The sequence below is a fragment of the Streptomyces sp. NPDC056479 genome, from assembly GCF_042795335.1.
Lineage (GTDB): Bacteria > Actinomycetota > Actinomycetes > Streptomycetales > Streptomycetaceae > Streptomyces.
The window spans coordinates 401609-456833 of the sequence record NZ_JBHTRZ010000005.1 but is presented as its reverse complement, the minus strand read 5'-3'; the positions used below and the strand labels follow the sequence as shown (position 1 = coordinate 456833).

The following is a 55225-nucleotide window of genomic DNA, read 5'->3' as shown; positions in this document are numbered from 1 at the left end:
GAGGTGTCGGTGAGGAAGTGCCAGATGCCGGCGGCCGTGAGGCCTCGCACGATCACCTCGTTGGAGACGAAGTTGTCGCCGGTTCCGGGCAGGTACTTCTCGGGCCAGTTGATCGCGTTCTGAGTACTCATGGCAGCGACGTTAGTTTTGGGCCGCATCGGAAAACCAATAGGAACACCGATTCCTCCTATCGGAACCCTGATGCCGTACGGGACTACGATGGGCGGTATGAAGCACCGGACGCCCGGCCCCTCCCCCGACACCGCACAGCTTCCGGCGCACGCCGACCTGAATCTGCTGCGCACCTTCCTGGCCGTCTACCGCGCCGGTGCCTTCACCGCCGCCGCGCCCGCGCTCGGGCTGTCCCAGCCGACGGTCACCGCCCAGATCCGCACCCTGGAGCAGCAGAGCGGGCGCGAGCTGTTCACCCGCCTGCCGCGCGGCGTGGAACCGACCCCGTACGCCCACGAGCTCGCCGCCCGGATCGCCGGCCCGCTCGACGCGCTGGCCACCCTGCACGACACGGATGCGGCGGCCGCGCCCGTGCACCTGGCCGGGCCCTCCGAGCTGCTGTGCGTCCGTGTCCTGCCCGCGCTGGTCCCCCTGGTCGCCGACGGCGTCCAGCTGCGCGTCGCCCAGGGGCTGCCCGAACCGCTGATGGAGGAGATGCGGGCGGGACGCCACGACCTGGTCATCACCACCCGTCGCCCCCGAGGCCGCGCCCTGGAGTCCGTGCCGCTCGCGGACGAGGACTACCTGCTCGTCGCCTCCCCCGCCTGGGCCCGGCGCATCGCCGCGCACCCCGGCGCCGACGGCGATCCGTGCGCCGCCCTGCGCGGGGTCCCCCTGGTCTCCTACGCCGAGGACCTGCCGATCGTGCGGCGCTACTGGCGGACCATCTTCGGCAAGCAGCTCACCGCCCGCCCCGCGGTCACCGTCCCCAACCTCTACGCGGTCCTGTCCGCGGTCAACGCCGGCGCCGGCTACAGCGTCCTGCCCCGCTCCCTGTGCCAGGAGTACCTCGACTCGGGCCGTCTCGTCCTGCTCCACGAGCCGCAGGAGCCGCCGCTGAACACCCTGTTCCTCGTCCAGCGTCCCGGCGTCGAGGCCAACCCCGCCGTGGTCCGCGTCCGCGACCGCCTCCAGGCCGCCGCCCGCGACTGGTAGGCGGGCCCCGACCACGATCGGCGTCAGGGCGCGAACCGGTACTTCAGATGGGTGGCGAGGGGCGTGTCGACGACCCGGACCGGCTCCAGTCGCCGCCGCTGCCCGGCTCCCGCCCCTTCGAAGAGCCGTAGCCCGTCGCCGAGGAGTGCGGGGACGACATGCAGCTGGAGCTCGTCGATGAGCCCCTCGCCGAGGTACTGCCGCACCGTGTGCGCGCCGCCCGCGATGTCGACGTTCCGGTCACCGGCGGCGGCCCCGGCCTGCCGCAGGGCGCTGTGGATGCCGTCGGTGACGAAGGTGAAGGTGGTGCCGCCCTCCTTGACCAGGGTGGGCCGAGGACGGTGGGTGAGGACGAAGACCGGCGCCCGGAACGGCGGGTTGTCGCCCCAGAACTCCTCACCCGTGTCGTACATCGTCCGGCCCATCACCACCGCACCGGTGGCGTCGAACCACTCGCGCATCAGCTCGGAGTCCCGGTTCTCCTCCCCGCCCGTCATGCCCTGGCGCTCCCGCCAGCTCGCCAGATTGTGGATCCACTCGAAGAGCGGCTCGGCGCCGTCCCCGCCCGGGTTGTCGAGGGTGACGCCGGTGCCGGCGATATAGCCGTCGAGGGAGATGGCCAGGTCCGCGGTTACCGTCACGACGGGTGCTCCTGTGTCAGGGGATGTGCTGCCTTCACTCCCACGTCGATCGGGGAAGCGCACATTCGACACTCCGCCCGTGTCAGTGGGCGGCCGTCGCGGGGCCGGTCTTCCTGCGGGCCCGGTACGCCGCCGCCTTGATCTTGTTGCCGCACGAATCCATCCCGCACCACTGCCGGCGCATCCCCCGCGAGCGGTCGATGTAGGTGCGGGTGCACTCCGGGTTGCCGCACTCCTTGAGCAGGGGCACGTCCGGACCGCTCAACAGCTCGACGGCGTGGCGCGCCACCATCGACAGCGCCTCCTGCGGCGTCGCCTGCGTCCAGCGTCCCGAGGGCGTGAGCTGCGGTACGGCGGGCGGCCTGCGGGCCGCGTTGTTCACCACGGTCAGCGCCGCCCCGTCGTACTCCTCCCCGAGCCGGCGGGCGGTGACCAGCCGGTAGACGGCCTCCCGTACGGTCGTCGCCTCCTCGACGTCGGCCTCCCGGCCGGGTGAGACCGCGTCGACGATGCCGGACTCCACGTACCATGCGTTCAGCCTGTCCGGCGTCACGAACATCTCGAAGCGCACCGTGCGCCGCGCTCGCAGCGTGGCGGCGAAGTCGAGTGCCGGGTTTCCGCAGACGAAGACATGGTCGAGATTCACATCACCATTCTGACCGGTGACGCCCGATCCGGGCAAGTCCCGCGGCTGCCGACGGCTCCCACAGTCCCCACGGCTCAGAGGCCCAGGTCGACGGCGAGACAGGAGAAGTAGCGCCACGACCCTTCGGGATCATGGGCGTACCGCGTCGGATCGGTCGGCGTGGCCTGCTTCTCCTCGACCAGCTCGTCGCGGCGGACACGCTCGGGCAGCTTGCCGAACCGTGCCCGGCGGGCCGCGGCGGCGCCGTCCACGATGCTCGTGTTCTCCATGGCCGAACTCCCTTTCATTCTCCGGTGATCACCTGTCAAGCAGGTGCGTCAGAAGTGATCCACGTCGATGACGGCCTGGGCGAAGGCGGCGGGCGCCTCCTGGGGCACGTTGTGGCCGATGCCGGTCAGGGTGCGGTGCTCGTACGCGCCAGTGAACCTGTCCCGGTACGAGGCGCCGCCGCCCGGCACGGTGAAGGGGTCCCGTTCGGCGTCGAGGGTGATGGCGGGCACCCCGATAACTGGCCGCGCGGCGAGCCGCCGTTCCAGTCCGTCGTAGCGGCGCTCCCCGTCGGCGAGGCCCAGCCGCCAGCGGTAGTTGTGGATGACGACGGCCGCGTAGTCGGGGTTGTCGAAGGCCGCGGCGGTGCGCTCGAACGTGGCGTCGTCGAAGTCCCACGTCGGGGAGGCGGTCTCCCAGACGAGCCTGGTCAGATCGCGGCGCAGGTCCTTGGTCTCCATGGCGATCCGGCCGCGCTCGGTGGCGAAGTAGTACTGGTACCACCAGGCGTGCTCGGCCGAGGCCGCCAGGGGCTTGAGATTGGCCTCGCGGTTGGTGACCAGATATCCGCTCACCGACACCAGCGCCTTGCAGCGTTCGGGCCGGAGTGCGGCGACGATGTCGGCGGTACGCGAGCCCCAGTCGAAGCCGGCCAGTACGGCCCGCTCGATCTTCAGGGCGTCCATCAGCGCGATGACGTCGAGGGCGATGGCCGACTGCTGGGCGTTGCGGAACGTCCGGTCGGACAGGAACCGCGTCGTGCCGTGCCCGCGCAGATACGGGACGATCACCCGATACCCCTCCTGCGCCAGCAGCGGAGCCACGTCGACATAGCTGTGGATGTCGTACGGCCAACCGTGCAGGCAGATCACGACGGGACCGTGCGCGGGGCCCGACTCGGCGTAACCGACGTCCAGCAGCCCGGCCCTGACCTGCTTCAGCCGCGGGAAGGCGGTGTGCACGCCGGGAGCGACGGCGGACGCGGCCCGCGCGCCCTGGATACCGGCGAGCGAGACGGCGACCGCACCCGTGCCAAGTCCCAGAGCCCTGCTGAAGCTTCGCCTGCTGATCATGCGGATTCCTCCGGGGGCGATCGATGGTGTGCGACGACCTTGTGCGTCGACTGACTGTCACACGCGCAAGCGTCACCGGTCAAGACGGTGACGCAAAATCGAAGCGAGAGCCTATGCACCTCAAGTAGCGCTCAAATAGAACCCGTTCATCACCACCTTGACGGGTGACGAACAAACTGCAAGCATCCAGTCACCGCCTGAACCGGTGACGCGAAGGCATGGAGACGCGTCCGCCGGCAGGTTCGACTCACGGATGGAGAACAGTCATGGCCGTCAGCTACACCGCAGTCGTCAACGTCGACGGAGAGGGCCGCAACGGTGGCCGCGTCCGGTCCGAGGACGGGCTTCTGCAGACGACTCTGGCGATTCCGAAGGAGCTGGGCGGGGCCGGCGACGCCACCAACCCCGAGCAGCTGTTCGCGGCGGGGTGGGCGGCCTGTTTCCTGGGGGCCGTGCGCCGCGCCGCCGCCGAGCGCAAGGTCAGGCCGGCCGGCACCGCCATCAGCGCGGAGATCACCCTCAACCACGGCGACGACGGCGAGTTCGGCCTGTCCGCCGTGCTCAACGTCGAACTCGGCGGCGTCGATCAGGAGACCGCCACGGAACTGGGCGCGGCCGCCCACCGGATCTGCCCCTACTCCAAGGCGACGCGCGGCAACATCCCCGTCGTCGTCAACGCGAAGGCCGTCTGACAAGGCCCGCACGCGCGGACTGCGAACGTGTCGCCGAAGAACCGGGCAGTTCCTGGACGAGATGGCCTCCCCGACAGGACGCGCCCACCTCCGCGACGCCCTGCTCGGCGGCCCTGCTCGGCGGCCCTGCTCGGCGGCCCTGCTCGGCGGCCCTGCCGGCGGCAACGCCGGCCGGTGCTCGGCCTACGCCGCCGAGCAGATCGGCGTCATCGTCGGCGGCGCGGGCGAGCGGGGGGAGGCGTTCCCGACGTCGAGACGGTCGTCGACCGGGTCGTCGCACCCCTGATGTACCGCATCCTCTTCCGCCCCGACGGACTCGACGCCGCCAACGCCGGTCCGGCTGCCAACGGGTGAATCCGGCCGCACGGCAGAGGGGTCCTGCCCGGCAGCGGGAAGGCCATGCCCGTACCGGACCGGCGATGGCCATTGATGCGCAGGGAGCGTCCCGATGCCGAAGTTCCTGATCCAGGCGACCTACACCCCCGAGGGCACCAAGGGGCTGCTCAGGGAGGGTGCGAGTGGCCGCCGGGCCGCCGTCGACCAGGTCGTCAGCGGCCTCGGCGGCAAGGTCGAGGCCATGTACTTCGCCTTCGGGCAGGACGACATCGTCCTCATCGTCGACTTCCCCGACCCGGTCTCCATGGCCGCGGTCAGCCTCACCGTCAAGGCCAGCGGCGCCCTCCACACCCGGGCCACCCCCCTGCTCACCCTGGAGGAGATCGACGAGGCGGCCCGCAGACAGGTCGCCTTCCGCGAGCCCGGGAAATAGACCGGGCCGGTGCACTCGGGGTGGAAACTCCAGGCCCGCGCGATCGGCGTCCGGCGTGGTGCGGCCCGCGGCGAGGGATCCCGGTCTCGGCAGGCGGCCGAGCGTACGTCCGGTGCCGGCCGCACTACGTCAGCACGCCCTGGAGTCACCCGCACGGGTCGGGACTTCGTCGATTCCCGAGGTGGTGGAACTCGCCGGGCGGGGCAGACGTTGGCTGGGTGACACGCGAAGCGCGCACGGACGACCGGAACGACACGGGCTGAAGCCGAGGTGGCACGGATGGCTATGTGGGATCGGATCAAGGACCAGGCCAAGGGTCTGCAGCAGCAGGCGCAGGGCGGCACGCGGGGGGCCGGTGGGCACGGGGCCGCCGGGCACGGGCGGCCGGGTTCCGGGTCCCGCGGAGGATCCAAAGCGCAGTTGGTCAGCACGCTGAAGTCCCAGCTCACCTCCCTGAAGACGGAGTTGAAGAGCGGCGCCTACCGGGACGCCAGCATGGCCATGTGCGCCCTGGTCGCCGCGGCCGACGGACACGTCGACCCCGCCGAGCGGCAGCACGTGGAGTCGCTGATCCTGAACAACGACGTCCTGCAGAACTTCCCGTCCGAGCAGCTGCGCACCCGCTTCAACAAGCATGTCGACCAGATGGGGTTCAACTTCCAGCAGGGCAAGGCCGAGGCCCTCCAGGAGATCGCCAAGGCGGCCAAGAAGCCGGCCGAGGCCAGGGCGGTCGTCCAGACCGGTTTCGTCGTGGCGGGTGCGGACGGATACATCGCGCCGGCCGAGGAACAGGTGCTGCGCGAGGCGTGCTCGGTCCTCGGCCTGCCCACCCAGGAGTTCGGCCTCTGACACCGCGGTGACCACGACGTCGGCGGGGCCGCCGTAGGCTGCCGGGCGAGGGAGCCGGTCCCGCCGTGTCGTCATGGGTGCTCGGCCCTCGGCCGGAGTGTGGCGCACATCACGGAAGTCGGCGTGGGGTGCCGGACAGCTCATTGAGGTGAGCACTCATATGCGAACCCGGGTACGGGCCGGGGAATCGAGCGCGTTCGCGGAGCTCTTCGACGCCTACGCACGCGCCGTCTACAACCATGCCTTCCGGCTCACCGCCGACTGGTCCGTGGCCGAGGACGTGATGGCCGCGACCTTCCTGGAGGCATGGCGGCTGCGCGACCGGGTGGACCCCGAAGGCGGCTCGCTGCGGCCCTGGCTGCTGGGCATCGCCACCAACACCGCCCGCAACCAGTACCGCAGCAACCGGCGTTACCGGGCCGCCGCGGGCGCCGCCGCGGCGGCCGAGCTGTCGGTGCCGGACCACGCGGACGAGGTGGCCGACCGGGTCGACGACCGGCGCCGCGTCTCCACCGCCCTCACCGCCCTCGCCAAGTTGCGCGGACCGGAACGTGAGGTCGTCACGCTCTGCCTGGTCGAGGGCCTGGACTACGAGGCCGCGGCGGTCGCGCTCGGGATCCCCGTCGGCACCGTGGCCTCCCGGCTGTCCCGGGCCCGCAAGAAGCTGCGCGCGCACGCCGAGGAGCGGCCGGTGCGGGCCGCGCCCAGGACGTCGTACGAGAAAGTTCGCGGAAATCGGGAAGGCGGCCGTCCCGCCCGACAGACAAGAGGTGATCACACCAGCGTGATCCGGCCCGCGCAGGAGGGAAACCGATGAACGCGAACACGTCCCGGCAGCACCCCGCCGACGGGGAGCAGAGCACGACGGAGCTGCTCTCCCGGACGGCGCGTGACCTGCCGGCGGGCCGCCACGAGTTCCACAAGGAGCGTCTGATGGCCCAGATCCACGACATGCAGCAGGACGAGCGCACCGCCACCCCGGCGCCCGCGAAGACCCGGCGGCTGCGCCTTCCGCGTCCGGCGATAGCGCTGCCCCTGACGGCGGTCGCCGTGGCGGCGGCGGTCGTCGCCGGAGTGTGGCAGAGCGGCGGTGGCGCCGGCGTCAGGGACGGCGGCGTCGCCACCGGACCGGCACTGACCACGCAGATCGGCGCCGCGAGCAGCAAGGACGTACCCCGGCTGCTCGGCGAGATCTCGCTGGCGGCGGCGGATGTGTCCCACCCGGACGTCAAGCCCGGCCAGTACGTCTACGTCGAGTCCAAGTCCGCCGACAGCTTCATCAGGACCGTCGGCGACAAGTCGAGCCTGGCCTCCCACGCGCTGCACACCCGCCAGGTGTGGGAGTCGCCGGACGGCACCAAGGGCTGGCTGATCGACCCGGCGGTCAACGACGGCCCCGAGGGCGAGACCCTGAGCCTCCCCGACGAGCAGGGCAACACCCCGGAGGCGACCCTGAACGGTCCCTCGTACGACTACCTGGCGAAGCTCACCACCGACCCCGACGCACTGCTCGCCAAGATCTACAAGGAGACGAAGGGGATGGGCAACTCGCCCGACCAGCAGGCCTTCACCACCATCGGCGACCTGCTCGGCGAGAGCTACCCCCCGGCGGAGCTCTACCCGGCACTGTTCAAGGCCGCCGCGAAGATCCCCGGCGTGGTCGTGGTCGACGACGCGGTGGACGCCGCGGGACGGCACGGGGTGGCGGTGGCCCGGCTCGACGAGACCAGCGGGCAGCGCGAGGAGTGGATCTTCGACCGGAAGACCCATGTCTTCCTCGGCGAGCGCACCGTCCAGGTCCGCAAGTCCACCGGCACGGACGCCCTGATCACGCCCGGCACCGTGCTCTACACCAGCGCCATCATGCAGCGGGCCATCGTCGACGAGATGAAGCAGACCCCGTCACAGGCGGGCTGACCCCACCCGGCCGCCCCGGCCGTCGGCACCCTCACCCGTGGTGCGGCGGCGGGGGCGGCATCGTCGTCAGGCCGGGGGCCGGTTCGGGCCAGACCAGCAGGAGCGGACAGGCGGCGTGGTCGACGACGAAGCGGCTGGCCGGGCCGAGGCTGGGCGGTCCGAGGCGGGTGCGGTCGCCGTCCCGGGCCAGGACGAGCAGTTCGGCGTCCTCCGTGGCGGCGACGACCTCACGTTCGACGCGACCGCTGCGCTCGACGCGCGTGCAGGGGCGGCCGAGCCGATCGGCGGCCGCCTGGAGCAGGCTCTCGGCGGAGGCGGCGGCGAGGTGTTCGACGCGGGTGCCCGGGTCGCGTTCCGGGTGCCCACGGCCGAGCAGCCCCGCGAACGCGCCGTGCGCGGCGTCCGCGACATCGTGCCCGGTGATGTGCAGCAGCACGATCTCGGCGTCCTGCGGCGCGTGCGCACGCGCGGCGTCCACACAGGCGGGCCAGGTGCCCTCGACGATCCAGACGACCACCGCCATGGGATCAGCCTCCTCCGATCACGGCCAGTGAGGCCCACAGTGCCAGCACGGCGGCGCACAGGCTCGCGGGTACGGCGTACAGGCCGAGCCGGGTGAACTCCCCCAACTCCACCTCCGCGTCGTGGGCGTGCACGATACGCCGCCACAGCAGCGTGGCCAGCGAACCGGCATAGGTGAGATTGGGGCCGATGTTCACCCCGAGCAGCACGGCGAGCACCGCACCCGGGCCGGAGTCGGCGGCCAGGGGCAGCAGCACCAGCACCGCCGGCAGATTGTTGATGACATTGGCCAGTACGGCGGCCAGCACGGCGAGCCCGAACAGCGCCGCGAGCCCGGTGCCGTCGGGGATCAGCCGGCCCAGAGCCGTGTCGAGCCCGTTGTCCACGACCGCACGCACCACGATCCCCAGCGCCAGGACGAAGGCCAGGAACGGCACCGAGGCGGACCGCAGCAGCGCCTTCGGTGTCGTACGGCGTCGCAGCAGGGCCCGCACGGCGAGGACCACGGCCCCGGCCAGCGCGGCCCAGGCCGGATCGATGCCGACGGCCGAGGTCAGCACGAACCCGGCGAGCGTGCCTGCCACGGTCAGCAGGGCGAACAGCGGCAGTTCGGGCTCGTCGCCACCGGGCTGCTCCTGCGCCCCGGCGTCCAGGTCGGTGGCGAAGAAGCGCCGGAAGACGACGTACTCGACGGCGATGGCGGCCAGCCACGGCAGCGCCATCAGCGCGGCGAACCGGGTGAAGCTCAGCCCGCTGGCCGCGAAGGCCAGCAGATTGGTGAGGTTGGACACCGGCAGCAGCAGGGAGGCCGTGTTCGACAGATGGGTGCAGGCGTAGACATGCGGCTTGGGGCGGGCGCCGAGCCGGGCCGCGGTGGCGAACACCACCGGCGTGAGCAGTACCACCGTGGCGTCCAGGCTCAGTACGGCCGTGATCGCCGAGGCGGCCAGGAACACCTGCGCCAGCAGCCGGCGCGGCCGGCCCTTCGCCGTGCGCGCCATCCAGGCCCCGCAGGCCTGGAACAGCCCTTCGTCGTCGCAGAGTTGGGCGAGGACCAGTACGGCGGCCAGGAAGCCGATCACCGGCCCGAGCCGTTCGGCCTCGTCCAGCGCGTGGGACGGCGAGATCGCCCCGGTGGCCACCACCAGCGCCGCGGCCGGCACGGCGACCACGGCCTCCGGCCAGTTGAAGGGACGGACGACGGCGCAGACCAGCACGAGCACGAGCATGGCCACGGACAGGGTCTCCGCGAGCGGGGTGTTCAGATTCGGGTCCTTCCGTGCGGCGGCGGGCGGCGCCGCTGTGCGTCTGGCCGCACGGTACCCCGTGGAAACATCCCTTTTCGGTCGCCTACCCCAGCGCCCTTACCCCGGCGAGGCCCTCGGCGAGGGCGCGGCGGCAGTACGCCAGGTGGTCGGTGCCGTAGCCGCGCGGGCCGCACTCGACGACCAGCACCAGGCCCAGGTAGAGCCGGTACAGGGCCAGGCGGTGCCGGAAGGCGGGCCCGGTGAAGTCGAGGGTGCCGCCCGCCTCGGTGTAACCGGCGACGAGATCGCTGTCCGGGCCGGTGTCACCGCCGAAGGCCAGGGAGACCAGTTCGGCGGCCGGGTCGCCCCAGAACGCCCGTTCGTGGTCGATGAGTCCGGTGATGCGGGGCCGGCCGTCTCCGTCGCCCCGGGATCGCCGGCCTCCCTTGCCGGGGACGTCGACGAAGACGTTGCCCGGCCACAGGTCGAAGTGGACCAGGCGGGGCTCGGTGACCTCGTCGAGCGCGGATCCGCCCTCGGCCACCAGTGTCCGGAACTCGGCGGGCGGCGCGTCCAGCGGGGACTGCCAGCGCGCGGCGTCGTCCAGCAGCGCGTCGACCATGGCGGCGAAGGCCGTCCGCCAGTCCGGGGCGGACAGCGCGGACTCGGTGGCCGGGTAGCCGAACCGTCCGTCCACGGGGGCCAGGGTGTGCAGTCGGGCGGTGACGGCGCCCAGTTCGCGGCGCAGCGCGCGCTCGGCGGCCGGGGGCAGGTCGTCGGAGGCCTTGTCCCACGGGGTGCCCGCGAGGACGGCGACCGCCAGGAACTCCTCGCCGGTGTGGAGCAGTTCGGGCGTCGGGACGGCGCCGACCGGCAGCTCCGCGATCCGCCGGTAGACCATGGCCTCCGTCGCGAGGATGCCGCGCTCGTAGCGCAGGACCGGGGCCTCGGGCGGCGGGGCGAGCTTCACGACGGCGGCGCGGCCGTCGTCGAGCAGGACGCGGTACGCCGTGTTGAACCAGCCGTCGGTCAGCTCGGCCTCCATCCGGCAGCCGGCGCCGACGGAGCGGCGGAGCAGGGCGTCGAGGTCTTCGGGAGACAGCCGGCGCTTGGTCTGACTCTGCATGAAGGCACACACGCTTTCCGACGGCGGGGGAGCGCTCCCACAGTGCCGACCGGCCGCCGCCGGGTCAAGGGCGGGGCCGGCCGCGAGCCTGACGGGTGTTCAGGACTCCCTGGCGTCGTCCGTCGCCGCGTTCTCGGGCCGGAAGGTGACCGAGCGGCCCGAGAAGTGGGCGTCCAGGCCGTCGGCCGTGGTGGTGACCGAGCGCAGGCGCAGGCCGTCGGGGATGTTCCGCAGCTGGATCGGCCGCTCGAAGACCTTGTCGAGGATCGCGCCCCCGGCGGCGGGCAGCGCACCGCCGTCGACCGTGAAGTCCCTGAAGGCGATGCGGTTTCCGGAGACGGCCGAGACGGTCGTCGTCACGCCGGCCTCCTCGCCGAAGGGCATCGGCACGGCCGCGCGCACCTGACCCGGGCGCCCGCCCTGGGCGATCTCCAGCCCGAGGGCGTTCGAGACGTCCTCGTACGACAGGAAGGCGGTCGCCTCCGCGCTGCGGGCCCGCGCCTCGCTGTCGTCGTCGGCCTTGGTCAAGCCGTCGAGCCGCAGGGAGAGTTCGGAGACCGGCAGCGGCCGGTCGGCGCCGCGGGCCGGTATGTCGTGGGCGGTGATGTCGACATGGCGCAGGGTGCCGGAGGCCGCCTGGGTCACCACGGGGAAGCCGCGCACCTGGACCTCGGGCGGCAGCGGCGTGTCCATGCCCTCCTGGAACGCCTTCGCCGTACGGGACTCGATGCGCGCGGCCACGGCGCGGTCGACGGCGACCGGGAGCAGGGCCAGGGCGACGAGGGCGGCGCCGACGAGGGCCGCGGGTCGCCGTCGGCCGCGGCGGGGCTCGTATCGCGGCTGGTCGTGGCGACCACGCTCGTCATCGTGTTCGTAACCGTGCTCGTGGTCGTGGTCGGCGTGTCCGGGCTGGAAGCGGCGCATGGGCGGGCCCTCCTCAAGGGGATCGGTGGGGTCGGTCGGGCGGATGGGTCGGCCGGGGCCGGTCGGCGTCGCGCAGTCGGCGGACCGTGGCGGCGGCGGTGCGGCCGTCGACCCCGGCAGCGATCAGCGCGGCCGTGGCGCCGCCCGTGCCGTCGTCCGCCCAGATCCCGGCGTTGACGGCGCCGAGCAGGGCGAGCAGATGGGCCTCGATGGCACCGCTGAGCGGGCCGGGCGGGACGACGGTGTGGAAGACGCCCTGACGCTGGCCCTCGGCGAGCAGGCCGGCGACCGTCTCACGGGCCGGGGCGAGGAGTTCGCTCACCAGGTCGTGCCCGAGGTCCTGGTGGGCCAGGCCGATCAGCGTGCGATAGGCGTCACCGACCGGCCAGAGGGTGAGAACGAAGCGGGCGAGGGCACTCGCCGGGTCGGATCCTGGGCCGGACCCGGGGCCGGGTGTGCTCGCGACCGTCACCGCGTGCCGTATCGCCGCCATCGCGTCCTCGGCGAGTCCCTTCACCAGCTCCGCGCGCCCCGCGAAGTGCGTGTACAGCGTGCGCCGGGCCACCCCGGCGGCCTCGGCGATGTCGCCGAGGCTGCTGTCGGGGTTGCGGCCCAGTTCCCGCAGGGCCGCGGCCAGGATGCGGGCGCGCGTGACCCGCGTCGTACGGCGGGTTCTGGCCCGTGGCGGGGGCGTCGTGCTGCTCACGTCGGCACCTCGGTGCGGAGGGGAGGGGGTCGGGAGACTGACCGCGATATTTGCACATCGACGAGCAAGAAACTAGTCTGCTCATCAATGTGCAAATAACTCGCGGCCCCCTGGGAGTCCCCGTGCCCTTCCTTGCCAACACACCCGTCGAGAAGATGACCGGGCCGTACTCACGGCGCTGGTGGGCACTGCTCGTGCTGTGCCTGAGCCTGCTGATCGTCGTGATGGCGAACACGTCGCTGATCGTGGCCGCGCCCGACATGACCCGGGATCTGAACCTGAGCAGCAGCGACCTTCAGTGGGTCATCGACGGCTACACCGTCCCCTACGCCGCGCTGATGCTCGTCCTGGGCGCGATCGGCGACAAGTACAGCCGCCGCGGCGCCCTGGTCACCGGCCTGCTGATCTTCGCCGGCGGTTCGGTGATGGGCAGCCTCGTCGACGAGACCGGGCTGGTCATCGCGGCCCGCGCGGTCATGGGCGTCGGCGCCGCCGTGGTCATGCCCGCCACCCTGTCCCTGCTGGTCGCGATCTTCCCCCGCGGTGAGCGGGCCAAGGCCATCACGGGCTGGACCGCCACCTCGGGCCTCGCCATCGCGGTCGGTCCGCTGGTCGCCGGCTGGCTGCTGGAGGACCACGCCTGGGGCTCGACCTTCCTGATCAACGTCCCCATCGCGGTCGTCGCCGTCTTCGGCGCGCTGGCGCTGGTCCCGCCGTCGAAGGCGCAGGGCATGGGCCGGATCGACTACGTCGGCGGCCTGCTGTCCATCGTCTCGGTCGGCTCGCTGGTCTACGCGGCCATCGAGGGCCCGCACTTCGGCTGGGGCGCCGGCCCGATCGCCGCGGCCGTGGTCGCCGGGGTCGGTCTGCTGGCCTTCGTCGTCTGGGAGCTGCGGCACCCGCACCCGATGCTGGATGTGCGCAAGTTCGCCCAGCGGCCGTTCAGCGGCTCGATGCTGGCGGTGCTGTTCTTCTTCTTCGGCACGTTCGGCGCCCTCTACTACGCCACCCAGTACCTGCAGTTCGTGCTCGGCCACGGCGCGCTGGAGACCGGCGTACGACTGCTGCCGCTGGCCGGTGCCGTGTTCGTCGGCGCCGCGGCGACCGGGCGGCTGACCCCGCAGCTCGGTGTGAAGGCCATGGTCGGCGCCGGCATGCTGATCGGCACCGTCGGCGTCTTCCTGCTCACCCGGATCGACGAGGGCTCGACGTACACCGACTTCCTGCCGACGCTGTTGATGCTGGGCTTCGCCATCGGCCTGAGCGTGTCCCCGGCCACCGACACCATCATGGGCTCCTTTCCCGAGTCCGAACTGGGCGTCGGCGGCGGCGCCAACGACACCTCGCTGGAGCTGGGCGGCGCGCTGGGCATCGCGATCCTCGGCTCGCTGCTGGGCACCGCGTACCGCGACAAGCTCACGGACCTGATCGGCGGCCAACTCCCGCACAGCGCGCTGGAGACGGCCAAGGACTCGGTGGGCGGCGGTCTCGCGGTGGCGCAGGAGGTGGCGAAGAACCCGGCCGGCGGCGCCCAGCAGGCCCAGGCCCTCGTCGACGCGGTGCACGAATCCTTCGCGCACGGCGTCGCCCAGACCAGCCTGGTCGGCGGGATCATCATGGCCGCCGGGACGATGATCGTCCTCGCGGTCCTGCCCGGCCGCCGCAAGGCGGGCAAGCACACCCAGCAGGACGTGCCCGAGCCGCAGGAGACGGCCGATCCCGAGAAGGCGCCCTCGGGCACCGCCTGAGCGAACACCACCCCGGAACGGGCCGTGCCTCGAGCGGGGCACGGCCCCGGACGGATTACACGCGACCGGCGATTACGGGGGGGGGAGTCGAACGACGGCTCAGGCGCCGGACGCGGGCTCCGGCACGGGCACCGTCGCCGCGACCTCCTCGACCACGACCCGTGCCCGCTCCTCCGGGACCCCGGCCGCGATGAGGGTCGTGATCGCGACCCGGTTGCCGTCGTCCTCCAGCACACCGGTGTTGACCGACTCCAGCAGGGCGACCGTCATCCCCTCCAGCCCGGCGCTCAGCGCCTCGGCCGGCAGATGGGTGTGGAAGACGCCGTCCCGCTGGCCGCGTTCCAGGATCGCCGTGGCCGTCGCGCGGGCCGGTGCCAGGACCTCGGCCACGCGCTCCGCGCCCAGGTCGCGCCTGGCCAGCGCGAGGAGCAGCCGGTAGCGGTCGCCGACGGGCCAGATCGAGAAGAAGAAGCCGACGAACGCCCGGTCCGCCGGTTCCGTCTCCATCAGCTTCGCGCCGTCCGCCAGCGCGCTGCGCAGCGACTCGGAGGCCTCCTCGGCGAGCGCCTCCAGCAGCGCCTCGCGCCCGGGGAAGTGGCCGAACAGGGTCCGCCGTACGACACCCGCGGCGCGCGCCAGCTCCTCCAGCGTGATGTCGGGGTTGCGCCCGAGCTCGCGCCGGGCCGTGGCCAGGATGCGCGCCCGGTTGGCCCGCGCATTGCGTCGCAGTGGCTCACGGACGACGGGCTTGGTCACGGGAACCTCGATGGATCGGTGCGCGAGAACGGCTGAGGGGGTGGCGGGCAGCTGCATTCTTGCACGGTGGACCGCGCCCACGGCAGGTCCGTCGACCCGGCCCGGGAGCGCCGATCACACGCCCGCGGCGGCGTCCTCCCCCGCACCGTACGGCTGCAGAGGCAGTGCCGTGGTGACCTCGAAGCCGCCCTCGGGGCGGGGCCCCGCGTGGAGTTCGCCGCCGACGGAGTGGGCGCGTTCGCGCATTCCCATGACGCCGAAGCCCCTGCGGTCCCCGGTCGGGCAGGCGGCACCGGGCGCGGCGGGGCCGTCGTTGGTGACGCTGATCAGCAGCCGGGAGCCGGAGTAGGTGAGCCGTACGAACGCGGCTTCCGCGGTGGCGTGCTTGGTGACGTTGGTGAGCGCCTCCTGCACGATGCGGAACGCGGTCAGATCCACGCCGGGGGACAGCGGCTGCGGCTCCCCGTCCGTGCTGACCGTGACGTCGACCCCCGCCGACGCGCACGCCGAGACCAGCTCGGGCAGCCGGGCGAGGCCCGGCGACGGTTCCAGCGGCGCGGAGTCCTGCTCGCCGTTCTGCCGCAGCAGCCCCAGCGTGGCCTTCAGCTCACGCAGCGCGGAGGAGGTGGTGCCGTTCAGGTCGGTCAGGATCTTCTGCGTCTGCCGCGGGTTGGTGAGCGCCAGGTGGGCGGCCGTGCCGGCCTGGGCGTTGGCCAGCGCCAGGTGGTGGGCGACGACGTCGTGCAGCTCACGGGCGATCCGCATCCGCTCCTCGGTGACCCGCAGCCGCGCCTCCTCCTCCCGGGTGCGCTCGGCGTGCTCGGCGCGGGCCTGCACGGCCGTGAGGTAGGCACGCCGCAGCCGGGTCATGTTGCCGGCGGCCAGCGGCAGCAGCAGCCAGAAGAACGGGCCGATCGTCCTGAGCAGCAGCGACAGATGGTCCATGGAGTCGGAGATCGCCGCCGCGACGATCACCGCCAGCATGGTGGTGAGGCCGTAGGCACGGGTGGTCGCGCGGTCGGTGTGGGTCGCCAGCCAGTAGAGCGCCGCCATGACGGGGGCCAGCAGCAGCGGCGTGAGCAGATAGCCCAGCGCGATCACGACCACGGTGCAGGCCGCGGTCACGACGAGGGCCACGCGCGGGTGACTGCGGTGCTTCAGCAGCGCGAGGCAGGCCACGCCCATGAGGACGGAGGCGGTCTTGTCCTGGTCCGGCGGGTCGGCGCCGGGCAGGGTGAGCATGCCTCCGAGGGTCGCGCAGCCCATCAGCGCCGCGGCCAGTACCAGGTCCACGGCGAAGGGACGGCGGTCCGAGAACTCCTCGAGGCGGTCCGCGTAGCGGCGCTCCTGGCTGGTGATCATCGGGCTCTCCGGTCGGTGTACTGAGGCCATGGTGGACGATTGCGGTCACGGACGGCCGACGGGGCCGCCCATGACCCCGTTCCGGGTCACGGGCGGCCCCTGGCGGGGGTGGCCGGTCGGTCAGGTGCGGGCCACTTCCAGATCGGTCGTCTCGGCCGGGCCCGGCTCCGCCTGCGGACGCCGGCTGAGCGCCTCGCCCTCCACATCGACCCGGGGCAGGATCCGGTCCAGCCACTTCGGCAGCCACCAGGCCTTGTCGCCGAGCAGCGCGAGCACCGCGGGCACGATGGCCATCCTTACGACGAAGGCGTCGAACAGGACGGCGGAGGCGAGCCCGAACCCGATCATCTTGATCATGGAGTCGCTCTCCCCGATGAACCCGGCGAACACCGCGATCATGATCAGCGCGGCGGCCACGACGACGCGGGCGCTGTGCCGGAACCCGGAGACAATCGCCTGCGCGGGCCGCTCGCCGTGGACGTACGCCTCCCGCATCCGCGAGACGAGGAAGACCTCGTAGTCCATCGCGAGCCCGAAGACGATGCCCACCAGGAAGATCGGCATCAGGCTCATGATCGGCCCGGTCTGCTCCACGCCCAGCAGTTCGGCGCCGTGCCCCTGCTGGAAGACCACGACGACCGTGCCGAGGGACGCCAGCACCGACAGCAGGAAGCCGAGGGCCGCCTTCAGCGGGACGAGCAGCGACCGGAAGACCACCAGCAGCAGGACGACCGCCAGCCCGACCACGACGATCAGATACGGGATCAGCGCGGCCTGCACCTTGTCGGCGATGTCGATGTTCATGGCCGTGGTCCCGGTGACCTCGAAGGTGGCCCCGGTCTCGGCCTCCACGCCCGGCCGCTCGTCCCGGATGACGGTCACCAGGTCCTTGGTCTTCTCGTCGGTCGGCGCGGTGGACGGCACGACCGAGAAGACGGCGGTGTCACCGGCCTCGTTGAAACGGGCCGGGGAGACGGACACGATGCCCTCGGTGCCGCCGATCTCCTTGGTGATCGTCGTGACGGCGCCCTTCGGATCCGTGTCGCCCTTGGCGTCCACGACGACGGTCAACGGCCCGTTGAAGCCCGGCCCGAAGCCCTCGGCGAGCGCGTCGTAGGCCCGGCGCTCGGTGGTGGACGTCGCCTTGGCCTCGTCGCCGGGCATGCCCAGTTGCAGGTCCATCGCCGGCACGGCGAGCGCACCGAGCCCGACGACACCGAGGAGCAGCACGGGCAGGGGCCGCCGCAGCACGAACCGCGCCCACCGTGTGCCGCCGTTGTCGGCCTTGGTCTCCTCGATACGGCCGCTCTTGCGGGCCCGCCTCGGCAGGACGGCATTGGGCCAGAAGCCGAGGAACGCCGGGACCAGCGTCAGCGCGATCAGTACGCCGACGACCACCGCACCCGCCGCGGCCAGGCCCATCTTGGTGAGCATCGGGATGCCGACGACCGACAGCCCGGCCAGTGCGATGACGACGGTGAGCCCGGCGAAGACGACCGCGGAACCGGCCGTACCGACGGCCATCCCGGTCGCCTCCTGCGGCGTACGGCCCTTCGCGCGCTCCTCGCGGTACCGCGAGACGACGAACAGGGCGTAGTCGATGCCGACGGCGAGGCCCAGCATCATCGCGAGGGTGCCGGTCGTGGTGGACAGGCCGAGGGCGTCGGACAGGGCGAGGATCGTGGCCATGCTGACACCGACACCCAGGACGGCGGTCAGCAGCGGAAGCCCGGCGGCGGCGAGCGAGCCGAAGGTGATGAGCAGCACGACGGCCGCTATCGAGATGCCGATGACCTCGGCCGTCCCGCCCGCGCCGCCCCCGTCGTCCATCGCGCTGCCGCCGGCCTCGACGGTCAGCCCGGAGTCGCGGGCCTGGTCGATCGCCCTTTCCAGATGGGTCTTGCTGGCGTCCGTGAGGTCGTTGGCCGTCACCTTGTAGGTGACGGTCGTGTAGGCCGTCCCGCCGTCCTTGCTGACCGCCTTCGCCTGGAACGGGTCGACGACGGACGCGACCTGCGAGCCGTCGCCCAGCTCGGCCACGGCCTCCTCGACGGCCTTCTTGTTCTCGGTGGCGGTGACCTTCTGCCCGCCCGGCGCGACGAAGACGACCCGTGCGGTCGCCCCGTCGGCCGTCGCCCCCGGGAAGCGCTCCTCCATCAGGTCGAACGCCTTCTGGGACTCGATGCCCGGCATGGAGAACTCCTCGTCGGAGGCTCCCGGGGCCTTCAGCGCCCCCAAACCGACGGCGGCCAGCACGGCCGCCCAGACCAGGGCGACGTACCAGCGCCGCCGGAAGGCCAGTCGGCCCACGCGATAAAGGAAAGTAGCCACGGCAGGGGGTCTCCACATCTGGGACTCGAACGTGTGCCCAGGTTGTCCGGGAGAGGGGTGCCGTGTCGTCGTGCGGCTGCCGACAATCGCCGGTACTCAGATTGCAGTACAGGGGTGGGGCCGGGTCAGCCGGGAGTACGACCGTGGGGGTGCCGTTGGTCGCATGCGCGTGGGGTGCCGGCGGTCACCTCCCCGCCGTACCCGCGCCGATCTCGACCACGCGCGCCCACGCCGGTGGTGTGTCCGGTACGTAGTCGGGATCGTCCTCGTTACCCGCGCGGGACCGCGCCCGCCGGGGAAAGCGGGGGAACAGCCCCACCACCGTCCGGCACGGCGGCCGGGTGCTCGGCCAGGGCGTCTGTCCGTCCGTCAGGGCGACGACGACATCGGGCCGGGGCCGGGTCCGCAACGCCTTGGCGAAGCCCTCGCGCAGATCCGTGCCGCCGCCCCCGACCAGCGCGATCCCCTCGGCCCTGCACAGCCGGTGCACACCACCGGCCGCCGCGTCGCACGACACCACGCTGACCAGGTCACGGCGTCCGCCCACGGCACGGGAGATCGCGGCGACCTCCAGCAGCGCGCTGCCCAGTTCGGCGTCGCTGACCGAGGCGGAGGTGTCGATGACGACACAGACATGGGGCGGCCTGCGCCGCAGGCTCGGCAGGACGGCGCCGGGCACCGAGGCCGAGCGGCGCGACAGGCGGCCGTAGGTGTAGTCCTCGCCCGCACCGGGGCCGGACGCGGCCGAGCGCACCGCCGCGCCCAGCAACGCCCGCCAGGGCTGCGGCGGATGGAAGACCTCCTCGGCCCACCGCCGCCAGCCGTCCGGCGCGCTCCCCGGCCGGCCGGTGATGCCCTGCGCCACCCGGAACCGGACGGCGTCCCGTTCCTGAGCGCTCAGCCCGTGCGCACCGTCCGGCCCGAGATCCCACTCCCGTTCGAGCCCGTCGGCCCCGCTGCCGCAGTCCAGCCAGGCCAGCTCCTGCATCCGCGGTCCCAGCCGGAACCGGCGCAGATAGTCCTCCATGAGCTCGCCGTCGTCGAGCAGCAGCGTCTCCGGCAGGACGGCACCCTCGGGCCGGGTCAGCCCGTCGCCGTAGACGTCGTCGTTGATCTCGCAGTCCGCGGCGATGTTCATCCGCAGCCGCTCCCCCGGCCCGGTCAGGCCACGCTCACGCGCCACGCGGTCGCTGCGCGCGTGATGGTCCCGCAGCAGATGCGACACCTCGTGCACCCACACCCCGGCCAGCTCCTCCACCGGCGTGCGCGCCACGAACGCCGGCGACACGTAACACCGCCAGTGCCGGTCGACGGCCATCGTCGGAACGCGACGCGACTCGACGACGTGCAGGGCGAAGAGTGCGGTGGCGAGGTAGGGGCGGACTCGGACGGCATGGAGGCGGGAGGAGAAGAGTTTGTCCCGGTCGAGGGGCAGGGGTTCGTCGCGGCCGCCGGCCGGCGCCACATCGTGGTTGGCGCTCATCGGCCGCCGCCCACCCTCGCCTTCGCGACGCCGCCCGGCGCCCGGTCCGCCCCCCGGTCCGCCGCCTGATCCGCCCGCCGGGACAGGGACACCACCCCGGCGAGCCTGTCGATCGCCGTCGGTACGTCCCAGTCCTCCTGCCGCAGCGAGGCGAGCGTGCTCGCGGGACGACGACCAGGTCCGGCGCTCCGGTCTCCAACGCCCGTACCAGCAGCGCCCAGGCCGCGTCCCAGCGTGCCTGGTCCGGACGTGCCCGGACCGCCTCCACGACACCGTCCAGCGCGGCCTGCCGCAGATCCCCCCGCTCGGGCAGCTCGGCCCCCTCCGGATCGGCGAGCAGCAGCTCGGGATCCGGCAGGTCCATCCGGTCCACGCAGGCCAGCAGCTCCAACCCCGGCCCGTCCCCGACCGTGCCCCTGACCAGCAGGGAGAGCACCTCCCGCGAGGACCCGGCCGCGGTGGCGAAGGCGACCAGGCACTGGGTCATCTCCCAGCTGCGGGGCGAGGGCCAGGGCCCACCCCGCCGCGCCTCCCCGCTGGGCAGCCTGTGGACCAGCCCCGGACGCCCGCCGAGCAGCCCGCACACCGCCCGCCGCGCGAAGTCCACGGCCTCCGGCAGCCTTTCCGGGTCGAGCCGTGGCAGGGTGGCCCGGGGCCAGGTCCCGCCGAGTCCGCGTAGAACGACCTCGTGGTCGTGGGTCCATTGCAGATGCACGAACCGGTTGGCGAGCGGAGCGCTCAGCTCCCAGCCGTCGGCCGCCGAGGACCTCGGGTTGGCGGCGGCCACGATCCGCACCCCTGGCGGCAGCCGCAGCGCCCCGATCCTGCGCTCCAGCACCACCCGCAGCAGCGCGGCCTGCACAGCGGGCGGCGCGGTCGACAACTCGTCCAGGAACAGCAGCCCCCGCCCGGCCTTGACCAGCCGTACGGCCCAGTCCGGCGGGGCCATCGGAACGCCCTGCTCGGCCGGGTCGTCCCCGACGACGGGCAGCCCCGAGAAGTCGGACGGTTCATGGACGCTGGCGATCACGGTCGTCAACGGCAGATCGAGCGCGGCGGCGAGCCGGCCGAGGGCGGCGGTCTTGCCGATCCCCGGTTCACCCCACAGCAGGACGGGCAGGTCGGCGGCCACGGCGAGGGTGAGGGCCTCGAGCTGGGTGTCGGGGCGGCGTTCGGTGGTGGTGTCGCGCAGGAGGGCCAACAGATCGGCGGCCACGTCGAGTTGAGAGGTGGGGTGGGTGCGTGTGGGCATGTGTGATCACCTGAGGTTGTGTGAGGGAGTGAGCCGGGAAGACGTACGAGAACAGGCGTGAGCCGCAGCGGATCAGCGAGCCGCTCGGCGTGGATCGGGAAAGGTCGCGTGCCGGGGGCGCGCGCGGTTGCCGGCGGAACGGCGGCTGCCACGACCGTCGTGGCGGACGCTCCCCGGCCCGGACCCTGGCGCCGACGCCGGCCCGACCAGTCCGGCCCTGAAGAGTCCGTACGTCACCCGCCGCCCGGCGGCCGCGTCCAACTCGTCCCGCAGGGCACCGTCACGCAGCACCGCGTCCGGCCCCAACAGCCCCTCGACCACGGCCAGGGCACCGGTGAAGTCGCCGTGCCAGAGCCGTTCCCGTACGTCGGGAAGGCATTCCGGATGGCGGTGCGCCTCGTCGATGGCCTGGAGGCAGGGGAGCGGAGTACCGGTCAGCGCGGCGAGGAGTTCCTCCCGCCGGATCTCCTCGGGTTCGTGGTCGAGCGGAGCCAGTACGCCGTCGACGAGCCCGATCCGATGCCGGGCACCCCGGCATTCGACGAGCCGGGTCGGCCCGCCCCGCCTCGCGGACAAGGCTGCCCCGGACACCGAGGCCTGCGGAGCCTCCGGTTCGAGCGCGGCGGCGACCAACGGGTGAAGCCGATCGGCCTCGATGGCACCGTCCCGGAGCAACTCCAGGTCGGGCAGCACCCAGGTGGCGGCGTCGGGCAGCACGGGCAGCGCGCGGGCGGGACGCCCGCCGTGGTCGACGACGCGCGGTCCACCCCCGCCGCCGACCTCCAGAACCAGCCGCCGCCGACCCCCCAATCGCACGACCACGGCACCTGTGGAACGCCCTTCGGCACGAAGCAGCAACAGGCCCTCGTCCGCCCACCGATCGACGGCGAACCGACGCCAGTCGTCCGGCAGGTCCCCGACGGGACCTGGGTTCACGCCGCCTCGGCCGTCGCCCGAAGGCCCCTGCCCGGCCCGGACCCGCAGCTCACCGGCCCGACGCACATCCCAGAGGTGGCGATGCAGATCAAGCCGGAACCGCCGGTGGGGCCGAGGATGCGGATGAGGAGCGGCAGGACGCCCACGAGCGGAGGCTCCGCCCCCGCCCCACACCGCCAGGCTGATCCGCTGACCGGCGTCGGCCCAGGCGGGCGGGGTCCGCACCACGAGATACAGCGGCCGTCCACGCCCCTGCCCCGCACCGCCGTACTGAGCGAGCGCGAGGGTCAGCCCCGGACGCAGCAGCCCGTCGGGGGCGATCCGAGGCATGTGCCAGCGCAGCAGATCGGGAGCGAGACACCGAAGATCGTCCCGGACCCGGCCGGCGAGTTCCCGCCCGTGATCACGCGCCAGGGAACGCAGATTGAGATCGACGTCGAACCCGGCGGCGGCACACGCCCCCGCCCAGTCCCCGGCGAGCCGACGCACGGTCGCGGTCTCGATCATGGAGGCCGGCACGGCGAACTCGCGCACGCGCGGCCAGAAGGAAAGCTCCGAAAGCCGGGAATCCCCGTTCGCGATCCGAGTGCCCATCAGCACTCACCTTGCGCGGACGGGTCCCCCAATCTGTCAACAGAGTGAGTCGTCATCGCCCCGAGCGTAGGGCGGGACCCTCTGCCACCGCGAGGGATTTTCCCCGCCACCGACAAGATGTCGATCCGCTGCGAGACCGGCCCATGCCCTGCAACTCAATGCCCGAACGCTGCTGCGGAGACCTCTCGTTCCAGCTCCGCCCGGTGGAACTCGTAGGTGCCGATGTCGGAGACCTTGATCAGTAGGCAGAAGCGCTCCAACGAGGACAGTTGCCCGGCCACGTGCGCATATTCGCGCCGCAGAAAGTGGATCGCGGCGAGGTTGGCCACCGACGTCTGCCCGGACACCAGGAACACCGGGCTGGTGGATTCCGTGGGCGTGAACTTCGCCACGAGGGCGTACTCCTGGTTGCCGCGATCGCACAGGTACTTGTGCTCGCCGACCTCTATGGCCATCGAGTCCGGACGGGTTCCGTCGTAGGGATGGATGGTGACCCCGGGCAGATGTGCGGCGAGATGGCCGCCGGTACGGATGTTGGCGCCCCCGGAGGGCCCGCCCACACAGAACTCGGTGCGATCTCCGTTTCCGCCGCGGTAGTCACCGGGCTCGACGACGACCTGGCAGCCCAGCTCTCCCGCCAGCAGGGACAGTTCGACCACCGCACGCACATCCCGGTAATGCGCGGTGCCTGGCGCGTTGTACTTGTTGCCCAGTACGACCAGGCAGGTCTGCCCCGGCCGGACGCCGAAGAACGCCGCCCGCCGGTTCACCTCACGTGTGCGCTTGGCCCGATCCCACAACCAGACGAAAACGCCGCCGAGCAGGCTGGTCACCAGCCCGATCCCTATGTTCGCGACCACGGAAAAAATCACGTCCCCCTCTCCCCACCCGGCATGGTGTCATGGCCCGATCTCCGTTCCTCATGCACCTTCCGGCCCCTCGGCCAACCGACGGCGCCACCAGCGGTCCTTGTGCCATGGCCGGGGAGCGGCGAGCGGATCCGGCAGGGTGCGTTTCAGGTAGCCGCGGTCCAAGGCGCGTACTCGGGCCGTGAGTTCGGCTCGTGGGCGGGGCGGCAACTGCCGCAGGACTTCCTCGAGCATGTCTCGGGCGTGCCGCACGTCGTCGAAGGAACAGCCGCGGCAGGAACAGCCCGCCTCCCGTGGGTAGCGGGGGCGTCGGCCCGGCGGGTGCAGGAAGGCTCGGTATCGGCGCAGGCCGTGGGCGGTGGCACCTGGGTAGAGGTGGTAGTCGTCCGAGAGTCTCTCAACCCGGTCTATCGCCACGCTGGTTCGGGCCGAGAGGCCGTGGATCCGGGGCGGGGGCGGGCTCCAGGGGAGACGGGAGGTCTGTTCGGCGCGCAGCGCGCCCGGATGCCTACGCGGCATCGGCCTTTCGGTATGCGGTCATGGGCGTCATCCTGCCACCGCGGCTACGGTCGCGGCGTGCCCGTCTCGGGTGCCGAGGCCTCCTGGGTCGGGACCGAGGACGGCTGCGCTTCATCCGACGTCCGTGGGGATGAGGGCGCGTCCGTCGGGATCGCCGTGGCGCTCGGGGTGCGGGATCCCGCGGGGCCGGGGTTTCTGGTGGTGGGTGTCGAGGTGGCCGTCTCGGGCGGGGTCGGGGTCGGGGACGTCGTTCGGGGTGGGGACTCCGAGGGGGCGGGGGACGGGGGCGGCGTCTGCTGGGTGGTGGTGGGCGGGGGTGCCAGCGGGGGCGCGGGCCGAGGTGGTGTGCTGGCAGGGCCCGCGCTGAATTGGAGCGCGGCCAGCACCGCCACCGCGCAGGTCACGGCCGCCCCCGTCGCCGTACGCACCAGGCGCCGGCGGGACGCCCTGCGGCGCAGGGAGTCGTAGTGACCGGGGGGTGCGGCGAGGTGGTCCGTGGGTGGGCGGAGGATGATCGCCAGGGGGTCGTCGGGGGCGAGTTCCGGTGCGTCCGGGTCCTCGTCGTCAAAGCGTGTGGTCAAGGCTTCTCCTCAGATGGACGCGGAGCAGTTCGCGGGCCGCGTGGAGGTCGGCCTTGACGGTTCCTTCCTTACGTCCGGTCAGCACGGACACCTCCCGGATCGGCATGTCAGCGTAGTAGTGGAGGAGGATCGGGGTCCGCAGGCGTTCGGGGAGGGACTGGACCAGGAGGCGGACCGACGGATCCGCCTGTTCCGTGTGCGCGTTGACCGCGGCCTCCGACTTCGCCCGGCGCATCGCCTTGCGCTCCCGCTCCAGCTTGCGCCAGTGGTCCCGGACCAGGTTCGCGGCGGTGACGTAGAGGAAGCCGCGCGGTTCCTCCACGCGGCTCCAGCGCGCCCACAGCCTGGTGAAGGCCTCGGAGGCGATCTCGTGGGCCGTCTCGTCGTCGTCGACGAGACGGCGGCACCAGCCGGCCAGGCGCGGGTACAGGGCGGCGAACAGCTCGGACGCTGCCTTGTCTCGGGACCGTTTCAACGCTCTCCATGGTCGGGACGACCGTTTTGGGACCGGTTCGGTTCTTGTCGGCTTCGTGGGGCTCGCGAGGACCTCGTCAGGTCCTCACACGGGAGGATGCCGGGCCGGCGGCTCGCGTTGCCCCGGCCGGCCCGGGATCCGTCCCGCTTCGATGCCTTCAAGATTTCGTCGCGCTCAGCCTCGCGAACACGATCACGTTGTCGCGGTACTCCTCACCCTCGCGCGGGCCCCCGCAGGTGATCAGCCGCAACTCCGGACGGTTCACGTTCCCGTAGACCTCCTCCGCCGGAAAGTCCGCCTTGGCCACCGTCCGCACGGAACTGACGGCGAACTCCGCCGACGTGCCGTCCTCCCGGCGCGCCACGATCCGGTCGCCCTTGCGCAGCTCCCCGAGACGGCGGAAGACACCGTCCCCGTAGGCGCCCACCGTGACATGACCGAGGATCACCGACGGGCCCACCTGACCCGGCGTCGGCGAGTGCCGGTACCAGCCCGCCCGGTCGTCGGCCGTGATCGGCGGCACTTCCACCGTGCCGTCCGTCGCCAGGCCGAGCCGCAGAAGGGGCGTGTCCACGTCGATCGCCGGGATCCGGAGCCGTACCGGGGACGAACGGCCGAGCGCGCGCGTCGAGTTCGGGGACGAGGACGGGGGCGTGTCCTTGGCGGTCCCCGTCCCCTCCGTGCCCCTCGTTCTCCGGGAGTGGGCGCTCGCGGCGGGGTCCGTTCCCTGGCCGCCGCACGCCACCAGCAGCGACGCCATCGCCGCCGTGGCGAACGCCCGCCTGGAGAGCGCCGTCACGCCCCGTTCGCCCGCCGACGCCGCACGACGAACGTCGTCGCGCCGCCGGCGAGAAGCAGCGCGGCCGCGCCCCCGCCGATCAGGCCGCCCTGGTCGGTCCCGGTGCTCGACGTCGGCGTCACGCCGGTGTCGGGCGCTCCGGAGGGACGGACGGAGACCTGGCCGCCGCCGGGCGCCCGGGTCGGCTCGGCCGGAGCCGGCGTGGCGGTGGAGGAGGGGGGCTCGGTCGGCGCGTCCGACGGGACCGGGGAGGCCGTGGCCGAGGGGACGGTGGTCTCGCTGGGGACCGGGGTCGGGGAGGCCGAGTCGGCGAGCGCGGGCGTGGCGCTCGCCAGGAGGGCGGTGCAGGTCAGGGCCAGGGCGCTGAGGGTCGTTCGGCGCATTGAGTCGCTCTCTTTCGTCTGTCCGCCGGAACTGCCGTACGCGGCGGACCTGGTGACGGGTCGAGCGGAGAGACGACGCGGGGGTCGGGCGGGTTGTAAAGAGTTGGCAAAGCCGTCGGGGCGGGAGTGGGCGATGGTGCGGGTGCGCCGCCAGTGCCCGGTTGAGTCGATCCGGCCGCCGATCCGTACGATGAGGGCGTGACAGCCCGTGCACAGCATCACCGTGCGCTGCGGCTCCCGACGACGGGGCCGTGGCGCGCGCTTCTGCTGCTCGGGCTGCTCGCCGGGCTGTTCGGGATGCACGCGCTCGGGCCCGGCAACGTGGTCACGGGCGCCTCCCACCACGCACACGCGCGCGCCGTGAACGCCGTCCATACGACGGCCATGCCCGACGAATCCATCTGCCACGGCGCCGGCACCGGCGGCGGGCACGCCCAGCACGCCGACCCGACCTGCGCCTCCGGTGCCGTCGGAGCCGGTCCCGCCCTCCCGGCCCTGACGCCCGACCCGGCCGGGACCGGCGCCACGGACGACCTCGCCCCGCGCTCCCCGGCCACCGCGCCGGAAGGCGGGCGCGCGCCTCCCTCGCTGGCCGAACTGCAGATCCTGCGGACCTAGGACAAGGCCGAGCCGTCCCCCCTCACCGCTGGGGCGTACGGCACTCAGCCATGCCCGTGCCACGCCCTCCCGAGGGCGCGGCAGTTCACGCACACCGCAGGAGTTCCTCGCATGAACAGTTCACGTACCCTCGCCCGCCGCGCCGCCCTGGCCGCGACGGCCGTCACCGCCGCCCTCGTCCTTGCCGCGTGCGGTGGCGACGACGGCAAGGACACCGCCGCCGACGCGCCCGCCCCGTCCTCCGCGAGCGACGCCGGCCCCCACAACGACCAGGACGTCTCCTTCGCGCAGGGCATGATCCCGCACCACCGGCAGGCGGTGCGGATGGCGGAGTTGGCCGCCGGCCGCGCCTCCGCCGCCGAGGTGAAGGACCTCGCCTCGCGCATCCGAAAGGCCCAGGACCCGGAGATCCGGACCATGTCGGGCTGGCTCGAGGCCTGGGGTGAGGACGTCCCGTCGGCCTCCCCCGGCATGGACCACTCCGGGGGTCACGCCGCCGGCTCCGGAATGGCCGGGATGATGGACGACAAGGACATGGACGAGCTGTCGAAGGCGTCCGGCAAGGCCTTCGACACCCTGTTCCTCACCCTGATGGTCGAACACCACGAGGGCGCCGTCGAGATGGCCGGCACCGAGAAGGCCGAGGGGCGGTACGGCCCGGCGACGAAGCTCGCCGACGCCGTCGTCACCGCCCAGACCGCCGAGATCGGGGAGATGAACAAGCTGCTCGGCAAGACCGGCGGCAAGACCGGCAGCTGACGCTCCGGCGGGATGGCGGCCCGCCCCAACGGGCCGCCATCCCGCTTCTCACCTCAGCCCCAGCCCCCGCCGGTACGACTCCCCCGGCCCCGCCCGATCCACGATCGCGGCGCACCCCGCGCGCGCCGCGCAGTCCGCCGCGGGGTCTGCCGCGGTGAGCAACGCGTTGCCCTTGAACTCCAGGTTCCTGGGGTCGCCGCAGTCCGGCGCGGGCGGCCAGCCTCCGGGGTGGTCGCGGCGCGGCAGCCAGTCGGGGACGGTGTCGTCCCAGAAGTTGCCGTGGAAGCGGACGTTCTTCACCGGCCGGTCGCCCCAGTCCTCGCTGCAGCCGCCGATGGAGGCGCGGTAACCGTGGACGGCGTTGTCGCGCACGGTGATCCAGTTGCTGCTGTCGTCGGTGTAGATGCCGACGTTCCAGTCGCCGTACGCGCTGTCGGTGACCGCGTTGCCGCTGACGAGCGCGCCGTCGGCGTGCGACGTGCCCTGTTCCCCGCGCAGATAGATGCCGCCGCCGTCGGCCAGGAGCCGGTTGGTGGTGAAGACCCGGTTGCCGATGATGCGGTTGCCGCTCATCAGGCCGCGCACGTCCTCGGCCGGCCCGGAGAGGATGCCGGTGTAGGGCATGTGGTCGACCTGGTTGTGCGCGATCGTCGTCTCCCGGCTGCCGCCGTCCCAGATGCCGGAGGAGGCGTGGTGGTCCGCGCCGGTGTGGTGGATCCAGTTGTTGGTGACTCGGTTGCCGCGGCTGGTGCCCTTGGTGTCGGGCGGCAGGACGCCCAGGGCGACGCCGCCGTCGGAGATGTAGGTGAAGACGTTGCCGTCGACCGTGTTGTGCGAGCTGTTCCCGGAGAACTCCAGTCCCTGGGCGCCGAGATGGACGAACCGGTTGCCCTGGAGGGTGATGCGTTCGGCGGTACGGAAGGCGATGTTCCCGGGCACGGTCAGCAGCTTCATGCCGCCCTCGCCCTTCCCCGGTCGCAGATACATGCTCCAGGCGGCCGCGAACCCGGCCGGCTCACTCGGCGCCAGCCACCCGGCGTACGCGAACGTCAGCCCCTTGAAGGCGATGTCGTGCACCGGCCGCCCCGCGCTGCCGGTCCCGCCGACCAGCGTCTGGAGCACGGGCACCGTCACCCGCCCACGCCGCATGTCCTCGCCCGCCTTCGGCCGGTACAGCAGCTCGTGGTGCCCGGGGCGGGACCGGTCCAGGTACCAACTCCCGCGCCGGTCGAGGAAATCCGGTGAGTTCTCGACGTCCGACGGGAGGGCGAGCAGCTCCGGACCGTACAGCTCGCGGGCCATCCGCCAGCAGGGCTGGTCCATGGTGATCGTCGATCCGTCACCCGGGCCGCGCGAGATGCCCGCGATGCCGCAGCGGCCCTCCAGGTAGTCGAACCTGTACCGCAGCTCCATGTCGCGCGGCGCACGCCAGCCGCGCGGGACGGCACTGGTGGTGGTGAGGCCCGTGTCCGTCACCTTGAGCCTGCCGGGGATGCCGTCGCCCAGGCCCGCCCGAGCGGCCCGCTCACCGTCGACGTACAGCTGCCGCGTGTCGAGCGCGCCGACGTCCGCCCGCCATACGCCCCGCCGCCGCGGGTCGGGCCGCCACCCCCCGATCTCCCGGCCGCCGCTGAGGGTCACCGGCTCCTGCCGGGCCGTACCGTAGCCGTACGCCTGGTAGACCACCCGGTGTCCGCCGCGGCCGGAGTCGCCTGCGGCCCGCGACATGCGCAGCGGAGCGGTGAGCCGGTACGTCCCGCCGCGCAGGTTCACCACGATGTCCGAGGTCATCCCGGCCGTCCTGGCCCGCACCGCCTGCTGGGCCCGCCCCGGTGTCGCGAAGGGACGCCCGGCCGTACCCGGCCACCGATCGTTCCCCCACGGCGCCACGTACAACTGCTCTGCCCCGCTCGCCGGCGACGCCGTGGGCGCGGTCACCCAGGGCCCACCGGACAGCGCCACCACCATCGCCGACACGACCGCCCCGACCCGCAGGTCCGCCATGTTCCCGCTCCTCCCGTTCGCCGGACGTGTCCATGGTCGAGCGGGGACGACGAGCCGCGCGTCGGCCGATCGTCGCTCGTGCTGCGTCTTTGGTCGCTGTTGCGGCAAACGGAGGTCCATCGGGTTTCGGACGCACGGCACCACGGAGGATCGTTACGACCATGGCAGAGCAGCGATTCGACGTGTGGGCGTCGGGAGCCGCCTACGAGCGGTACATGGGCCGGTGGAGCCGGCTCGTCGCGCGGGAGTTCCTCGCCCGGCTCGACCGCGCGGACGGTCTGCGCTGGCTGGACGTGGGGTGCGGCACGGGAGTGCTGACGGCGCTGGTGGCGCAGCGGTGCCGCCCCCGGGAGGCGGTGGGGTGCGACCGCTCCGAGTCCTTCGTGAGCACGGCCGCCCGCGCCGCGAGGTCCTCCGGCGCACCGCGCTTCGTCGTCGCGGACGCCATGGCGCTACCCGTGCGCGACGGCGTGTTCGACGTGGCGGTGAGCGGCCTCACACTGAACTTCCTCCCCGAACCAGCGGTAGCCATAAGGGAGTTGGCGCGAGTCGTCCGTCCGGGCGGTCTCGTCGCGGCGTACGTCTGGGAGTACGGCGAAGGCATGGGCCTGCTGCGCCGGTTCTGGACCGCGGCCGCCGCGACCGACCCGGCCGCCGCCGCGCTGGACGAGGCCCGCCGCTTCCCCAACTGCCGCCCGGAGCCGCTCCACAGCCTGTGGACGGACGCGGGACTCGCCGAGGTGTCGACGGCCCCGATCGAGGTGCCCACGGTCTTCGCCGACTTCGCCGACCTGTGGGACCCGTTCCTCGCCGGCCAGGGCCCCGCCCCGGGCTACGTCGCCTCCCTCGCCCCGCCCGCCCGCGACCGTCTCCGCGAGGCCCTGCGCGCGACGGTGCCCACCGCGCCGGACGGTTCCGTCCCCCTCGAGGCGCGCGCCTGGGCGGTGCGCGGAGTACGGCCGTGATGTCATCCCGGTCCCCCGAGCCAGTACCCGAACCCGCGCCGCATGTCGATCAGCGCCGGCTCGCGCCGATCGCGGTCCACCACCGACTCCGGCGGCCACGCACTGCCCTTCAGAGAACGGCTTCAAGGTCGTCATGACCATCGGCGCCGGAGCGACCCCGCCGGCCTCCGCCCTCGCCACACTCATCACCCGCGCCGCGTGTCGATCAGCGCCGGCTCACCCGGATCGCGGTCCACCACCGACTTCGGCGGCCACGCGCTGCCCTTCGGAGAACGGCTTCAAGGTCGTCATGGCCATCGGCGCCGGAGCGGCCCTGCCGGCCTTCGCCCTCGCCACACTCATCACCCGCGCCGCGTGTCGATCAGCGCCGGCTCACCCGGATCGCGGTCCACCACCGACTCCGGCGGCCACGCGCTGCCCTTCGGAGAACGGCTTCAAGGTCGTCATGGCCATCGGCGCCGGAGCGACCCCGCCGGCCTTCGCCCTCGCCACGCTCATCCCGGGGCAGCGCGCGAGGGCCGACCGCGCGGCGGCCGGGGGCGAGGCCGAGCGGGCGGCGGTCACGGGCAGTGACGAGGCGCGAACGGGGGCTGCGGGAATCACAGTGACGGGCCCGCGAGTTCACCCGTCACGACCGTCGAAGAGGAGTCCGTCATGTCCCACGCACCGGCCGAGCCCCCCGCCCGCGTACACGAGCTGCGCCTGGTGGTCACGGCCGACGACTACGACGAGGCGCTGCGCTTCTACCGGGATGTGCTCGGCCTCCCCGAGCGCGCGGCGTTCTCCTCCCCCGACGGCCGGGTCACCATCCTCGACGCGGGCCGGGCCACGCTGGAACTGACCGATCCGAACCACGCGGAGTTCATCGACGAGGTGGAGGTCGGCCGACGCGTGGCCGGCCACATCAGGGTCGCCTTCCAGGTGGACGACTCCACGGTGACCACGGCCAGACTGGCGGCGGCCGGGGCCGAGGTCCTCGCGGAGCCCACCCGCACTCCCTGGAACTCCCTCAACTCACGCCTCGAAGCCCCCGGCGCCCTTCAGCTGACGCTTTTCACCGAACTTGACGAGGCGGAAGCCACCGGGGAGGAACGCGCGTAGACCCGCGGGCGGACCGGGTGTGCGGACCCCGGAGCCGCGGAACCGCTCGTTCCCTCGGGAGCTTATTCGTCCGTTTCGGTGATAATTGGGGGCATGAGTACGACGACGCTTGAACTAGCGGCCACGTCGAGCGAAGTACTCAACGTGATCGCCGCCTTCGTGGGTGGAATGGTCATCGCCGGCGCACTGGTCTGGGCGGTGCAGTTCGGCATGCGGGTCCGTGACCGGGAACTGCCACGGCCCACTCCCGAGGAACATCCGCACCTGCCCGACACCGGGCCCGTCCATGAGCTCCGGGAGGTCCGGGAGCCCGACGAGGTCCCGCACGCCAACGGCCGGGAACGCCTCCTGCCGCACGAGCTGCACCACGCGAGCAGCAAGCGCAGCGACGATCAGCACCGCAAGCGCTGGCTGCCCGGGAAGAGCGGGTCCTTCGGCGGGGGCGGCATCGGGCACGCCTGAGCGGGGGCGGCCGGCACCGCCGGAAATAAGGGCGACGGGACCGACTGCCGAGTGCCACCCTGTCCGGGCGGACCACGGGTGTCCGTGTCCGGACGGGCGGGGTGGCTGGGGGGCCGATTGAGCAGACGCCGTTATGTGGCCAGGGGCGTACCCGGTGGCTACCGCATCTGGGACAACCACGGCCGGCGTTTCTGGGGCGACCACTACGAGCTGTGCCCGGACGACCTGCTGACCGAGCTGAACGGCCGCAAGGACCCGGGCCGGATCAGCGAGCTGCTGAGGCGTTACCGCGCCCTGAAGCGCTAGGCGCGTCCGGGGCCAGGGCCAGCGCGAGGATCACGAAGAAGTCGATCCCCACCATGACCACCGACCAGACCGGCGTGTACGGCAGGAACAGGAAGTGCGCGACCATGCTGAGGGAGGCCAGGAAGATGCCGGTGATCCGGGCCCACCAGGCGCCCTGGAGCACGCCGTAACCGACGCCGACGGCGACCACGCCGATGGCGAGCAGGATCCAGCCCCACGCCGTGAGGTTGGCCTCGAAGACGTAGTCACCGACGGTGGCGTAGACGTCGTCCTCGGCGATGGCGGAGATGCCCTGGAAGATCGCCAGCAGCCCGTTCACCAGCAGCAGCACACCGGCGAAGAGAAGTGCGCCCGGGCCCCAGTCGGAGGTCGGACCGGCGCCGGCGGCCGGCCCGGCTTCACGGGAGGTCCAGGCCGCCTGGGAGGTGCCGGGGGTTCCGGATGCCGGTGACCCCGGAGGGCTGTGGGCGGCATCGCTCGCATGCGGCTGCGACTGACTCATGGCGCCGTACCCCACTTCTCGCGTGTTGCGCGGTCGGGTTCTGCGGTCGGTACGACGATGGGGCGGCCCGGGGGCGCCCACCACGGGGCGAAGGCCGATCGGGTGACGCCCAGAGTGCGGTCCCGTGCGCCACGAACTTCACTGGGGACACCGGATCGCACCCTTTGGAGTCCCCATGCCCGGTCCCCGCACCCGGTGGACGACCACCACCGTCCTCCTGACCGCCGCCGCCCTGGCCGTCACCACCCTGACCTCCTGCTCGGACGACGACACGCCCTCCTCGGTGGCCAGCAAGGCGGTGTCGGCCTACGCGTCGGCGACGGCCGAGGCGGGCCGCCAACTGGATGACATCAAGGGCGGTGTCGACGTCAAGGGCTCGGTGAGTCTGGGCGACCCGACGACCGACTCCGACGGCCGCGCGTCGGTGCAGGTCACGGCGGAGAACACGACCGACTCGACGCGTTCCTTCGCGGTGCAGGTCAACTTCAAGGACGACAACGACAACCTCCTCGACGCGACGGTGGTGACCGTGTCGGACGTGGCGGGGGGCAAGTCGGGCAAGGGCACCGCCCGCAGCACGCGTGACCTGAGCGGGGACGTGCGGGCGGAGGTGGCGCGGGCGGTGCGCTACTGACGCCGCCGGACGAAGCCGTGTGCACGAAGCGGCGTGAACGAGTCGGTCCGATCGCCGTCCTGGCACGATGGCGGCATGGAACGTGTGCTTGGAATCGGCGGGTACTTCATGAGGGCCGACGACCCGGCGGCCCTGAGCGCCTGGTATCGCGACTGCCTGGGCCTGGACGCCGACGAGAACGGCCTGTGGCGTCAGGAGACCGGGCCCACGGTGTTCGCGACGTTCGAGTCCGACACCGACTACTTCGGGTCCCGCGCCCAGCGGACCATGCTCAACTTCCGGGTCCGCGACCTGGACGCGATGCTCGCGCAACTGCGCGCCAAGGGCGCGGACGTGGCCGGGGAGACGCAGGACATGGAGGGCGTCGGCCGGTTCGGCTGGGTCACCGACCCCGAGGGCAACCGGATCGAGCTGTGGCAGCCCGCCTGACCGCCACTAGGCCGGGATCCGGCCGCCCCCGTCGTCCGACACCGTGTCCTTCTGCGCCGCCCCGGACCCGCCCACCATGATGTCGATCTGCTCGCTCAGCGCGCTGACGCCGTTCTTCGTGGCCGTCGCCTGAAGGCGGCCCGCGCCGACGGGCAGGGCCAGGCCCGGAACACAGGACCACGAACCGTCGGGTGCGGCGGTGTCCGTGCAGACCTCCTCCTCCAGCGCGTCCCGCACCGTGATCTGAGCGCCCGGGTAGGCCGTCCCCGAGGTCCGCGGTGACGCGCTGACCGGCACGCCCGACGCGGGGCCGGACAGGGTCGGCGCGGGCAAGCCGACCGTGACGGCGCAGGTGCCGCGCTGCCGTACGGTGCCCTTCGCGTCGCGCAGGACCAGGGTGCAGTCGGCGAGCCGGGTGCCGGGCTCGGCGTCCGGGGCGACCGACACGACGAAGGGGAACGTACGGCCCTTCCAGCCCGAGACCGGCCCCGCCGCCGCACCGGAGGCGAAGGTGTACGTCCCACTGCCCCCGCCCCGCGTCACCGCTCCCCGGTACCCGAGCCCGGCGAACGGCGCACCCGTCACCCTCGTCCCCGCAGGCGCCGACAGCGTCAGTACCGAGCCCTCCCCGGACGCTTCCGCTTCGAACCCCCGGACGTGGAGGACGCCCTCCCGCCCGGGTTCGACGGTCGCGGCGGCCCACAGTCCGTCGGCCGGGCCGTCGACGCCGTACGCCACCCCCGGCACGACCGTCGCACCCGCGACCGTCGCGGCGACAACCGCCGGCACTCCGAGACTCGTCGTCTTCCAGGATCCGCTCATCACGGGCGAGTCTTCCTACCGCTCCCGGGGCTGACACACGCCGCTCGGCCGTACGGACCAGCGGCGGGGCCCGGCACCACCCGTCCGGACCGCCGCGAGCGCCGGGCATCGCTTTACGGACCCTGTACCAACCCAAAAGGTGCCCCACGCCCCGCCATGCGTACCTGCGTACGACGATCCCGGTCCGGCAGGAGGCAGCACGGTGCGCATCACGCGGCACGCAACCGGAACTCTCTTCGTGGGCGGCGCCCTCATTCTCACCCTCGCCGCCCTGGCCTATCCCTCGATGCTCGGCTTCAGCACCGTCTCCAGCGCACAGGACCGGGTCATCGCCCAGACCTCGACGGGGCCGCTGACGGAGGCCGACCGGGACTTCGTGGTGAAGGTGCGGGCGGCCGGGCTGTGGGAGTACCCGGTGGGGAAGATGGCCCTCCAGAAGGGCACGACCGAGGCGGTGCGCACGGCCGGGCGGCATCTGGTCTCGGGTCATGCCGCGCTGGACGCGACCTGCCGCAGGATCGCCGTGCGGCTGAACATCACTCTGCCCAACCGGCCCAGCCCTCAGCAGCAGGGCTTCGTCGGGACGCTCGGCGCGGACACGGGCAGGCAGTTCGACAGCGACATGGCGAACATCCTGCGCACCACGCACGGCCAGATCTTCACCACGGTCGCGAAGATCCGGGCCACGACCAGGAACACCCTGGTCCGGCAGCTGGCCGAGCAGGCCAACGACACGGTCCTCGACCACATCTCGGTCATGGAGAAGACGGGGCTGGTCGACTTCGACCAGGTCCTGTTCCAGGAGACGACTCCGCCCAAGCTCCCGGCCGAGGACACGACCCCGCCCCCTCCGGCGGCGGGCGAGCCGCAAGTGACCCTCAAACCCTGATCTATGTCAGCCAGGCCGTCGTGTCCGGGGCCAGCCGCCCTTCCTCCAGCGGCGCGCTCGCCATCAGCACCTCCCCCGGCGGCAACTCCACAGCCGTCCCCGAGAGGTTGGCCACGCAACGCCAGCCGTCCGAGCGGGCGAAGTGCAGGACGCCGGGCGGGCTGTCCGGCGCCCAGTCCAGCTCCTCGCCCGCCAGCAGCTTGCGGCGCAGGCGCAGGGCGCGGCGGTAGAGCTCCAGGGTCGAGCCCTCGACACCGTCCTGGGCCTCGACGGCGTACGCCGAGAAGGCCGACGGCTGCGGCAGCCAGGAACCGCCCGGGCCGAAGCCGTACGACGGTCCCGTCGTCGTCCACGGCAGCGGCACCCGGCAGCCGTCGCGGCCCTTGCGCACCCGTCCCGTCTGTTCCCAGATGGGGTCCTGGAGCACCTCGAAGGGCAGGTCGGCGACCTCGGGGAGGCCGAGTTCCTCGCCCTGGTAGACGTACGACGAACCGGGCAGCGCAAGCATGAGCAGCGTCGCGGCGCGGGCGCGGCGCAGGCCCGCGGACTCGTCGACGGCCGGGGCGTGGCCGCCGGACAGCAGCCAGGCGTTGTCGTCGGTGCCGGGTGGCAGCATCAGGCGGGAGGTGTGGCGTACGACGTCGTGGTTGGACAGCACCCAGGTGGCGGAGGCGCCTGCCGAGCGGGCGGTGGCGAGCGAGTCGGTGATGATCCCCTTCAGCTCTTCGGCGTCCCAACTCCCTTGGAGATACTCGAAGTTGAAGGCCTGGCCCAGTTCGTCCGGCCGGGCGTACAGGGCGCGCCGGGAGCTCGGGTTCACCCAGGCCTCGGCGACGGCCATGCGGGGCGGGCGGTAGGAGTCGAAGATCTTGCGCCAGTCGCGGTAGATCTCGTGGACCTCGTCGCGGTCGTAGAAGGGGTGGGTGCCGGGCGGGAGGTGCGGGAGCGAATCCTCGCCGCTGAGTTCCGGGGCGCCCAGGTCGCGCAGCGGTTCGCCGAGGTCCTTGGCGAGCGCGTGGGCCACGTCGACGCGGAAGCCGTCGACGCCGCGGTCGGACCAGAACCGCAGGGTGGTGCGGAAGTCGGCGCGGACCTCGTCGTTCTCCCAGTTCAGATCCGGTTGTTGGGGGGTGAAGAGGTGCAGGTACCACTGGCCGTCGGGGACCCGCTTCCACGCGCTGCCGCCGAAGACGGACTGCCAGTCGGAGGGCGGGAGTTCGCCGTGCGGGCCGCGGCCGTCACGGAAGACGTAGCGCTCACGGGCGGCGGATCCGGGGCCGGAGCGCAGCGCCTCCTGGAACCAGACGTGCTGGTGGGAGGTGTGGTTGGGGACCAGGTCGACGATCACCTTCAGGCCGAGGCGGTGGGCCTCGGCGGCCATGGCGTCGAAGTCGTCGAGGGTGCCCAGGCGCGGGTCGACGTCGCGGTGGTCGGCGACGTCGTAGCCGCCGTCGGCCAGTTCGGAGGGGTAGAACGGGCTGAGCCACAGGGCGTCCACACCGAGGGCGGCGAGGTGGTTCAGCCGCTGGGCGACGCCCTTGAGGTCGCCGAGCCCGTCACCGTCGGCGTCGGCGAAACTGCGGGGATAGACCTGGTAGATGACGGCCTGGCGCCACCAGTCGGGGTTGCTGGACGAGAGGTCGGGCGTGATGGTGCGGACAGTCACGCGGTCTCCTCGGGGTGTGTACGGGCGACAGTGAGAACTCTGTCCACTTGGCCGGATTGGCGAACACTGCGAAGAGCGGATCAGATCATTCCGAGCGTGACAGAATTGTGATTGCCCTCTGAACTTCCCTTGCATCACCGCAGGTTGACAGCGTTCTCCCATCCCCCGACGATGTGCTCACGCTGTGGCGCATGTGACCAATGAGCCCAGTGTTTCTTCTTCGACCACTCACCCCATGAGGGGATACGCATGTCCATAGCGAGACGTGTCATCACGCGACGCCTGCTGGGGACGGGCGCCGCCTCGCTCGCCCTCTGCGCGGCCACCGTCGCCTCCGCCTCCGGCGCCTGGGCCCACGGCACCCCCGGCGGAGACGGCTGGAAGTCCGGCGGCACCTACAAGCCCGGCACCGGCGCCGGCACGGAGACGGCCACCGACCGCTGCCAGTTCTCGCTGGACGGCACGAACTTCTACGACTCGGTCAAGGTCGACGACCAGAACCTGAAGGTCACCGACGACGGCAAGGTCCACATCACCGTGCGTGCCGCCGCCGACGCCACGACCTGCACCGCCTCGCTCGCCTCCTACCTCGCCCACGGGGCGACCTTCGCGACCTCCGGCGAGCAGGTCTTCGTCGACTTCGACACGGTCACGGTCAAGCCGGGCGGCACCGACACCCTCGACATCGCCGTGCCGGACGCGGGCTGCTTCGCGCAGATCGACCTGTACCGGGGTGCCGTGAAGTTCGACGGCAAGCTCGACGCGAACGACGGTTTCGAGCACGGTGACCTGCCCAAGGGCCCGGACCGCCCGGTCATCAAGGACAAGCTGATCGCGGCCTGGAACGGCGGCTCGAAGGACTGCACGACCGAGCCTCCGGCGACCGAGGAGCCCCCGACCACGCCGCCGGCCGAGCCGACGACCGACGAGCCGTCGACCCCGGCCGAGGAGACGACACCGCCGGCCTCGGAGACCCCGTCCACCGAGACCCCGACCCCGGAGTCCTCCGAGTCGACGTCCGCCCCGGCGCCCTCCCCGAACGGCGGCGACGGCGACCTCGCCCAGACGGGCGGCAGCAGCGCGACGGGCCCGATCGCGATCGGCGCGGCCGTCCTGGTCGCGGGCGGCGCGGCCTTCGTCGTGGCATCGAAGCGCCGCCGTACGGCGCGTTCCTGACCGACGACACGTGAAGGGGCCCGGGGTGATCCCGGGCCTCATAGGGCCGATCGTCGCCCTCGTCTGGGGCGCGTTCCGGCGCGAACGACCGGACTCGTTCGTGGTCGTGCCGATGGGAGCAATGGTGCTGTTCGCCGTGCTCTTAGCCCGGCGCCCATCAGGGCCCAACCCGCATCGTTGTTTCCGACTACATGGAACGCGATGAACGCCGCCGTGATGAAACAGAAGGGCGAGGCCCACAGGTTCTTGAGGGCGGAGGACATTTCGGTGGTGGAGGCCATGGGCGCTTTCCTCGTGCCGCTTCGGCTTCTTCCCTCAACCTCGCTGGTCAGAGCGGGTTTTCGAGGCGACCAGAACGTAACACGGCCTTCAGGCGCGTTCCACCGTCGACAGATACAGCTTTGCGAAGCGTTCGACGTGGACGTCCAACGCGACGTCCACCAGGGCCTGTTCGCGGGTGCCCGTGTGGAGTTCGGACTCGCCGAGGCGGGGGCGGCGGTCGACGATCGTCTGGCCTCGGGTCGGGCCCGGGGTCAGGGAGACCTCGACGGGCAGGAGACGGCTGGTGATGCCCGGCGGGTCCACGACCGTGCAGACGGCCCCGGCGTCGCCGATGCCGCCCGCCTCGGGGTCGGCGGTGATGCCGGGTGCGGAGGGGCGGTGGGCGAGCAGTTCGCCGGCGAGGCGGGTGCCGGGTTCCGCGCTCGCCCGCAGGCGCCGTACGTCCGCGCCCGGGACCACGACGCGCTGGAAGACGTCCAGGCCGTACATGGTGATCGGCACCCCGGCGGTGAGCAGGATCGCGGCCGCCTCCGGGTCGTGCCACACGTTGAACTCCGCGACCGGCGTGGCGTTTCCGCAGGCCACGGCGCCGCCCATGAAGACGATCCGCTCGATGTTGCGGGTCACCTCCGGATGGGTGCGCAGCAGCAGGGCGATGTTGGTCAGCGGCGCGGTGGGGATCAGCGTCACCGGGCGCGGGGACGCGAGGATCTCGCGGCGCAGCAGCGTCACCGCGTCCACGTCGGCCGGGGCGCGCGTCGGGGCGGGCAGGTTCATGTCGCCCATGCCGTCCTCGCCGTGCACGTGCCGCGCCGAGCGCGCGGACTCGATCAGCGGGCGGCCGGCGCCCCGGGCGACCGGGATCTCGGGGGCGCCGGCCTGCTCCAGCACGGTCAGGGTGTTGCGTACGACGCCGTCCACGTCCGTGTTCCCGGCCACGCAGGTGACCGCGCGCAGGTCGAGCCCCGGATGGCGTACGGCGAAGAGGAGAGCCAGCGCGTCGTCCACGCCGGTGTCGCAGTCGATGATCACCGGTATGGGCCGACCGTCGTCCGTCACGGCGGGGCTCCCCTCTCACGGGTGCGGTGGCGGGCCTACGAGAGGGACCCTACGGTGTGCCGTAGGTGGAGTGCGTCGCCGTATGGCGTCGCCGTACGTCTTCGTGCGCGCGATGTCATGCGGCGTCTCCGCGTTCTGGGGCGTCCCACAACTCGGGCCCGCGCGCCGCGACGCGAGCGGCGATCCGGCCGATGAGTTCCTCGGCGGGTACGGCCCCCGGCCTGCGCCCGTCCCGCAGCCGTACGGCCGCCGGCGCACCGTCCGCCTCCGCCTCCCGCTCCCCGATGACCGCCTGGTACGGCACGAGGCGTGCCGCACGGATACGGGCGCCGAGGGTGCCGTGCTCGGGACCGGCGAGTTCCGCGCGCACACCCTTTTGGCGGGCCAGGACCAGAAGTTTCTCCGCCGCCGCGGTCTGCGCCTCCGACACGGGGAGGACCAGCAGCTGCACCGGGGCGAGCCAGGCCGGAAACGCGCCGCCGTGCTGCTCGACGAGGTGGGCGACGGCCCGCTCCACGCTGCCGATGATGCTGCGGTGGACCATGACCGGGCGGTGCTTGGCGCCGTCGGGGCCGATGTAGTGCAGGTCGAAGCGTTCGGGCTGGTGGAAGTCGATCTGGACGGTGGACAAGGTCGACTCCCGCCCCGCCGGGTCGGCGATCTGGACGTCGATCTTGGGACCGTAGAACGCGGCCTCGCCCTCGGCGGCCTCGTACGGCACGCCGGCTTCGTCGAGGACCTCCCGGAGCAGGGCAGTGGCGCGGCGCCACAGCCCGGGATCGGCGACGTACTTGCCACCGCCTCCCTCGCCGGGGAGGGAGAGACGGTGCCGGGCGGCCCGGATCCCCAGATCGGCGTAAGCGCGGCCGATGAGTTTCAGGGCGGCGGCGGCTTCCTCGACGGCCTGGTCGAGGGTGCAGAAGATATGGGCGTCGTTGAGCTGGATCGCCCGGACGCGGGTGAGACCGCCCAGGACCCCCGACAGCTCGGATCGATACATGCCGCCCAACTCGGCCATGCGAAAGGGCAGTTCGCGGTAGCTGTGGGAGCGGGAGCGGTAGATCAGGGCGTGGTGCGGGCAGAGACTCGGACGCAGGACCATCTGTTCGGCACCGAGGTCCATCGGCGGGAACATGTCCTCGCTGTAGTGGTCCCAGTGCCCGGAGATCTCGTACAGCTCGCGCTTGCCGAGCACGGGCGAGTACACGTGCCGGTAGCCGGCCTCGCGTTCCGCCTCACGGATGTACTCCTCCAGCACATGCCGGACGACGGCCCCGTCGGGCAGCCAGTACGGCAGGCCCGCGCCCATCAGGGGGTCGGTGTCGAAGAGGTCCAGTTCGCGGCCGAGACGGCGGTGGTCGTGCATGGCTACTCCTCCAGGGGAAAGGACGAGCACCCACGACAAAGCCCCGGGGCACTCGCCCGGGGCTTCGGATTCGCTCAGCTGTCAGCGCGGCGCCGGGACGGGGTCCGGCGTCGTCGTCAGAGACGGATTGGCGCGCTGCATGGGCCGACGGTAACAGGGGCGGGCGCGATGCCGCGGTGATTTTTCCGGTTCCCGTCACCAGTGCGAAGCCATGTGGTTACGCTCAGCCACAGACCGGACTTGGGGGTGGTTCGCCTTGGTTCACATTCGTCAACTCGATCCCACGGCTTCTCCGTTGGACTACTTCGGCTACGAGCTGCGCAGGAAGCGGGAGGAGGCGGGGCTGACGTTGAAGCAGTTGGGCTCGGTGCTGTTCTGCTCCGGCTCGCTGATCGGCCAGATCGAGACGACGCTGAAGGTGCCGACGCGGGAATTCGCCGAGCGGGTGGATGCGGCGCTGTTGACGGACGGCTACTTTTCGAGGCTCGTGGGGCTGGTATTGCGGTGCCAGCTGCCCACGTGGTTCCAGCCCTACGCCGATATGGAGGCGAAGGCGACCTACATCTCCACGTATCAATGCCAGTTGGTGTACGGCCTTTTGCAGACCCAGGCGTACGCGGCGGCGCTGCTGAGCGTGGATCACCCGGAGAGGGTCGAGGAGATGGTCGCCGCCCGAATCGAACGTCAGCGGGTCCTGGAGCGCGAGCAGCCGCCCGCGGTGTGGGTGGTCCTGGACGAGTCGGTGCTGTACCGGATGGTCGGCGACCGGGGCGTCATGCGCGAGCAACTCGCCCACCTGTTGAGCTTCGGGATCAACCAGTCGGTGCACATCCAGGTACTGCCGTACTCCGTGGGAGGGCACACCGGGATGATGGGCACCTTCACGCTCCTACGCTTCGATGACCACCCCGACGTCTTCTACAGCGAGAGCTACGACCAGGGACACATGACCGCCAATCCGCAAGTAATCAGGGAGCGTTCGGTCGGATACGCTCGCTTGCAGGCCGCTGCCCTCTCACCGGAGGACTCGGCCGACCTGATCGCTCGCGTGATGGAGGAACGCTATGGACACCAGCAACCAGCTGAAGGCCGCGGCGTGGCGTAAGTCCAGCTACAGCGGCACCAGCGGCGGCGAATGCGTCGAGTGCGCCCCGCTCGGCTCAGCCGCCTGGCGCAAGTCCTCGTACAGCGGCAGCAGCGGTGGCGAGTGCGTCGAGGTCGCCGACCTCATGCCCCGCATAGCCGTCCGTGACTCCAAGAACCCCGAGGTCGGCAACCTCACGCTCACCCCGGAGGCATACACCGCCTTCGTGGCGTTCGTCGCCGAAGGCTGACGCTCGGGCCGGGCCGGCGTTCGCCGCCAGGATCAGCGTTGCCACGGCGACCAACGCGGCCGCGAGGCCGCGGGTGTAGCGCTCGGTGGTGCTGGTGCGTTCCTGCACGGCGACCTCGCAACAGCCATGGGTTAACCACGTTTAATACGCGGTTTAACCTAGGCGCTGTCGGACTCGAACGGCAAGGGGCACAGGGGGAGTTGAGCGATGTCGGACCGTGACGATCCCGGGACCATCGGGCGAAGGGTGCAGCAGCTACGGGCCGATCGTGGGCTGACGCAGAAGCAGTTGGCGGAGCCGGCGTACACCCCCGCGTACATCTCCACGCTGGAGGCGGGCCGTGTCCGTGCCTCCGACGACGCGCTGAGGCATATCGCCGAGCGGCTCGGCGTGGCCTTCGAGGAGCTCGCGACGGGACGGCCCGCCTATCTCGTCACGGATCTGCGGCTGCGGCTGACCGAGGCCCAGCGCGTGCTCGCCACCGGTGACGCCGAGGCCGCCGTGGAGCAGTACACCGCACTGCTCGCGGAGGCGGAGTCGCACGGGTACGCCGAGGAGCGGGCGGCGGCGCTGCTCGGGCTCGGCGAGTGCGGTATCGACGCCGGTGAACTCAGCTCCGCCCAGCGGCACTTCGAGCAGGCCGAGCAGGTGCTGACGGAGGCCGACGCGCCGCTGCCCTCCCGGATCCCCGCGCTGCGCGGGCGGGCCGTGTCGCACTACCTCGCCGGGGAGCTGCGGTATGCGGTCTACCTCCTCGAATCCGCCCTCGACGAGCTGAACCGCGGGGGACTGCACGACCCGGACGCCCTGCTGCTGCTCTACGCCAGCGTCATCGGCCCCTACATGGACATGGGCGCCCACGCGCGGGCCGCGCAGGCCGCCGAGTACGCCCTCGCCCTCGCACCGCAGGCCGGCGACCCGGCGCTGGTCGCCCGGATGCACCGGTCGGTCGCCCGCACCCTGCTCGCCGAGGGGCGGGTCGCCGAGGCCGACGCCTCCCTGGCCAAGGCGGCCGAGCTGTACCGCCGGCTCCAGATCCGTACCGAACTCGCCAACTGCCACTGGATGCGCGGCTACGTCTACGCCCAGAACGGCGACCTGGAGCGCGCCGAGGCCGAGCTGCGCGAGGCGCAGACCATGCTCACCGCCAAACGCGCCGCCCTCTACACCAGCCAGGTCGCCGTCGAACTCGCCGACGTACTGCACCGGCGCGGCAAGTCCGACGAGGCCGCCGCCCTGCTGCGCGAGGTGCTCAGCGACCTCAGCCCCGAGCGCGGCGCCCTGCACTCCGCCGCCGCCCACCGGCTGCTCGGCATCATCGCCGAGGACGCCCGGGACACCGAGACCGCCGAGGAGCACTACGTCCGCGCCCTGAGCCTGCTGGAGCGCGCGGGCGCGGCCGGCGACCTGGCCGACCTGTGCCGTCTGCTGGGCGACCTGCTGCGCCGCACGGGCCGCGTGGAGGCGGCCCTTGACGCTTACCGGACGGGGCTCGGACACCGTACGGCTCCCGGGACCACCACACTCGGACCCGCCCCCGCACAGCCTCCTCTGTGAGGAACCCAAGCCTGCGCACAGTTCCCACCGGTTAGCCTTCGCAGAGCTATTCGAACAGGTGGGGACGGGCACGGTGGAGAACCAGCGGACCGTGGTCGACGGGGTGCGGCTCGTCGTACGCGCGCTCGTGTACGCCGTGCTCGGCGGCGCCGCGCTCATCGCCATCGCGACGGTCGCCTCGGTCCTCGGCCCGATGCTCGCCCTCGACCTCTACACCCCGCCCGTCGCCGCCTGGTGGACCGTGTTCACGGCCATCGCGGTGCAGGGCGTGCCGTTCCTGCTGCTCGGCACGGTCGTCTCGGCGGCGATCGGGGCCTTCGTACCGGAGAGGGTCTTCAGCCGGCTGCTGCCGCGCAATCAGGCCCTCGCCGTGCCCCTCGCGGGCGCGGCCGGTGTCGTCCTGCCGGGCTGCGAGTGTGCGTCCGTGCCGGTGGCCGGGAGTCTGATGCGGCGCGGTGTCGCGCCCGCCGCCGCCCTCGCCTTCCTCCTCTCCGCGCCCGCGATCAACCCGGTCGTCCTGGTGGCCACGTCCGTCGCCTTCCCCGGACAGCCGGAGATGGTCCTCGGCCGGCTGGTCGCCTCGCTGGCCACGGCCGTGGTGATGGGCTGGCTGTGGGCCCGGTTCGGCCGCGACGAGTGGCTGCGACCGCCCAAGCGGCACGCCCACCCGGCCGCCACCGGCCTGCGCGCCTTCACCGCCGGGCTCCAGCACGACTTCCTGCACGCGGGCGGCTTCCTCGTCCTCGGCGCGGCGGCCGCGGCGACCTTCAACATCGCGGTGCCCCGCTCCGTACTGGACCTCTTCACCGGCTCGCCCTGGCTGTCGGTGCTGCTCCTCGCCCTGCTGGCGGTCGTGCTGTGCGTGTGCAGCGAGGCGGACGCGTTCGTCGCCGCGTCGCTGACCGGCTTCTCGCCGACCGCGCGGCTGGCGTTCATGGTGGTCGGCCCGATGGTGGACCTGAAGCTGATCGCCCTCCAGGCGGGCACGTTCGGACGGTCCTTCGCCCTGCGGTTCTCGTCCGTGACCTGGGTGGTGGCCCTGGTGAGCAGCGTGCTGGTGGGGTGGTGGCTGCTGTGAGGCGGTACGGGCCGGCGGTGCTGCTGCTCCTGACGGGCGCGGCGATCCTGCGGATCTCGCTGTTCAGCGAGCTGTATCTGCGGTATGTGCAGGCGGGGCTACGGCCATACCTGGTCGTGTCCGGGCTTCTGCTGGTGCTGCTGGCGGTGGCCGCGGCCCTTGTCCGGCGACCGGAACAGGAACCGCACGCCGAGCAGGGCCAGCCCACTGAGCACGATGAACACGCCGGCCGCGATCAGCAACGCGAGCACGGCGAGCACGACGAGTCCGACGACGATTCCCAGCCCCACGATCAGCACGGCGGCCACCATAGCCCCCGCGTCGCCTGGCTCCTCACCCTCCCCGCCCTCGCCCTCCTTCTCTTCCCGCCCCCGGCCCTCGGCTCCTACAGCGCCGAGCGCGAGGCGGCGCAACGCGCGGCGCAGGGGGTCGGGCACTTTCCCGCGCTGCCGGCCGGGAACCCGGTGGAGCTGACGCTGGCGGAGTTCGGCTCCCGGGCGATCTACGACAGCGGACGGTCGCTGTCGGGCCGTACCGTCCGGCTGACCGGGTTCGTCACCCGCGACGACGACGGCACCTGGTACGTGACCCGCCTCCTCATCTCCTGCTGCGCCGCCGACGCCGCCACGAGCAAGGTCGAGATCCTGGGCGCGGACGCCCCGCCCGACGACACCTGGATCACCGTCACCGGTGCCTGGCACCCCAAGGGCAAGCTCGGCACTGACGGCGCCTGGCCGCCCGTGCTGGACGCCGGGTCGGTGCGGCGGATCGGACAGCCGGCCGATCCGTATGAGAAGCGGTGACGCTCCGCTGGGGGAGCGGCGATCTGCCCGTCGGTCGGCTGCGGCGCCGTCGTGGCTGATCGCGCAGTTCCCCGCGCCCCTTTGGGACGCTGTGGCCGACGGGGTTTCGCGGTGGCCCCTACGGGTAGTCGGGCGGCGTCCAAGGCGTCGGCCACGCTCACAACGAGGAGGGGCTAGGAGGCTGCCGTGCGGCCCAGAGACGATCATCCCGGCGGGCCGGGACGAGAGCGGGCCGCTTCCGCGGACGCGCTCGGCGAGATCGTGCGCGGTGCGGGCCCCGGCGAGATTCCGGTGCGGCTGTGCGAGGTCGCCGTGGAACTGCTGCCCGTGTCCGGCGCGAGCGTGTCGCTGCACAGCGCGGGCCTGCCCGTCCAACTGGGCGCGAGCAGTGCGCGGGCCGCGTATATCACCGAGGTCCAGGCCACGTTGGGCGACGGTCCCTGCCGGTCGGCAGCGGAGAGCGGCACCCCCGTGCTCGCCCGCGACCTGACGGGCGGCCAGGACGTCCTGCGCTGGCCGGTCTTCGCCCAGGAGGCGACGGCCGCCGGGGTGCGGGCGTCGTACTCGGTGCCGCTCGGCAACGAGACGGTGTGCGTGGGCACGCTCGATCTGTATCGCGACTCTCCCGGCGATCTCACCGACCGTGATCTGCGGACGGCGCGGCTGGTGGCCGGGTTGATGACCGCGGCGCTGATACAGCTGCCGCACTCGGACGAGGAGGGCCGGCCCGGTTCCGAAGAGTGGCTGAACGGCCTGGCCGCCGACCATGACCAGGTCTACCAGGCCACCGGCATGCTCATGGCCCAGCTGGGCGTCGGCACGGACGAGGCGCTGGCCCGGCTGCGGGCGTACTCGTACGCTCACGGGCGTACGGCGCTCGACGTGTCGGGGGACGTGGTGGGGCATCGGCTGCGCTTCGACCGGGATCAGGGCGAATAGCCGCACCTAAGATCGCCGCCATGGACTCGATAGGTTTCTTCCTCGCGGCGGTCGCGCTCGTCATCGTCTTCACCATCGAGAACCGGGTCTCCCGCGTGGACCGGCGAGTTGCCCGGGTCGAGCGCAAACTCGACCTGATCATCGACCACTTGGGGCTGCGGGAGGACGACCCCCGGATGCAGGAGGTCGTCACGCTCCTGCGCAGCGACAAGAAGATCCAGGCGATCAAGGTCTACCGGGAGATCACCGGGGCGGGCCTGAAGGAGGCCAAGGACGCGGTCGAGCGCATGGCGTAGCGCACGGCACCGCGCCTCGCTCACACGTCCTGACGGCCCCGCTTCCTGACCTCCTCCAGACGGTGGGCGCCCAGTTCCACGGCCGCCCACGTTGCTTCGGCCGGAACCTCGCCGAGGCCGCCGTTGGTGACGGTGATCGTGTCGTCGCCGACGCGGACGGCGGCGACGTCGAGGGTGAGCGTGGGCGCGTCCTCGTCCTCGGAGATGCCCGTGAGGACGATCCGCAGACCCTGCCGGGCGTCGCCGACCTGCGGCAGTTCGCTCTCCCTGACCTGCACGGCCATCTGTCCGCCGCGGGCGGTCGCCTCGAACCGGCCGCACTGGTCCGGCATGGCGCCGAGCCACGCCAGGGTCCGGTCCACGTCCGCGGGCCGATGGGCCACGATCTGGTAGCGCAGCTGGGCCCCGTCCCACTCGTCGTCCAGCCCGATCGAGGCGCGCGTACGGGCATCCGCCCCGAACAGGTCGTCCGCGTAGAGGGCGTCGAGCAGCCGTCGGCACTCCGCCGGCTCGGCGCCCGCCTTCAGCATGGAGTCCCGCCAGGTCGCGAACCCCTGGGTAGGCACCCATGGTTCACCGAGGTCGGCCTCGCTGATCAGGGCGGCCTGCGCCTGCGCCTCGGTGAGCGTCGGGTCGGCCGCGGGAGCACGCGACGCGGTGCCGGCGGCCCCCGGAGAGGCCGGGGCACCCACGGTCCGGGCCGCCCTGTCCGGCGCGACGACGGAGCACGCGGGCGCACTCAGCAGGGCGCCCGCGGAGAGCACCGCGACGATGACGGCACGGACCGGGAAACGGGGCATCGCGGGCCTCCTGGGCCGGGATCGAGGACACACTCAAGATCGGAACGTCCTCCTAAGGCACCACCCCGCCGACCCGTCCACCAGCGCGCCGGGCCTTCCGGGTGACGGCCGATCAGGTACCTCGATCAGTCCCCGCACACCCTGCGGTACGGCACATCCGGCAGATACGTCCGCCACAGTCCGCCACCGAGCCGCCCCCGGCGGGGACACTTCCCCCAGTCCCGCCGGGGGCTCCCACTCGTTCTCACCGGCCTCTTACGCCCCCCTTCACCCGGCTGTCAGTGCCATGGCCTAGCCTTCGATCACTTACGGCGAGACGCGTGCCCTTCTTCCTGCCGCGTCCGCCCTCTCCTCTCTTTTTTCGTTCCGGGGGGTTCGAAAAACCGTGCGCAGACGCACCCTTCCCGCCGCGACCGCACTCGCGGTCCTCTTCAGCTCGGTCGCCCTGGTCGCGGCCGGCGCCGGGTCGGCAGCCGCCGACACCGCCACCACCCTGCCCCTGAAGTCGACCGGCGACGTCGTCGTCGACGGGGCCCACCAGCGGGTCTTCATCAGCGACCCGACCGCCGGCCAGGTCGTCGTCACCAACTACGCCGGCACCGTCCTCGGCGCCGTCGGCTCGCTGCCCGGTGTCCGCGGCCTGGAGCTCTCGCCCGACTCGGGCACCCTGTACGCGGCGGTGGGCGACGCCGACGCGATCGTGGCCATCGACACCGCGACCGCGACCGAGGCCCACCGCTGGTCCACCGGCACCGCCGGTCCGAAGTACGTCGCCCTCACCGGCGGCAAGGTCTGGTTCAGCTACGGCTCCGGCGGCGACGGCAACATCGGCTCGCTCGACCTGAGCGGCACCGACCCGGTCCTCGCCCTGGGCCAGGACACCGGCCGCACCTTCTACGACGCCCCGATCCTGGACGCCTCCGCAGGCGCCCCGGGCACGCTCGTCGCGGGCGCGCCGGGCCAGAGCCCGGTCGTACTCGCCGTGTACGACGTCTCGTCGGGCACCGCGAGCCGCAGCGCGTACGCCTTCGACCCGGGGAACACCGGCGGCGGCAACCTCGCCGACCTCGCGGTCACGCCCGACGGCAAGGACGTGATCACCGCCAGCGGCGCCCCGTACTACCAGGCGCTCTACAAGCTGTCCGACCTGTCGGCGGACGGCAAGTACGTCACCAACACCTACCCGAACGCGGTGGACATCGCCCCGAACGGCGATGTCGCGGCGGGCACCAGCTCCTGGTACGACCCGGACGTGCACGTCTTCAAGCAGGGCGCGTCGAGCCCGGTGAAGCAGTACGACTTCCCCAACACCGGCAGCAGCAGCGGCTCCGACACCCTCGCCGCGCGCGGCCTGGCCTGGGCGCCGGACGAGAGCAAGCTGTTCGCGGTGTCGTCGAACAACAGCGACGTGTACTCGCTGCGGATCTTCGACGCCCCGACCAAGACGCCCGTCACCCTCACGGCGAACGCCCCCGCGACAGCGCCCCGCGCCAAGGCCCTCACCGTCACCGGCTCGCTGACGTCCTCCTCCGCGTTCCCGGCCGGCACCAAGGTCTCCGTCACCCGCACCGACGACGAGTCCCCCGCCGGCAAGGCGCTGGGCACGGCGACGGTCGCGGCCGACGGCTCGTACTCCTTCGCGGACACCCCGCAGGCCGGCGGCAAGGTGACGTACACCGTCTCCTACGCGGGGGACGCGGACCACGCGGGCGCGACCGCCACCCGCTCGGTGACGGTCGCCAAGTCGACGGCCACCGTGACGCTGAACAACAACCTCAAGGTGTACGGCTACAACAGCAGCGTCACCTTCACCGCGCACCTCGGCACCACGTACAAGAACCGCACGGTGGAGATCTGGGCCGACCCCTACGGCGCCGACAAGCCCAACGCCCTGGTGAAGAAGGGCACGGTCGACGCGAGCGGCAACCTCACCGCGACCGTCCGCCTGACCCGGGACGCCAAGGTCAGCGCGAAGTTCACGGGCGACACGCGGTACGCGGCGAAGACGACGACCAACACCGTCTACACCAAGGTGAGCGTCTCGTCGTCGCTGAGCGGCGCCTACAAGACGGCCACGGCCTGGAACGAGAAGTACTCCTACTTCCGCCAGTCCAAGGACCCCGTCTACAACACGGCGATGACGATGTACCCGGGCCGCAAGTACCAGTTCCAGATCCAGCAGTTCTACAGCGGCGCCTGGCACACGACGGCCACGGAGTACTTCGGCCTCGACCGCTACGGCAAGGACTCGGTCCTGCTGGACGACAACCCGCCCACGGGCGTCCGCTTCCGGATCCGCTCGTCCTACATCGACACGCAGTCGGGCGACAACGTCAACGCGACGACGTACGGCGGGTGGAAGTACTTCACCTTCACCCGCTGACCTGCAGCTGCTCCAGCCGCTGATGCACATTCGCCAGGGCGCCGCGCCGGCGCCCTGGCACCTTGCTCCTCAACTCCGCCAGGGCGGCGCCCAGTTCACGCGCCAGCACCGCGTCACGGACCTGCCCCCACTGGTGGTGGGCACGGTCGACCGCGGCCTCCACGGCGGGCGCGTCCGGCTCCTGCCCCGCCCCGAGCCGCGCCGATGCCACGGCCAGCCAGGTCCGGCAACTACGCACCGGGTCCCCCGCCAACATGGCCAGATCGGCCCGCACCTCACTCCAGTGCAGAGCCTCCTGGGAGCCGGCCCCATGGGCCCGCACGGCCCCCTGCTCCTCCCCGGCGGCCAGCACATCGGCGTCCTCGTGCCGTCCGGACTCGACGGCGGCGGTGATGGCGTCGTGCGGGTTGCCCGGGGCGGGGGTGGGCGGGGTGCTCGGCAGGGCGGTCAGGACGAGGGTCGGCGGGCCGGCCGGGACGGTGGCCGACGAGGGGCTCGGCAGCGCGTTCGCCGCGGGGACCGGCACGAGGGCGGGCGCGGGACTCGACGGGGTGCTCGCCGCCGGGGCGGTCGGCGTGAGGGCCGGCAGAGGGCCCGGCGCGGCGGCCGGCGCCTGGTTGCCCGGCGCGGGACTCGGCAGATGGCCCGGCGGTGGCGGCGGTGCGAACGCCGGGGCCGGCATGGGCGGCAGGTAGCCCGGTGCGGGCGCCTGCACCGGTGCCTGGGCCGTCAGGACGATGTCCGTGCCCGTGCCCGCCTCCGGGGAGATGCGCGCGAGTGCCTGCTGGTGCAGCTGGTCCAGAGGCGGGCGGTGGCCGCTGCGCAGCAGGGTGGCCACCGCCTTCATGTACGCCGGGCCCGCCACCGTACGGCGGTTCGGAGGCGGGGCGATACGGCCGTACACCGCGCTGCCGCGGCCCGAGTCGAGGGGGTTGGCGCGCAGCCACTCCCAGGTCTCCGCGTCGGCGTGCAGATCGACGACGAGGGAGGTCGAACCCGGGGCCCGCAACCGCAGTTCCTCACGGAACCAGTGCCAGGGGAAGCCGGTGTAGCGGACCGTGGCCGGGGTGGAGCGGGCCAGCGCCAGGTGGGGCAGATGCTGGCGGCGGTCCAGCTGGAGCTGGCCGGCGACGAACACGGTGAGCGGTCCGGGGGCGACCGCCGCCGCACGCAGGCGGGTGAGGACGGCCTGCGGTTCCAGCGGGTCGGCGAGTTCGACGACGTTGGCGGTCTCGGTGCCCGACAGCACCGCCGGCGGCACCGCGGCGAGGATGGGAAGCACGGAGGCGGCGTCCACCAGACAGCCCTTGCCCACCGGTGAGGCGGCGAGCAGCAGCACGGTTCCGGGCATCGGTCCCTCCCCATCCCCCGTCGATCACGTACGGCAGCACCGTAACCGCTGCGGGTGCAAAGGGGGGATCTCAGGCCTGCAAACGTCCGCTTCCGTCCCCATTCCCCACGTTCTCCACTCCTTTCCCGCCACCCTCCCGCCGTACCGCGAACACCGTGGTGTCGTCGGCCAGATGCCCCCCGCAGTGCCGCAACGTCCGCTCCCGCACGAAGGCGACCAGCCGCCGGGGCCGCGCGATGCCCGGGTCCGCGGCGACGGCCTGGGCCACGTCGGCGGCGAGCGGGTAGAACTCGCCGGCGCTGTTCCGGGCCTCCGTCACCCCGTCCGTGGTCAGCAACAGGGTCTCCCCGGGACGCAACAGCACGCGCAGGGCGGGCGGCGGGCCGACGGCGGGGTCGAGTTCGCCCATGCCGAGGGGAAGGCCGTGCGCGCCGGGCGGCAGGGACCGTATCCCGTCGGGGGCGACCACCAGCGGAGGGTCGTGGCCGAGGACGACCGTGTCCACCACCGCCGGATCCGCCTCGGGGAAGCTGATCAGCACGGCCGTGGCGAACCGGTCGTCGTCCTCGCGGCCGAGCGCCGCGCGCATGAGGATGTGCCGCTGGAGGCGCTCCTCCAGACGTACGGCGACGGTCGCCAGGTCCGGCTCGTGATACCCGGTCTCACGGAAGGTGCCGAGCAGCGCGGCCGCCGCCTCCACCGCCCCCAGCCCCTTGCCCTGGACGTCGCCGACGATGACGCGGGTGCCGTGCAGGCCGATCTGGATGTCGTAGAAGTCGCCGCCGACCCGGGCCTCGCTGTCGGCGGCGAGATAGACGGCCGCGTGCTCCAGACCGCCCCAGCCCGGCGGCAGCGGGCGCAGCACGGTGCGGCGGATGGTCGCGGCGACGTCCTGCATGTGCAGCATGCGCCGCTCGCCGCGCACCCGGATCGCGCAGGCCAGCGTGGCGAGGACGCCGCCGATGGCGGCCAGCACGAGATCGGGCAGGCCGGCCTGGAACTCGTGCGGCAGGACGGCGTCCGCGCCGACGTACGTGGCGGGCGCGAGCACCGCGTACATGGCCGTCCCCCACACCCCGCAGATCGCGGCGGCGATACCGGGTACCAGCACGATCCAGGAGAGGATCCGGAAGTCGCTGCTGGTGCGGAAGTCGATCAGCACGATGCCGATGAGCAGCACCAGCGGCGCGAGCCAGGCGACGCTGCGGCCCCGCACGCGCAGCAGCTCCTGCCGGCGCGCGTCGCCCTTCAGGCCGGTTGCGCCGTCGCTGACGGCCCTCATGCGCCTCAGACAAGCACGGCGTTCAGCGCGGCGCATCCGGGTACCCGGGGCCAAGTCACCGAGGTCGACACGCACGTCGACTTGCCAGCCGACCGCCCCAGGTGTGCGCTGGAGGGCGGGGGCGAGGAGAGAGGAGTGCTCTCATGGCTCATGCGGCACCCGCGCCCGGCGGAAGGGCCTCAGGGAGGGTCATGGCCCGCCCGAGCCACCTGCCCGATGTGTTCAGCGCGCGCACGCACCAGATCGTGAGCGTCGCCCTGCCACTCGTCCTCGGGCTGATCTACGGCTACTGGGCGGCGGCGAACCGGCGCTCCGGCGGCGAGATCACCGGCTGGAACCTGCTCTTCGGTTTCGTCACGACGATCGCGTTCATCATCGTCTACGTCGGGGTCCGCGCCCTCGCCCCGTACATGAGGCGCGAACTGCACGCGGTGGTGTGGGCGGCCTTCACGGGCGGCGCGTTCGGCTTCCTGTACAGCCAGACCGACGCGTCCGTCCTCAGGTCGTCCCTGATGGGGCTCGCGGTCGGCGCGGTCTGCTTCGTGGTGATGTTCTACCGCTACTACACACACGAGGACGCGCAGGGCCACCGCCTCGGCTGAGGAGTGCACGGGCCGGCCCCGGCACCATGGCCGGGGCCGGCCCGTTTCCCCTTCATCCACCCACGAACCCGGTCTTTCTCGCTCCCCTGATCCATGAGACACCCGTTCGGGTGAACCCTCCACCGGAGAGCGCTGCCGTGCGGCCGTATGCAGGCATCCCGCTGGCGGCCCCGCCGCCGTGACCCTTGCCTGAAGGGGTGCCCACCCGTCTGCGGAACGCCCTGTCGGCAGCGCTGATCGCCCTGTCGTGCCTCCTCGTGCCGTTCGGCGCGCTGGCGGCCTGGGTGACCTACGGGCTGGCCGACACCGGCAGATACGTCGCCACGATGGCGCCGCTCGCCGCGGATCCCGCGGTGCAGGGCGCGGTCGCGGACAGCGTCGAGGCCGGGATCATGCACGAGGTCGACGACCTGCTGGAGGCGTCACCGACGGCGCCCGAGCCCGGCATCGTGCGGCCCTTCATCGACGACGCCGTGCGCTCCTTCACCCGGACCGAGGCCTTCCGCACAGCCTGGGAGGCGGGCAACAGGGCGGTCCACGACGCCGTGCTGAGGGCCCTTCAGGACGGCCGCGAGCGTACCGTCACCGTCGATCTGGCCCCGGTCACCGCCCAGGTCAAGCGCCGGCTCACCGACGACCACGTCCCGTTCGCGCACCGCATCCCGGTCGAGCACACCGCGGTCCCGGTGCTCCCGGCCGACGAACTGGAACGGCTCAGGAAGGGATACGACGTGCTCGAAGTCGCCGGTTTCTGGCTGCCGGTCTCGGCCGCCGTCCTCGCCGCGACCGGCATCGCCGTCGCCGCGTGCCGCCGCCGCGCGGTCACCGCGACCGCGCTGGGCACGGCCCTCGGCGGCGCGTTCCTCGCCCTGGCGGTCGCGATCGGGCGCCGGCTCACCGTGGCCGACGTGCCCGAGGCGGCGTACCGCCCGGCCGCGGGCGCGATCTACGACGCCCTGACGGGGACCCTGCGCACGGTGTCCTGGCTACTGGTGGTCCTCGGCCTGACCGTGGCCCTGGCCTGCCGGCTCACGGAGTTCCTCGCACGACGCCGGCGAGCGTCCGCAGGGCCCGCCGCAGATCCGACTCAGGAACCGACGCGAGCCCGAGCCTGACAGCGTCCGGT

56 protein-coding genes and 2 pseudogenes (1 of these 58 only partly in view) are annotated in these 55225 nt (G+C 72.4%); 29 read left to right on the top strand and 29 right to left on the bottom strand.

The window, feature by feature from the left end; translation table 11 throughout:
• Positions 1 to 131, bottom strand: the start of a protein-coding gene (locus tag ACFQ6S_RS22400) for an SRPBCC domain-containing protein (protein WP_383412422.1). It extends 397 nt beyond the left edge of the window; only the first 131 of its 528 coding nucleotides appear in the window; it begins with the start codon at positions 129 to 131; its stop codon lies off the left edge, out of view.
• Positions 132 to 228: 97 nt separating this feature from the next.
• On the opposite strand from ACFQ6S_RS22400, the gene ACFQ6S_RS22395 reads away from it, so the two are divergent.
• The gene (locus tag ACFQ6S_RS22395; RefSeq protein ID WP_383412419.1) at positions 229 to 1167 is read left to right on the top strand and encodes a LysR family transcriptional regulator; all 939 of its coding nucleotides are present in this window, start codon (positions 229 to 231) and stop codon (positions 1165 to 1167) included.
• A 23-nt stretch (positions 1168 to 1190) separates the two neighbouring features.
• Here the strand turns inward: ACFQ6S_RS22395 and ACFQ6S_RS22390 are convergent, their stop codons facing one another.
• The 4 genes from ACFQ6S_RS22390 to ACFQ6S_RS22375 form a co-directional block, all read right to left on the bottom strand.
• Complete coding sequence (locus ACFQ6S_RS22390) at positions 1191 to 1808, bottom strand: dihydrofolate reductase family protein (protein ID WP_383412416.1); 618 nt, start codon at positions 1806 to 1808, stop codon at positions 1191 to 1193.
• A gap of 82 nt (positions 1809 to 1890) precedes the next feature.
• A complete protein-coding gene (locus ACFQ6S_RS22385; RefSeq protein ID WP_383412413.1) occupies positions 1891 to 2454 on the bottom strand; it encodes a CGNR zinc finger domain-containing protein in 564 nt (187 codons plus the stop codon).
• A 74-nt stretch (positions 2455 to 2528) separates the two neighbouring features.
• The gene (locus ACFQ6S_RS22380) at positions 2529 to 2723 is read right to left on the bottom strand and encodes a hypothetical protein (protein ID WP_383412410.1); all 195 of its coding nucleotides are present in this window, start codon (positions 2721 to 2723) and stop codon (positions 2529 to 2531) included.
• Positions 2724 to 2771: 48 nt separating this feature from the next.
• Positions 2772 to 3794: an alpha/beta fold hydrolase gene (locus ACFQ6S_RS22375; RefSeq protein WP_383412407.1), complete on the bottom strand. Its 1023-nt coding sequence runs from the start codon at positions 3792 to 3794 to the stop codon at positions 2772 to 2774.
• Between the two features lie 266 nt (positions 3795 to 4060).
• Between ACFQ6S_RS22375 and ACFQ6S_RS22370 the strand changes: the two genes are divergently transcribed.
• The 6 genes and pseudogenes from ACFQ6S_RS22370 to ACFQ6S_RS22345 all read left to right on the top strand — a co-directional run bounded on the left by ACFQ6S_RS22370 (position 4061) and on the right by ACFQ6S_RS22345 (position 8021).
• Positions 4061 to 4486, top strand: a complete 426-nt coding sequence (locus tag ACFQ6S_RS22370) for an organic hydroperoxide resistance protein (protein WP_383412404.1) — start codon at positions 4061 to 4063, stop codon at positions 4484 to 4486.
• A gap of 46 nt (positions 4487 to 4532) precedes the next feature.
• Positions 4533 to 4840: pseudogene (locus ACFQ6S_RS22365) on the top strand (TetR-like C-terminal domain-containing protein); the annotation flags it as partial.
• 94 nt (positions 4841 to 4934) lie between these two features.
• Complete coding sequence (locus tag ACFQ6S_RS22360; RefSeq protein ID WP_383412401.1) at positions 4935 to 5255, top strand: GYD domain-containing protein; 321 nt, start codon at positions 4935 to 4937, stop codon at positions 5253 to 5255.
• 279 nt (positions 5256 to 5534) lie between these two features.
• A complete protein-coding gene (locus ACFQ6S_RS22355) occupies positions 5535 to 6104 on the top strand; it encodes a tellurite resistance TerB family protein (protein WP_383412398.1) in 570 nt (189 codons plus the stop codon).
• Positions 6105 to 6264: 160 nt separating this feature from the next.
• A complete protein-coding gene (locus ACFQ6S_RS22350) occupies positions 6265 to 6921 on the top strand; it encodes an RNA polymerase sigma factor (protein ID WP_383412395.1) in 657 nt (218 codons plus the stop codon).
• Positions 6918 to 8021, top strand: a complete 1104-nt coding sequence (locus ACFQ6S_RS22345) for a CU044_5270 family protein (RefSeq protein WP_383412392.1) — start codon at positions 6918 to 6920, stop codon at positions 8019 to 8021. The genes ACFQ6S_RS22350 and ACFQ6S_RS22345 overlap by 4 nt, the downstream gene beginning before the upstream one ends.
• Positions 8022 to 8052: 31 nt before the next feature.
• On the opposite strand, the gene ACFQ6S_RS22340 is transcribed toward ACFQ6S_RS22345, so the two are convergent.
• The 5 genes from ACFQ6S_RS22340 to ACFQ6S_RS22320 form a co-directional block, all read right to left on the bottom strand.
• On the bottom strand, positions 8053 to 8544 hold the full coding sequence (locus ACFQ6S_RS22340) for a universal stress protein (RefSeq protein ID WP_383412389.1): 492 nt from the start codon (positions 8542 to 8544) through the stop codon (positions 8053 to 8055).
• Between the two features lie 4 nt (positions 8545 to 8548).
• Positions 8549 to 9808: an arsenic transporter gene (locus tag ACFQ6S_RS22335; protein WP_383412987.1), complete on the bottom strand. Its 1260-nt coding sequence runs from the start codon at positions 9806 to 9808 to the stop codon at positions 8549 to 8551.
• Between the two features lie 85 nt (positions 9809 to 9893).
• Positions 9894 to 10916, bottom strand: coding sequence for a phosphotransferase family protein (locus ACFQ6S_RS22330; protein ID WP_383412387.1), 1023 nt, complete (start codon positions 10914 to 10916; stop codon positions 9894 to 9896).
• Between the two features lie 99 nt (positions 10917 to 11015).
• Positions 11016 to 11840, bottom strand: coding sequence for a DUF2993 domain-containing protein (locus tag ACFQ6S_RS22325; RefSeq protein ID WP_383412385.1), 825 nt, complete (start codon positions 11838 to 11840; stop codon positions 11016 to 11018).
• A 13-nt stretch (positions 11841 to 11853) separates the two neighbouring features.
• Positions 11854 to 12546, bottom strand: coding sequence for a TetR/AcrR family transcriptional regulator (locus ACFQ6S_RS22320; RefSeq protein ID WP_383412382.1), 693 nt, complete (start codon positions 12544 to 12546; stop codon positions 11854 to 11856).
• 122 nt (positions 12547 to 12668) lie between these two features.
• On the opposite strand from ACFQ6S_RS22320, the gene ACFQ6S_RS22315 reads away from it, so the two are divergent.
• Positions 12669 to 14294 (top strand): MFS transporter, encoded by a 1626-nt coding sequence (locus ACFQ6S_RS22315; RefSeq protein ID WP_383412379.1) that lies wholly within the window; start codon positions 12669 to 12671, stop codon positions 14292 to 14294.
• Positions 14295 to 14393: 99 nt separating this feature from the next.
• Here ACFQ6S_RS22315 and ACFQ6S_RS22310 read toward each other — a convergent pair whose 3' ends face one another.
• The 7 genes and pseudogenes from ACFQ6S_RS22310 to ACFQ6S_RS22280 all read right to left on the bottom strand — a co-directional run bounded on the left by ACFQ6S_RS22310 (position 14394) and on the right by ACFQ6S_RS22280 (position 23868).
• Positions 14394 to 15050: a TetR family transcriptional regulator gene (locus ACFQ6S_RS22310; RefSeq protein WP_383412377.1), complete on the bottom strand. Its 657-nt coding sequence runs from the start codon at positions 15048 to 15050 to the stop codon at positions 14394 to 14396.
• Between the two features lie 114 nt (positions 15051 to 15164).
• On the bottom strand, positions 15165 to 16412 hold the full coding sequence (locus ACFQ6S_RS22305) for a sensor histidine kinase (RefSeq protein WP_383412374.1): 1248 nt from the start codon (positions 16410 to 16412) through the stop codon (positions 15165 to 15167).
• Positions 16413 to 16532: 120 nt separating this feature from the next.
• The gene (locus ACFQ6S_RS22300) at positions 16533 to 18743 is read right to left on the bottom strand and encodes an MMPL family transporter (RefSeq protein ID WP_383412369.1); all 2211 of its coding nucleotides are present in this window, start codon (positions 18741 to 18743) and stop codon (positions 16533 to 16535) included.
• A gap of 184 nt (positions 18744 to 18927) precedes the next feature.
• The gene (locus ACFQ6S_RS22295; protein ID WP_383412366.1) at positions 18928 to 20226 is read right to left on the bottom strand and encodes a VWA-like domain-containing protein; all 1299 of its coding nucleotides are present in this window, start codon (positions 20224 to 20226) and stop codon (positions 18928 to 18930) included.
• A pseudogene (locus tag ACFQ6S_RS22290) lies at positions 20223 to 21478 on the bottom strand (AAA family ATPase). Before ACFQ6S_RS22290 ends, ACFQ6S_RS22295 begins: the two are co-directional and overlap by 4 nt.
• A gap of 72 nt (positions 21479 to 21550) precedes the next feature.
• On the bottom strand, positions 21551 to 23008 hold the full coding sequence (locus ACFQ6S_RS22285) for a hypothetical protein (protein WP_383412363.1): 1458 nt from the start codon (positions 23006 to 23008) through the stop codon (positions 21551 to 21553).
• Positions 23009 to 23163: 155 nt separating this feature from the next.
• A complete protein-coding gene (locus ACFQ6S_RS22280) occupies positions 23164 to 23868 on the bottom strand; it encodes a hypothetical protein (RefSeq protein ID WP_383412360.1) in 705 nt (234 codons plus the stop codon).
• 585 nt (positions 23869 to 24453) lie between these two features.
• Here ACFQ6S_RS22280 and ACFQ6S_RS22275 point away from each other — a divergent pair.
• On the top strand, positions 24454 to 24864 hold the full coding sequence (locus tag ACFQ6S_RS22275) for a hypothetical protein (protein WP_383412357.1): 411 nt from the start codon (positions 24454 to 24456) through the stop codon (positions 24862 to 24864).
• Between the two features lie 96 nt (positions 24865 to 24960).
• On the opposite strand, the gene ACFQ6S_RS22270 is transcribed toward ACFQ6S_RS22275, so the two are convergent.
• The 3 genes from ACFQ6S_RS22270 to ACFQ6S_RS22260 form a co-directional block, all read right to left on the bottom strand.
• Complete coding sequence (locus ACFQ6S_RS22270; RefSeq protein WP_383412354.1) at positions 24961 to 25452, bottom strand: RNA polymerase sigma factor; 492 nt, start codon at positions 25450 to 25452, stop codon at positions 24961 to 24963.
• Between the two features lie 157 nt (positions 25453 to 25609).
• Complete coding sequence (locus tag ACFQ6S_RS22265; protein WP_383412351.1) at positions 25610 to 26251, bottom strand: class F sortase; 642 nt, start codon at positions 26249 to 26251, stop codon at positions 25610 to 25612.
• Complete coding sequence (locus tag ACFQ6S_RS22260) at positions 26248 to 26634, bottom strand: sortase-dependent protein (RefSeq protein ID WP_383412349.1); 387 nt, start codon at positions 26632 to 26634, stop codon at positions 26248 to 26250. Before ACFQ6S_RS22260 ends, ACFQ6S_RS22265 begins: the two co-directional genes overlap by 4 nt.
• 198 nt (positions 26635 to 26832) lie before the next feature.
• Between ACFQ6S_RS22260 and ACFQ6S_RS22255 the strand changes: the two genes are divergently transcribed.
• Together ACFQ6S_RS22255 and ACFQ6S_RS22250 are read left to right on the top strand one after the other, a co-directional pair.
• Positions 26833 to 27252: a DUF6153 family protein gene (locus ACFQ6S_RS22255; protein ID WP_383412346.1), complete on the top strand. Its 420-nt coding sequence runs from the start codon at positions 26833 to 26835 to the stop codon at positions 27250 to 27252.
• A 111-nt stretch (positions 27253 to 27363) separates the two neighbouring features.
• A complete protein-coding gene (locus ACFQ6S_RS22250; RefSeq protein ID WP_383412343.1) occupies positions 27364 to 28011 on the top strand; it encodes a DUF305 domain-containing protein in 648 nt (215 codons plus the stop codon).
• Between the two features lie 48 nt (positions 28012 to 28059).
• Here the strand turns inward: ACFQ6S_RS22250 and ACFQ6S_RS22245 are convergent, their stop codons facing one another.
• Positions 28060 to 30015 (bottom strand): right-handed parallel beta-helix repeat-containing protein, encoded by a 1956-nt coding sequence (locus ACFQ6S_RS22245; protein WP_383412340.1) that lies wholly within the window; start codon positions 30013 to 30015, stop codon positions 28060 to 28062.
• A gap of 161 nt (positions 30016 to 30176) precedes the next feature.
• On the opposite strand from ACFQ6S_RS22245, the gene ACFQ6S_RS22240 reads away from it, so the two are divergent.
• The 4 genes from ACFQ6S_RS22240 (at position 30177) to ACFQ6S_RS22225 (ending at position 32849) form a co-directional block, all read left to right on the top strand.
• The gene (locus ACFQ6S_RS22240; protein WP_383412337.1) at positions 30177 to 30980 is read left to right on the top strand and encodes a class I SAM-dependent methyltransferase; all 804 of its coding nucleotides are present in this window, start codon (positions 30177 to 30179) and stop codon (positions 30978 to 30980) included.
• Positions 30981 to 31634: 654 nt separating this feature from the next.
• The gene (locus ACFQ6S_RS22235) at positions 31635 to 32081 is read left to right on the top strand and encodes a VOC family protein (protein ID WP_383412334.1); all 447 of its coding nucleotides are present in this window, start codon (positions 31635 to 31637) and stop codon (positions 32079 to 32081) included.
• Positions 32082 to 32174: 93 nt separating this feature from the next.
• Positions 32175 to 32543 carry a DUF6479 family protein gene (locus ACFQ6S_RS22230; RefSeq protein WP_383412331.1) on the top strand — a complete coding sequence of 123 codons (369 nt, stop codon included), beginning with the start codon at positions 32175 to 32177 and terminating at the stop codon, positions 32541 to 32543.
• Between the two features lie 117 nt (positions 32544 to 32660).
• Entirely contained in the window at positions 32661 to 32849 is a 189-nt protein-coding gene (locus ACFQ6S_RS22225; protein ID WP_383412328.1) for a hypothetical protein, read from the top strand.
• On the opposite strand, the gene ACFQ6S_RS22220 is transcribed toward ACFQ6S_RS22225, so the two are convergent.
• Complete coding sequence (locus ACFQ6S_RS22220; RefSeq protein WP_383412325.1) at positions 32809 to 33351, bottom strand: hypothetical protein; 543 nt, start codon at positions 33349 to 33351, stop codon at positions 32809 to 32811. The genes ACFQ6S_RS22225 and ACFQ6S_RS22220 overlap by 41 nt on opposite strands.
• A 175-nt stretch (positions 33352 to 33526) precedes the next feature.
• Here ACFQ6S_RS22220 and ACFQ6S_RS22215 point away from each other — a divergent pair, with 175 nt between their 5' ends.
• Together ACFQ6S_RS22215 and ACFQ6S_RS22210 are read left to right on the top strand one after the other, a co-directional pair.
• Positions 33527 to 33985 carry an FxLYD domain-containing protein gene (locus ACFQ6S_RS22215; protein WP_383412322.1) on the top strand — a complete coding sequence of 153 codons (459 nt, stop codon included), beginning with the start codon at positions 33527 to 33529 and terminating at the stop codon, positions 33983 to 33985.
• Positions 33986 to 34060: 75 nt separating this feature from the next.
• Positions 34061 to 34414, top strand: coding sequence for a VOC family protein (locus ACFQ6S_RS22210; protein WP_383412319.1), 354 nt, complete (start codon positions 34061 to 34063; stop codon positions 34412 to 34414).
• 6 nt (positions 34415 to 34420) lie between these two features.
• Here the strand turns inward: ACFQ6S_RS22210 and ACFQ6S_RS22205 are convergent, their stop codons facing one another.
• Positions 34421 to 35236 (bottom strand): carboxypeptidase regulatory-like domain-containing protein, encoded by an 816-nt coding sequence (locus tag ACFQ6S_RS22205; protein ID WP_383412316.1) that lies wholly within the window; start codon positions 35234 to 35236, stop codon positions 34421 to 34423.
• A gap of 238 nt (positions 35237 to 35474) precedes the next feature.
• Here ACFQ6S_RS22205 and ACFQ6S_RS22200 point away from each other — a divergent pair, with 238 nt between their 5' ends.
• Positions 35475 to 36125 (top strand): DUF4142 domain-containing protein, encoded by a 651-nt coding sequence (locus ACFQ6S_RS22200; RefSeq protein ID WP_383412984.1) that lies wholly within the window; start codon positions 35475 to 35477, stop codon positions 36123 to 36125.
• A 1-nt stretch (position 36126) separates the two neighbouring features.
• Here the strand turns inward: ACFQ6S_RS22200 and ACFQ6S_RS22195 are convergent, their stop codons facing one another.
• Positions 36127 to 37791 carry a glycoside hydrolase family 13 protein gene (locus ACFQ6S_RS22195; RefSeq protein ID WP_383412313.1) on the bottom strand — a complete coding sequence of 555 codons (1665 nt, stop codon included), beginning with the start codon at positions 37789 to 37791 and terminating at the stop codon, positions 36127 to 36129.
• A gap of 249 nt (positions 37792 to 38040) precedes the next feature.
• Between ACFQ6S_RS22195 and ACFQ6S_RS22190 the strand changes: the two genes are divergently transcribed.
• A complete protein-coding gene (locus ACFQ6S_RS22190; protein ID WP_383412311.1) occupies positions 38041 to 38967 on the top strand; it encodes an LAETG motif-containing sortase-dependent surface protein in 927 nt (308 codons plus the stop codon).
• A gap of 369 nt (positions 38968 to 39336) precedes the next feature.
• Here the strand turns inward: ACFQ6S_RS22190 and ACFQ6S_RS22185 are convergent, their stop codons facing one another.
• Positions 39337 to 40308, bottom strand: a complete 972-nt coding sequence (locus ACFQ6S_RS22185; RefSeq protein ID WP_383412308.1) for a nucleoside hydrolase — start codon at positions 40306 to 40308, stop codon at positions 39337 to 39339.
• A gap of 115 nt (positions 40309 to 40423) precedes the next feature.
• Positions 40424 to 41674 carry a threonine--tRNA ligase gene (thrS, locus tag ACFQ6S_RS22180; protein WP_383412305.1) on the bottom strand — a complete coding sequence of 417 codons (1251 nt, stop codon included), beginning with the start codon at positions 41672 to 41674 and terminating at the stop codon, positions 40424 to 40426.
• A gap of 256 nt (positions 41675 to 41930) precedes the next feature.
• Between thrS and ACFQ6S_RS22175 the strand changes: the two genes are divergently transcribed.
• The 7 genes from ACFQ6S_RS22175 to ACFQ6S_RS22145 all read left to right on the top strand — a co-directional run bounded on the left by ACFQ6S_RS22175 (position 41931) and on the right by ACFQ6S_RS22145 (position 47681).
• On the top strand, positions 41931 to 42779 hold the full coding sequence (locus tag ACFQ6S_RS22175; protein ID WP_383412303.1) for a Scr1 family TA system antitoxin-like transcriptional regulator: 849 nt from the start codon (positions 41931 to 41933) through the stop codon (positions 42777 to 42779).
• Positions 42739 to 43008 (top strand): DUF397 domain-containing protein, encoded by a 270-nt coding sequence (locus ACFQ6S_RS22170; RefSeq protein WP_383412301.1) that lies wholly within the window; start codon positions 42739 to 42741, stop codon positions 43006 to 43008. Before ACFQ6S_RS22175 ends, ACFQ6S_RS22170 begins: the two co-directional genes overlap by 41 nt.
• Before the next feature lie 207 nt (positions 43009 to 43215).
• Positions 43216 to 44565: a tetratricopeptide repeat protein gene (locus tag ACFQ6S_RS22165; RefSeq protein ID WP_383412298.1), complete on the top strand. Its 1350-nt coding sequence runs from the start codon at positions 43216 to 43218 to the stop codon at positions 44563 to 44565.
• A gap of 73 nt (positions 44566 to 44638) precedes the next feature.
• Complete coding sequence (locus tag ACFQ6S_RS22160) at positions 44639 to 45643, top strand: permease (protein WP_383412296.1); 1005 nt, start codon at positions 44639 to 44641, stop codon at positions 45641 to 45643.
• On the top strand, positions 45640 to 46446 hold the full coding sequence (locus ACFQ6S_RS22155) for a TIGR03943 family putative permease subunit (RefSeq protein ID WP_383412981.1): 807 nt from the start codon (positions 45640 to 45642) through the stop codon (positions 46444 to 46446). The genes ACFQ6S_RS22160 and ACFQ6S_RS22155 overlap by 4 nt, the downstream gene beginning before the upstream one ends.
• Before the next feature lie 186 nt (positions 46447 to 46632).
• Positions 46633 to 47385 (top strand): GAF and ANTAR domain-containing protein, encoded by a 753-nt coding sequence (locus ACFQ6S_RS22150; RefSeq protein ID WP_383412293.1) that lies wholly within the window; start codon positions 46633 to 46635, stop codon positions 47383 to 47385.
• Between the two features lie 20 nt (positions 47386 to 47405).
• Positions 47406 to 47681 carry a ribosomal protein L7/L12 gene (locus tag ACFQ6S_RS22145; protein WP_383412290.1) on the top strand — a complete coding sequence of 92 codons (276 nt, stop codon included), beginning with the start codon at positions 47406 to 47408 and terminating at the stop codon, positions 47679 to 47681.
• 20 nt (positions 47682 to 47701) lie between these two features.
• On the opposite strand, the gene ACFQ6S_RS22140 is transcribed toward ACFQ6S_RS22145, so the two are convergent.
• Positions 47702 to 48481, bottom strand: coding sequence for a hypothetical protein (locus ACFQ6S_RS22140; protein WP_383412287.1), 780 nt, complete (start codon positions 48479 to 48481; stop codon positions 47702 to 47704).
• Positions 48482 to 48866: 385 nt separating this feature from the next.
• Between ACFQ6S_RS22140 and ACFQ6S_RS22135 the strand changes: the two genes are divergently transcribed.
• Complete coding sequence (locus tag ACFQ6S_RS22135; RefSeq protein ID WP_383412284.1) at positions 48867 to 50864, top strand: Ig-like domain repeat protein; 1998 nt, start codon at positions 48867 to 48869, stop codon at positions 50862 to 50864.
• Here the strand turns inward: ACFQ6S_RS22135 and ACFQ6S_RS22130 are convergent.
• A complete protein-coding gene (locus ACFQ6S_RS22130; protein ID WP_383412281.1) occupies positions 50854 to 52215 on the bottom strand; it encodes a hypothetical protein in 1362 nt (453 codons plus the stop codon). The genes ACFQ6S_RS22135 and ACFQ6S_RS22130 overlap by 11 nt on opposite strands.
• A 70-nt stretch (positions 52216 to 52285) precedes the next feature.
• The gene (locus ACFQ6S_RS22125; RefSeq protein WP_383412278.1) at positions 52286 to 53497 is read right to left on the bottom strand and encodes a PP2C family protein-serine/threonine phosphatase; all 1212 of its coding nucleotides are present in this window, start codon (positions 53495 to 53497) and stop codon (positions 52286 to 52288) included.
• Positions 53498 to 53640: 143 nt separating this feature from the next.
• Here ACFQ6S_RS22125 and ACFQ6S_RS22120 point away from each other — a divergent pair, with 143 nt between their 5' ends.
• Both ACFQ6S_RS22120 and ACFQ6S_RS22115 read left to right on the top strand, forming a co-directional pair.
• Positions 53641 to 54099, top strand: a complete 459-nt coding sequence (locus tag ACFQ6S_RS22120; protein ID WP_383412275.1) for a hypothetical protein — start codon at positions 53641 to 53643, stop codon at positions 54097 to 54099.
• Positions 54100 to 54296: 197 nt separating this feature from the next.
• Positions 54297 to 55214 carry a hypothetical protein gene (locus ACFQ6S_RS22115; protein ID WP_383412272.1) on the top strand — a complete coding sequence of 306 codons (918 nt, stop codon included), beginning with the start codon at positions 54297 to 54299 and terminating at the stop codon, positions 55212 to 55214.
• Positions 55215 to 55225 lie beyond the last annotated feature (11 nt).

Excerpts from the sequence above, each read along its gene's own strand:
- ACFQ6S_RS22235 (WP_383412334.1), top strand. The coding sequence starts at position 31,635 with ATGTCCCACGCACCGGCCGAGCCCCCCGCCCGCGTACACGAGCTGCGC.
- ACFQ6S_RS22285 (WP_383412363.1), bottom strand. The coding sequence starts at position 23,008 with ATGGGCACTCGGATCGCGAACGGGGATTCCCGGCTTTCGGAGCTTTCC.
- ACFQ6S_RS22370 (WP_383412404.1), top strand. The coding sequence starts at position 4,061 with ATGGCCGTCAGCTACACCGCAGTCGTCAACGTCGACGGAGAGGGCCGC.
- ACFQ6S_RS22170 (WP_383412301.1), top strand. The coding sequence starts at position 42,739 with ATGGACACCAGCAACCAGCTGAAGGCCGCGGCGTGGCGTAAGTCCAGC.
- ACFQ6S_RS22345 (WP_383412392.1), top strand. The coding sequence starts at position 6,918 with ATGAACGCGAACACGTCCCGGCAGCACCCCGCCGACGGGGAGCAGAGC.
- ACFQ6S_RS22375 (WP_383412407.1), bottom strand. The coding sequence starts at position 3,794 with ATGATCAGCAGGCGAAGCTTCAGCAGGGCTCTGGGACTTGGCACGGGT.
- ACFQ6S_RS22130 (WP_383412281.1), bottom strand. The coding sequence starts at position 52,215 with ATGCCCGGAACCGTGCTGCTGCTCGCCGCCTCACCGGTGGGCAAGGGC.
- ACFQ6S_RS22325 (WP_383412385.1), bottom strand. The coding sequence starts at position 11,840 with ATGCGCCGCTTCCAGCCCGGACACGCCGACCACGACCACGAGCACGGT.
- ACFQ6S_RS22165 (WP_383412298.1), top strand. The coding sequence starts at position 43,216 with ATGTCGGACCGTGACGATCCCGGGACCATCGGGCGAAGGGTGCAGCAG.
- ACFQ6S_RS22190 (WP_383412311.1), top strand. The coding sequence starts at position 38,041 with ATGTCCATAGCGAGACGTGTCATCACGCGACGCCTGCTGGGGACGGGC.
- ACFQ6S_RS22125 (WP_383412278.1), bottom strand. The coding sequence starts at position 53,497 with ATGAGGGCCGTCAGCGACGGCGCAACCGGCCTGAAGGGCGACGCGCGC.
- thrS (WP_383412305.1), bottom strand. The coding sequence starts at position 41,674 with ATGCACGACCACCGCCGTCTCGGCCGCGAACTGGACCTCTTCGACACC.
- ACFQ6S_RS22305 (WP_383412374.1), bottom strand. The coding sequence starts at position 16,412 with ATGATCACCAGCCAGGAGCGCCGCTACGCGGACCGCCTCGAGGAGTTC.
- ACFQ6S_RS22350 (WP_383412395.1), top strand. The coding sequence starts at position 6,265 with ATGCGAACCCGGGTACGGGCCGGGGAATCGAGCGCGTTCGCGGAGCTC.
- ACFQ6S_RS22355 (WP_383412398.1), top strand. The coding sequence starts at position 5,535 with ATGGCTATGTGGGATCGGATCAAGGACCAGGCCAAGGGTCTGCAGCAG.
- ACFQ6S_RS22120 (WP_383412275.1), top strand. The coding sequence starts at position 53,641 with ATGGCTCATGCGGCACCCGCGCCCGGCGGAAGGGCCTCAGGGAGGGTC.
- ACFQ6S_RS22360 (WP_383412401.1), top strand. The coding sequence starts at position 4,935 with ATGCCGAAGTTCCTGATCCAGGCGACCTACACCCCCGAGGGCACCAAG.
- ACFQ6S_RS22145 (WP_383412290.1), top strand. The coding sequence starts at position 47,406 with ATGGACTCGATAGGTTTCTTCCTCGCGGCGGTCGCGCTCGTCATCGTC.
- ACFQ6S_RS22245 (WP_383412340.1), bottom strand. The coding sequence starts at position 30,015 with ATGGCGGACCTGCGGGTCGGGGCGGTCGTGTCGGCGATGGTGGTGGCG.
- ACFQ6S_RS22240 (WP_383412337.1), top strand. The coding sequence starts at position 30,177 with ATGGCAGAGCAGCGATTCGACGTGTGGGCGTCGGGAGCCGCCTACGAG.
- ACFQ6S_RS22215 (WP_383412322.1), top strand. The coding sequence starts at position 33,527 with ATGCCCGGTCCCCGCACCCGGTGGACGACCACCACCGTCCTCCTGACC.
- ACFQ6S_RS22250 (WP_383412343.1), top strand. The coding sequence starts at position 27,364 with ATGAACAGTTCACGTACCCTCGCCCGCCGCGCCGCCCTGGCCGCGACG.
- ACFQ6S_RS22395 (WP_383412419.1), top strand. The coding sequence starts at position 229 with ATGAAGCACCGGACGCCCGGCCCCTCCCCCGACACCGCACAGCTTCCG.
- ACFQ6S_RS22295 (WP_383412366.1), bottom strand. The coding sequence starts at position 20,226 with ATGAGCGCCAACCACGATGTGGCGCCGGCCGGCGGCCGCGACGAACCC.
- ACFQ6S_RS22260 (WP_383412349.1), bottom strand. The coding sequence starts at position 26,634 with ATGCGCCGAACGACCCTCAGCGCCCTGGCCCTGACCTGCACCGCCCTC.
- ACFQ6S_RS22140 (WP_383412287.1), bottom strand. The coding sequence starts at position 48,481 with ATGCCCCGTTTCCCGGTCCGTGCCGTCATCGTCGCGGTGCTCTCCGCG.
- ACFQ6S_RS22210 (WP_383412319.1), top strand. The coding sequence starts at position 34,061 with ATGGAACGTGTGCTTGGAATCGGCGGGTACTTCATGAGGGCCGACGAC.
- ACFQ6S_RS22220 (WP_383412325.1), bottom strand. The coding sequence starts at position 33,351 with ATGAGTCAGTCGCAGCCGCATGCGAGCGATGCCGCCCACAGCCCTCCG.
- ACFQ6S_RS22330 (WP_383412387.1), bottom strand. The coding sequence starts at position 10,916 with ATGCAGAGTCAGACCAAGCGCCGGCTGTCTCCCGAAGACCTCGACGCC.
- ACFQ6S_RS22340 (WP_383412389.1), bottom strand. The coding sequence starts at position 8,544 with ATGGCGGTGGTCGTCTGGATCGTCGAGGGCACCTGGCCCGCCTGTGTG.
- ACFQ6S_RS22205 (WP_383412316.1), bottom strand. The coding sequence starts at position 35,236 with ATGAGCGGATCCTGGAAGACGACGAGTCTCGGAGTGCCGGCGGTTGTC.
- ACFQ6S_RS22380 (WP_383412410.1), bottom strand. The coding sequence starts at position 2,723 with ATGGAGAACACGAGCATCGTGGACGGCGCCGCCGCGGCCCGCCGGGCA.
- ACFQ6S_RS22230 (WP_383412331.1), top strand. The coding sequence starts at position 32,175 with ATGAGTACGACGACGCTTGAACTAGCGGCCACGTCGAGCGAAGTACTC.